At 67.5% G+C, this 56,692-nt stretch carries 54 protein-coding genes (1 of these 54 cut by a window edge); 21 read left to right on the top strand and 33 right to left on the bottom strand.

All coding sequences use genetic code 11. The features are described from left to right. The 9 genes from C0R46_RS14260 to C0R46_RS14220 all read right to left on the bottom strand — a co-directional run. On the bottom strand, positions 1–555 hold the beginning of the coding sequence (locus C0R46_RS14260) for a GMC family oxidoreductase (protein ID WP_102960317.1). It extends 1,077 nt beyond the left edge of the window; 555 of the gene's 1,632 nt are visible here — the first part of the coding sequence; the start codon lies at positions 553–555; its stop codon lies off the left edge, out of view. Positions 556–649: 94 nt separating this feature from the next. Next, the gene (locus tag C0R46_RS14255) at positions 650–2,173 is read right to left on the bottom strand and encodes an FAD-dependent oxidoreductase (RefSeq protein ID WP_114348399.1); all 1,524 of its coding nucleotides are present in this window, start codon (positions 2,171–2,173) and stop codon (positions 650–652) included. Beyond that, positions 2,170–3,273, bottom strand: a complete 1,104-nt coding sequence (locus C0R46_RS14250; protein WP_102960316.1) for an ABC transporter ATP-binding protein — start codon at positions 3,271–3,273, stop codon at positions 2,170–2,172. The genes C0R46_RS14255 and C0R46_RS14250 overlap by 4 nt, the downstream gene beginning before the upstream one ends. 5 nt (positions 3,274–3,278) lie before the next feature. Continuing rightward, positions 3,279–4,175, bottom strand: coding sequence for a carbohydrate ABC transporter permease (locus C0R46_RS14245; protein ID WP_102960315.1), 897 nt, complete (start codon positions 4,173–4,175; stop codon positions 3,279–3,281). Further along, positions 4,172–5,092: a carbohydrate ABC transporter permease gene (locus C0R46_RS14240; RefSeq protein ID WP_102960432.1), complete on the bottom strand. Its 921-nt coding sequence runs from the start codon at positions 5,090–5,092 to the stop codon at positions 4,172–4,174. Before C0R46_RS14240 ends, C0R46_RS14245 begins: the two co-directional genes overlap by 4 nt. A 97-nt stretch (positions 5,093–5,189) precedes the next feature. Then, positions 5,190–6,455 (bottom strand): ABC transporter substrate-binding protein, encoded by a 1,266-nt coding sequence (locus C0R46_RS14235; protein WP_102960314.1) that lies wholly within the window; start codon positions 6,453–6,455, stop codon positions 5,190–5,192. Between the two features lie 40 nt (positions 6,456–6,495). Then, positions 6,496–8,016, bottom strand: a complete 1,521-nt coding sequence (locus tag C0R46_RS14230; RefSeq protein WP_102960313.1) for an aldehyde dehydrogenase family protein — start codon at positions 8,014–8,016, stop codon at positions 6,496–6,498. Positions 8,017–8,035: 19 nt separating this feature from the next. Further along, entirely contained in the window at positions 8,036–8,812 is a 777-nt protein-coding gene (locus tag C0R46_RS14225) for an enoyl-CoA hydratase/isomerase family protein (protein ID WP_102960431.1), read from the bottom strand. A gap of 13 nt (positions 8,813–8,825) precedes the next feature. Further along, a complete protein-coding gene (locus tag C0R46_RS14220; protein WP_102960430.1) occupies positions 8,826–10,442 on the bottom strand; it encodes an acyl CoA:acetate/3-ketoacid CoA transferase in 1,617 nt (538 codons plus the stop codon). Positions 10,443–11,191: 749 nt separating this feature from the next. Between C0R46_RS14220 and C0R46_RS14215 the strand changes: the two genes are divergently transcribed. The 4 genes from C0R46_RS14215 to C0R46_RS14200 all read left to right on the top strand — a co-directional run bounded on the left by C0R46_RS14215 (position 11,192) and on the right by C0R46_RS14200 (position 15,216). Next, positions 11,192–12,229: a LacI family DNA-binding transcriptional regulator gene (locus C0R46_RS14215; RefSeq protein ID WP_102960312.1), complete on the top strand. Its 1,038-nt coding sequence runs from the start codon at positions 11,192–11,194 to the stop codon at positions 12,227–12,229. A gap of 92 nt (positions 12,230–12,321) precedes the next feature. Beyond that, entirely contained in the window at positions 12,322–14,424 is a 2,103-nt protein-coding gene (locus tag C0R46_RS14210; protein WP_102960311.1) for an FAD-dependent oxidoreductase, read from the top strand. Continuing rightward, positions 14,421–14,723, top strand: coding sequence for a carbohydrate kinase family protein (locus tag C0R46_RS20960; protein WP_198598338.1), 303 nt, complete (start codon positions 14,421–14,423; stop codon positions 14,721–14,723). The genes C0R46_RS14210 and C0R46_RS20960 overlap by 4 nt, the downstream gene beginning before the upstream one ends. 4 nt (positions 14,724–14,727) lie before the next feature. After that, positions 14,728–15,216 carry a heme-degrading domain-containing protein gene (locus tag C0R46_RS14200; protein ID WP_102960310.1) on the top strand — a complete coding sequence of 163 codons (489 nt, stop codon included), beginning with the start codon at positions 14,728–14,730 and terminating at the stop codon, positions 15,214–15,216. A gap of 704 nt (positions 15,217–15,920) precedes the next feature. On the opposite strand, the gene gyrB is transcribed toward C0R46_RS14200, so the two are convergent. Then, positions 15,921–18,359, bottom strand: a complete 2,439-nt coding sequence (gyrB, locus tag C0R46_RS14195) for a DNA topoisomerase (ATP-hydrolyzing) subunit B (RefSeq protein ID WP_102960309.1) — start codon at positions 18,357–18,359, stop codon at positions 15,921–15,923. A gap of 228 nt (positions 18,360–18,587) precedes the next feature. Between gyrB and C0R46_RS14190 the strand changes: the two genes are divergently transcribed. After that, the gene (locus tag C0R46_RS14190) at positions 18,588–19,955 is read left to right on the top strand and encodes a cytochrome P450 (RefSeq protein ID WP_102960308.1); all 1,368 of its coding nucleotides are present in this window, start codon (positions 18,588–18,590) and stop codon (positions 19,953–19,955) included. A gap of 48 nt (positions 19,956–20,003) precedes the next feature. Further along, positions 20,004–20,486 (top strand): GFA family protein, encoded by a 483-nt coding sequence (locus C0R46_RS14185; protein ID WP_245413598.1) that lies wholly within the window; start codon positions 20,004–20,006, stop codon positions 20,484–20,486. A gap of 58 nt (positions 20,487–20,544) precedes the next feature. Here the strand turns inward: C0R46_RS14185 and C0R46_RS14180 are convergent, their stop codons facing one another. Together C0R46_RS14180 and cysK are read right to left on the bottom strand one after the other, a co-directional pair. After that, positions 20,545–21,477: a mechanosensitive ion channel family protein gene (locus C0R46_RS14180; protein WP_102960306.1), complete on the bottom strand. Its 933-nt coding sequence runs from the start codon at positions 21,475–21,477 to the stop codon at positions 20,545–20,547. Positions 21,478–21,662: 185 nt separating this feature from the next. Further along, positions 21,663–22,688, bottom strand: a complete 1,026-nt coding sequence (gene cysK, locus C0R46_RS14175) for a cysteine synthase A (protein WP_102960305.1) — start codon at positions 22,686–22,688, stop codon at positions 21,663–21,665. A 345-nt stretch (positions 22,689–23,033) separates the two neighbouring features. Between cysK and C0R46_RS14170 the strand changes: the two genes are divergently transcribed. Continuing rightward, complete coding sequence (locus C0R46_RS14170; RefSeq protein ID WP_102960304.1) at positions 23,034–23,888, top strand: GGDEF domain-containing protein; 855 nt, start codon at positions 23,034–23,036, stop codon at positions 23,886–23,888. A gap of 128 nt (positions 23,889–24,016) precedes the next feature. Here the strand turns inward: C0R46_RS14170 and dut are convergent, their stop codons facing one another. From dut to ubiE, 4 genes are read right to left on the bottom strand one after another with little or no spacing between them, the layout of a single operon-like run. Further along, positions 24,017–24,466 carry a dUTP diphosphatase gene (dut, locus tag C0R46_RS14165; protein ID WP_102960303.1) on the bottom strand — a complete coding sequence of 150 codons (450 nt, stop codon included), beginning with the start codon at positions 24,464–24,466 and terminating at the stop codon, positions 24,017–24,019. Then, positions 24,463–25,677 (bottom strand): bifunctional phosphopantothenoylcysteine decarboxylase/phosphopantothenate--cysteine ligase CoaBC, encoded by a 1,215-nt coding sequence (gene coaBC / locus C0R46_RS14160; protein WP_102960429.1) that lies wholly within the window; start codon positions 25,675–25,677, stop codon positions 24,463–24,465. Before coaBC ends, dut begins: the two co-directional genes overlap by 4 nt. A gap of 40 nt (positions 25,678–25,717) precedes the next feature. Beyond that, positions 25,718–27,307: a 2-polyprenylphenol 6-hydroxylase gene (gene ubiB, locus C0R46_RS14155; RefSeq protein ID WP_102960302.1), complete on the bottom strand. Its 1,590-nt coding sequence runs from the start codon at positions 27,305–27,307 to the stop codon at positions 25,718–25,720. Between the two features lie 42 nt (positions 27,308–27,349). Then, a complete protein-coding gene (ubiE, locus tag C0R46_RS14150) occupies positions 27,350–28,129 on the bottom strand; it encodes a bifunctional demethylmenaquinone methyltransferase/2-methoxy-6-polyprenyl-1,4-benzoquinol methylase UbiE (RefSeq protein ID WP_102960301.1) in 780 nt (259 codons plus the stop codon). Between the two features lie 132 nt (positions 28,130–28,261). Between ubiE and mutM the strand changes: the two genes are divergently transcribed. The 7 genes from mutM (at position 28,262) to C0R46_RS14115 (ending at position 35,565) form a co-directional block, all read left to right on the top strand. Continuing rightward, positions 28,262–29,170, top strand: coding sequence for a bifunctional DNA-formamidopyrimidine glycosylase/DNA-(apurinic or apyrimidinic site) lyase (gene mutM / locus C0R46_RS14145; RefSeq protein ID WP_102960300.1), 909 nt, complete (start codon positions 28,262–28,264; stop codon positions 29,168–29,170). A 207-nt stretch (positions 29,171–29,377) separates the two neighbouring features. Continuing rightward, positions 29,378–29,647 (top strand): 30S ribosomal protein S20, encoded by a 270-nt coding sequence (gene rpsT / locus C0R46_RS14140; RefSeq protein WP_102960299.1) that lies wholly within the window; start codon positions 29,378–29,380, stop codon positions 29,645–29,647. Positions 29,648–30,292: 645 nt separating this feature from the next. Then, complete coding sequence (locus tag C0R46_RS14135) at positions 30,293–30,727, top strand: rhodanese-like domain-containing protein (RefSeq protein ID WP_102960298.1); 435 nt, start codon at positions 30,293–30,295, stop codon at positions 30,725–30,727. Between the two features lie 74 nt (positions 30,728–30,801). Then, the gene (gene dnaA / locus C0R46_RS14130) at positions 30,802–32,295 is read left to right on the top strand and encodes a chromosomal replication initiator protein DnaA (protein ID WP_425349890.1); all 1,494 of its coding nucleotides are present in this window, start codon (positions 30,802–30,804) and stop codon (positions 32,293–32,295) included. Positions 32,296–32,489: 194 nt separating this feature from the next. After that, on the top strand, positions 32,490–33,614 hold the full coding sequence (dnaN, locus tag C0R46_RS14125; RefSeq protein ID WP_102960297.1) for a DNA polymerase III subunit beta: 1,125 nt from the start codon (positions 32,490–32,492) through the stop codon (positions 33,612–33,614). Between the two features lie 71 nt (positions 33,615–33,685). Next, on the top strand, positions 33,686–34,813 hold the full coding sequence (recF, locus tag C0R46_RS14120; protein ID WP_425349889.1) for a DNA replication/repair protein RecF: 1,128 nt from the start codon (positions 33,686–33,688) through the stop codon (positions 34,811–34,813). Beyond that, positions 34,810–35,565, top strand: a complete 756-nt coding sequence (locus C0R46_RS14115) for a molybdopterin-synthase adenylyltransferase MoeB (protein WP_102960295.1) — start codon at positions 34,810–34,812, stop codon at positions 35,563–35,565. Before recF ends, C0R46_RS14115 begins: the two co-directional genes overlap by 4 nt. Before the next feature lie 39 nt (positions 35,566–35,604). Here C0R46_RS14115 and C0R46_RS14110 read toward each other — a convergent pair whose 3' ends face one another. Next, positions 35,605–36,606, bottom strand: coding sequence for a 2-hydroxyacid dehydrogenase (locus tag C0R46_RS14110; protein ID WP_102960294.1), 1,002 nt, complete (start codon positions 36,604–36,606; stop codon positions 35,605–35,607). 265 nt (positions 36,607–36,871) lie between these two features. Here C0R46_RS14110 and C0R46_RS14105 point away from each other — a divergent pair, with 265 nt between their 5' ends. After that, positions 36,872–37,351, top strand: a complete 480-nt coding sequence (locus C0R46_RS14105) for an SH3 domain-containing protein (protein ID WP_245413591.1) — start codon at positions 36,872–36,874, stop codon at positions 37,349–37,351. A 153-nt stretch (positions 37,352–37,504) separates the two neighbouring features. Here the strand turns inward: C0R46_RS14105 and irrA are convergent, their stop codons facing one another. The 5 genes from irrA to C0R46_RS14080 all read right to left on the bottom strand — a co-directional run bounded on the left by irrA (position 37,505) and on the right by C0R46_RS14080 (position 40,515). Beyond that, a complete protein-coding gene (gene irrA / locus C0R46_RS14100; protein ID WP_102960293.1) occupies positions 37,505–37,951 on the bottom strand; it encodes an iron response transcriptional regulator IrrA in 447 nt (148 codons plus the stop codon). 241 nt (positions 37,952–38,192) lie between these two features. Then, a complete protein-coding gene (locus tag C0R46_RS14095) occupies positions 38,193–38,375 on the bottom strand; it encodes a hypothetical protein (protein ID WP_102960426.1) in 183 nt (60 codons plus the stop codon). A gap of 130 nt (positions 38,376–38,505) precedes the next feature. Continuing rightward, positions 38,506–39,378 carry a S49 family peptidase gene (locus tag C0R46_RS14090; protein ID WP_198598337.1) on the bottom strand — a complete coding sequence of 291 codons (873 nt, stop codon included), beginning with the start codon at positions 39,376–39,378 and terminating at the stop codon, positions 38,506–38,508. Between the two features lie 92 nt (positions 39,379–39,470). After that, on the bottom strand, positions 39,471–40,310 hold the full coding sequence (locus tag C0R46_RS14085; protein WP_102960291.1) for a methyltransferase: 840 nt from the start codon (positions 40,308–40,310) through the stop codon (positions 39,471–39,473). After that, positions 40,297–40,515, bottom strand: a complete 219-nt coding sequence (locus C0R46_RS14080; RefSeq protein ID WP_102960290.1) for a putative signal transducing protein — start codon at positions 40,513–40,515, stop codon at positions 40,297–40,299. The genes C0R46_RS14085 and C0R46_RS14080 overlap by 14 nt, the downstream gene beginning before the upstream one ends. 243 nt (positions 40,516–40,758) lie before the next feature. On the opposite strand from C0R46_RS14080, the gene C0R46_RS14075 reads away from it, so the two are divergent. The 4 genes from C0R46_RS14075 to moaB all read left to right on the top strand — a co-directional run bounded on the left by C0R46_RS14075 (position 40,759) and on the right by moaB (position 45,309). After that, on the top strand, positions 40,759–41,775 hold the full coding sequence (locus C0R46_RS14075; protein WP_245413590.1) for a polyprenyl synthetase family protein: 1,017 nt from the start codon (positions 40,759–40,761) through the stop codon (positions 41,773–41,775). Positions 41,776–41,942: 167 nt separating this feature from the next. Then, the gene (locus C0R46_RS14070; RefSeq protein WP_102960289.1) at positions 41,943–43,832 is read left to right on the top strand and encodes a tetratricopeptide repeat protein; all 1,890 of its coding nucleotides are present in this window, start codon (positions 41,943–41,945) and stop codon (positions 43,830–43,832) included. Then, entirely contained in the window at positions 43,832–44,767 is a 936-nt protein-coding gene (locus tag C0R46_RS14065; RefSeq protein ID WP_102960288.1) for a 4-(cytidine 5'-diphospho)-2-C-methyl-D-erythritol kinase, read from the top strand. The genes C0R46_RS14070 and C0R46_RS14065 overlap by 1 nt, the downstream gene beginning before the upstream one ends. Beyond that, the gene (gene moaB, locus C0R46_RS14060) at positions 44,764–45,309 is read left to right on the top strand and encodes a molybdenum cofactor biosynthesis protein B (RefSeq protein ID WP_102960287.1); all 546 of its coding nucleotides are present in this window, start codon (positions 44,764–44,766) and stop codon (positions 45,307–45,309) included. Before C0R46_RS14065 ends, moaB begins: the two co-directional genes overlap by 4 nt. 9 nt (positions 45,310–45,318) lie before the next feature. On the opposite strand, the gene C0R46_RS14055 is transcribed toward moaB, so the two are convergent. Next, a complete protein-coding gene (locus C0R46_RS14055) occupies positions 45,319–45,948 on the bottom strand; it encodes a glycosyl transferase family 2 (protein WP_342586517.1) in 630 nt (209 codons plus the stop codon). Positions 45,949–45,982: 34 nt separating this feature from the next. On the opposite strand from C0R46_RS14055, the gene C0R46_RS14050 reads away from it, so the two are divergent. Together C0R46_RS14050 and C0R46_RS14045 are read left to right on the top strand one after the other, a co-directional pair. Continuing rightward, complete coding sequence (locus tag C0R46_RS14050; protein WP_102960286.1) at positions 45,983–47,140, top strand: PA0069 family radical SAM protein; 1,158 nt, start codon at positions 45,983–45,985, stop codon at positions 47,138–47,140. 173 nt (positions 47,141–47,313) lie between these two features. After that, positions 47,314–48,030: a ribonuclease HII gene (locus tag C0R46_RS14045; protein WP_102960423.1), complete on the top strand. Its 717-nt coding sequence runs from the start codon at positions 47,314–47,316 to the stop codon at positions 48,028–48,030. Positions 48,031–48,168: 138 nt separating this feature from the next. Here C0R46_RS14045 and C0R46_RS14040 read toward each other — a convergent pair whose 3' ends face one another. From C0R46_RS14040 to C0R46_RS13995, 10 genes are all read right to left on the bottom strand, one after another. Beyond that, positions 48,169–48,651, bottom strand: a complete 483-nt coding sequence (locus C0R46_RS14040) for a F0F1 ATP synthase subunit B (protein ID WP_102960285.1) — start codon at positions 48,649–48,651, stop codon at positions 48,169–48,171. A gap of 12 nt (positions 48,652–48,663) precedes the next feature. Beyond that, entirely contained in the window at positions 48,664–49,272 is a 609-nt protein-coding gene (locus C0R46_RS14035) for a F0F1 ATP synthase subunit B (protein ID WP_102960422.1), read from the bottom strand. A gap of 67 nt (positions 49,273–49,339) precedes the next feature. After that, positions 49,340–49,567: a F0F1 ATP synthase subunit C gene (locus C0R46_RS14030; protein WP_102960284.1), complete on the bottom strand. Its 228-nt coding sequence runs from the start codon at positions 49,565–49,567 to the stop codon at positions 49,340–49,342. Positions 49,568–49,650: 83 nt separating this feature from the next. Further along, the gene (locus C0R46_RS14025; RefSeq protein ID WP_102960421.1) at positions 49,651–50,409 is read right to left on the bottom strand and encodes a F0F1 ATP synthase subunit A; all 759 of its coding nucleotides are present in this window, start codon (positions 50,407–50,409) and stop codon (positions 49,651–49,653) included. Positions 50,410–50,571: 162 nt separating this feature from the next. Then, complete coding sequence (locus C0R46_RS14020) at positions 50,572–50,913, bottom strand: AtpZ/AtpI family protein (protein ID WP_245413589.1); 342 nt, start codon at positions 50,911–50,913, stop codon at positions 50,572–50,574. 160 nt (positions 50,914–51,073) lie between these two features. Further along, positions 51,074–52,285: a cell wall hydrolase gene (locus tag C0R46_RS14015; protein ID WP_102960282.1), complete on the bottom strand. Its 1,212-nt coding sequence runs from the start codon at positions 52,283–52,285 to the stop codon at positions 51,074–51,076. Positions 52,286–52,516: 231 nt separating this feature from the next. After that, positions 52,517–53,941: a ribosome biogenesis GTPase Der gene (gene der, locus C0R46_RS14010; RefSeq protein WP_102960281.1), complete on the bottom strand. Its 1,425-nt coding sequence runs from the start codon at positions 53,939–53,941 to the stop codon at positions 52,517–52,519. 51 nt (positions 53,942–53,992) lie between these two features. Continuing rightward, entirely contained in the window at positions 53,993–54,715 is a 723-nt protein-coding gene (locus tag C0R46_RS14005; RefSeq protein WP_102960280.1) for a tetratricopeptide repeat protein, read from the bottom strand. Between the two features lie 224 nt (positions 54,716–54,939). Then, positions 54,940–55,947, bottom strand: coding sequence for an ABC transporter substrate-binding protein (locus C0R46_RS14000; protein WP_102960279.1), 1,008 nt, complete (start codon positions 55,945–55,947; stop codon positions 54,940–54,942). Positions 55,948–56,114: 167 nt separating this feature from the next. Continuing rightward, positions 56,115–56,692 (bottom strand): Rossmann-fold NAD(P)-binding domain-containing protein (locus tag C0R46_RS13995; RefSeq protein ID WP_114348397.1); only part of this gene is annotated, 578 nt, incomplete at its 5' end.

The following is a 56,692-nucleotide window of genomic DNA, read 5'->3' as shown; positions in this document are numbered from 1 at the left end:
CTGGGTGAGCTGATAATAGCCCACTCCCTCCTGTACCGCGCCGTTGAAGTCAGGGTTGAAGGGGATGCCGCGTTCTTGGCCGGCCTTGAAGTAGCCCTCGCAGATCGGGAGCGGTGCGATCGGGTTCGACACGCCAAGGGGGCCGCCCTGGCCGTGATAATCGTTGGCGAAGCGCTGGTTGTCCTCGGCCCGCATGAAGTATGGCAGGACGTCCCGGTAACCCCAACCCTCGCAGCCGGCCTCGACCCAGCGGTCGTAGTCGCCAGGATTGCCCCGGGTGTAGATCTGGGCGTTGATCGACGAGCCGCCGCCGATGATCTTCGCCTGGGTGTACCAGAGTACCCGATCCTTCATGTGCTTCTGCGGCACCGTCGACCAGCCCCACGAGCCGATGCCCTTGGTCATCTTGGCGAAACCTGCCGGCATGTGGATGAACGGGTGGCGGTCGCGCCCTCCCGCCTCGAGGAGCAGCACCGAGACGCTCGGATCCTCGCTGAGGCGGTTGGCGAGGACACAACCGGCGGCGCCTCCGCCGACGATGATGTAGTCGGTCATGGACGGGTATCCGATGTAAGATGCGGGAGGCAGCAAGACCCCGCCCGGCCTCGCGCGCCGGGCCGGCTTCCTGCGGCGGCGGCCGTACCGCTGCTCATGCCGCGAGTTCCCTGGAGGCGATGTGGTCGCCGACCCGCAGCGCCTGCGCGGCAATGGTCAAGGCGGGGTTGACGGCAGCAGACGTCGGAAGGAACGACGCGTCGACGACGAAGAGGTTCGGGTGGTCGAATGCCCGGCAGAAGGTATCGAGCGGGGCGGTCGCGGGATCCAGCCCCATGCGAACTGTGCCGCACTGGTGCGACGGAGTCTTGCGGTCGAAGGTCCGGTGGAAAACCATCGGATATCCGATCGACCGCAGCACGTCCCGCATCTTGGCGACGAGTTTCTCATGCGCGCGCATGTTGCTTCGCCGCCAGTTCAGCACGATGCCGCCGTCCTTGACGGTCACGCGGCTTTCCGGATCCGGCAGGTCCTCGCTCATCAGGTACCAGTCGGTCGAGCGCTTCGCCATCCAGTCGAGTGCGACGAGCGGCGCCAGCGCAATATTGGCCTTCAGTATGTGCCCGTCGATCTTGCCGAGGAGCTGGACGTTGCCGAGCGGCTTTCCGCCGCTGCCGTCGGACAGGTAGAAGTCGTTGAGGCCGATCGTCTTCTGGTAGACGAGCCCGTGCGGTCGCCTCGGGTCGAAGGCGATCATGGCCGTCGCGTTGTGGTTCATGAAGTTGCGGCCGACCTGGTCCGAGCGGTTCGCCAGCCCTGCCGGATGGCGTCCGTCCGCCGAGCGGAGGAGCAAGGCGGCGGAGTTGATCGCCCCGGCCGACAGGACGACGAGGTTTGGCCTCAGGGTTTCGCTGGTGCCGTCCCTTTCGAAGTGCACCGCCTCGATCCGACCACCGTCCGGCGCCGTCTCCAGCCGCTCGACCTTGGCGCCTGTCACGAGGGTGACATTCGGATGCGTCAGCGCGAATGCAAGAGCCGCGGTCTCGGCGTCCATCTTGCCGCCCGCGCTGTTCGGGAATGCGTCCCAGGGCGTTGCTCCGCCCTTTAACCAGGCCGCAAGATCCACTCCCAGCGGCAGGGAGAACGGGTGGAGGCCCTTTTCTTCCAGACGCTTGCGCACGTCCGCGATGGCCGGCTCGTCGGGAACGGGCGGATGGGCATAGGGGCTCGAATGGGGCGGCTCGGTCGGGTCCTGCCCGGCGGAGCCCCTGACGCCGTAGAGCACCTCGGCCTTCCCGTACCACGGCTCCAACTCGGCATAGGTGATGGGCCAGGCCGGCGAGACGCCGTCCTCGTGCTGCAGCTCGTCGAAATCCTCCTCCCGATAACGGGTGAGGACGGCGCCGAAGAATTTCGAGTTTCCACCGACATAGTAGTAGTTGCCGGGGTTGAACGATTGGCCGTCTCCGTCGAGCCACGACTCCTTGGGGCGAAAGAAGCCGTCGCGGAAGATCGCCCGCGAGCTCCGGTCGTTCTTGCCCGGCATCATGCGCTCGCCGCGCTCCAGGATCACGATGCAGGCACCCGTCGGTGCGAGGGCGGCCGCCATTGTTGCCCCGCCGATACCGGAGCCGATGATCACGACATCGGGGCGGTCAGAGCTTGCTGCGGCAGTCACGCGATCCGCTCCTCGCTCTCCGGGTCGAAGTAGACGATCTTGCTCGTGTGGACGGCAAGGCGCGACACCTCGCCGGCGCGAACCGGATAGTCAGCCGAGCAACGACCGATCGCCTGGCGACCGCCGAGTTCGCTGATCGCGTAGACGTCGGCGCCGGTCGGCTCCACCACGTCGATGCGGAAATCGGACACGACGACCGACGGGTCGCCGCCATTGTCGGTGCGCGGATCTGTGATTGCTTCGGGCCGGATGCCGACGATGATCTCGCGCCCCGCATAGCCGGCCAGGATGCGGTTCGCCCTCACCGGCAGGCGCAGCGGGTCGGACGCACGCGCGACGGTGACGGCCCGGCCGTCGCCATCGACCTTTCCCTTCACGAGATTCATCGAAGGCGAGCCCATGAACTCGGCCACGAAGAGGTTCGCGGGGTTATCGTAGATCTCGGCCGGCGTTCCGAACTGCTGCAGGACGCCGCCCTTGAGAACCGCTATCTTGGTGGCCAGCGTCATCGCCTCGATCTGGTCGTGGGTGACGTAGACGACCGTCGTCTTCAGCCGCTCGTGCAGGCGCTTGATCTCGGTGCGCATATCGACGCGCAGCTTGGCGTCGAGGTTGGAAAGGGGCTCGTCAAACAGGAAGACCTGCGGATTGCGGGTCAGGGCCCGCCCCATGGCGACGCGCTGGCGCTGGCCGCCCGAGAGCTGGCTGGGCTTGCGGTCGAGGAGATGGCCGATCTGCAGGATGTCGGCGACGCGCTTCACGGCCGCCTCGCGCTCGGCCTTCGGCACTTTCCGCATCTCGAGGCCGAAGGCGATGTTCTGGGCCACCGTCATCGTCGGGTAGAGCGCGTAGGACTGGAACACCATAGCGATGTCGCGGTCGGCGGGCTTCAGCCCGGAGACGTCTTGGCCCGCAATCCGGATTTCGCCGCTCGTGATCGGCTCGAGCCCGGCGATGGTGTTGAGCAGGGTCGACTTCCCACAGCCGGACGGGCCGACGAGCACAAGGAAGCCGCCCTTCTCGATCGAAAGGCTGATGTCATCGAGCACGGAGAGCGAGCCGTAGGACTTCTTGAGGTGAACGATGTCGAGGGAGCCCATGACGTTCAGCCTTTCACGGCGCCGGCCATCAGCCCGCGCACGAAATAACGGCCGGCGACGACGTAGACGATGAGGGTCGGGAGGGCGGCGAGGATCGCGCCGGCGAAGTGGACGTTGTACTCGCGCACGCCCGTTGAGGAGTTGACGAGGTTGTTGAGCGCGACGGTGATCGGCTGCGAGGCCGGGCTCGCGAAGGAGGCCCCGAACAGGAAGTCGTTCCAGACATTGGTGAACTGCCAGATGACCGTGACGACGATGATGGGTCCCGAGGACGGCAGCAGGATGCGGGTGAAGATCTGCCAGAAACCTGCACCGTCCATCTGCGCGGCCCGGATCAGCTCGTTGGGAAATGCCTCGTAGTAGTTGCGGAAGAACAGCGTCGTGAAGCCGAGACCATAGACGACGTGGACGAGGATCAGGCCCGGCGTCGTGCCGGCGAGGCCGAGCAGGCCAAGCACGCGTGCCATCGGGATGAGGACGATCTGGAACGGGATGAAGCAGGAGAAGAGCATCAGCCCGAAGACGATGCGGTGGCCGGGAAAGCGCCACTTGGTGAGAACGTAGCCATTGAGGGCGCCGAGCATGGTCGCGATGGCGACGGCCGGGACGACCATCTTGATCGAGTTCCAGAGATAGGGCGCGAGCCCCGTCGCCTGGATGCCGATCTGCGCCTGGTCCCAGGCCGAGACCCAGGGGGCGGCCGTCCACTCCCGTGGCAAGGCCAGCATGTTGCCCTGCTGGATCTCCGCAAGCGGCTTCAGCGAGTTCACCACCATCACGAAAAGCGGCAGGAGGTAGTAGGCCGCGAACAGGAGCAGCAGGACGTAGAGGACGGCACGGGTCGCGATCGAGCCGCTGGCCCTTCGGGGCCGACCGTCGCTGGTAAGCGTCATCTCGGTCATGGCCGCCCCTCCCCGGCGATCTCGCTGTAGATGTACGGGACGATCACGGCCGAGATCATCATCAGCATGATCACCGCCGAAGAGGCGCCGATGCCCATCTGACTGCGGGTAAAGGTGTAGGAATACATGAAGGTGGAGGGCATCTCGGTCGCCCGGCCCGGCCCGCCATTGGTCATCGCCACCACGAGGTCGTAGGACTTGATGGCGAGGTGCGCGAGCACCACGAAGGCCGAGAGGAAGACGGGCTTGAGCTGCGGGATGACGATGCGGCGATAGGTCTGGAAGGCCGAGGCCCCGTCGATCTGCGCCGCCTTGATCATCTCCCCGTCGATGCCGCGGAGCCCGGCCAGGAACATCGCCATGATGAAGCCGGAGCTCTGCCAGACCGCGGCGATGACGATCGTGTAGATCGCCATCTCGCTGTCCTTGATCCAGGTGAAGGAGAAGCTCTCCCAGCCGAGGGCATGCATGGTCTGGGCGATGCCGATCCCGGGATCCAGCATCCATTTCCAGGCCGTTCCGGTCACGATGAACGAGATCGCCATCGGGTAGAGGAAGATCGGCCGGAGCAGTCCCTCGATCCGGATCTTCTGGTCGATGAGGATCGCCAGGAGGAGCCCGACGGCGCAGCAGATCGCGATATAGAGTGATCCGAAGATCGCCAGGTTCTTCAGGGCCAGCGTCCAGTTCGGCAGCTGGAACAGGCGCACGTAGTTCGAGAAGCCGATGAAGTCGTAGACGGGCAGCAGCCGGGAACTCGTCGCCGACAGGTAGATCGAGAACAGGATGAACCCGTAGACGAAGACGATGACGGCCGCGAAGCTCGGCGCCAGCACGATCTGCGGCAGGGCGTCGCCGACACGCCGTCGTCGGGCGACCGGGCGGTCCGTGGTCAGGGGTGCCGTCGCGAGTGTCATGACGCATTCCTCCCAGATGCGGTGGAGCCGCTCCGGCGCGCGCGGAGCGAAGTGGACGGCGCCGGCGATTGGCCATGCGCCGTCCATGTGGGGGGCGCTACTGCGCGCCGGCGACGGCGGTGACGAGTTCCGTCGTCGCCTGGTCGGGCGTGTACTCGCCGTTGAAGGCCGCGGTGACGACATCGTACATCGCGTTCTTGACCGCGGCGCGGGCGGCGTGGCCGTGTGCCAGCGAGCCGAGCAGTGTGCCCTTCTCCGCGGCCTCCTTCACGTCCGCGACAGCTTTTTGGCCGCAGGCGTCAAGCGAGGACGTGTCGACGTCGGTGCGCGTCGGCGCCGAGCCCTTGATCTTGTTGAAGGCGACCTGGAAGGCGGGCTCCTCGATCGCCGCGGCCAGCTTCGTCTGGGCGTCCTGGGCGTTGTCGCCCACCTTGAACATGGCGAACTGGTCGGTGTTGAAGGTGACGGTGCCCTGCGTGCCCGGGAAGCGGTAGCAGAGGAAGTCCTTGCCGGGCTCCTTGCCGGCGTTCAGGAACTCGCCCTTCGCCCAGTCCCCCATGATCTGCATGCCGGCCTCGCCGTTGATCACCATGGCGGAGGCAAGATTCCAGTCGCGGCCCGAGAAGTTGTCGTCCACGTAGGTACGCAACTTCGCCATACGCTCGAACACCGTCTTCATGGTGTCGGAGCCGAGCGCCTCCGGGTCGAGGTCGATCAGGGCCTTCTGATAGAACTCCGGACCACCCGTGGTCATCACCACGCTGTCGAAGATGGTGGCGTCCTGCCAGGGCTGGCCGCCATGGGCGAGCGCCGTCTTGCCCGACGCCTTGATCTTGTCGAGCGCGGCGACGAGCTCGTCCCAGTCCTTGGGTTCGGACAGGCCGAGCTCGTCGAACATCGCCTTGTTCACCCAGATCCAGTTGGTGGAGTGGATGTTGACCGGCGCGGCGACCCACTGATCCTGGTACTTGGAGAACTTCTGGATCGCCTGCGGAATCGTCGCGTCCCAGTTGCCCTTGGCGGCGATGTCGTTGAGGTTGGCGAGAACCCCCTGCTCGGCCCAGTCCTGGATGTCGAAGCCGAGCATCTGGGACGCGGTCGGCGGATCGCCCGCCGTGACGCGCGAACGCAGGACCGTCATGGCGCCCTCGCCGCCGCCGCCGGCGACCGGTACGTCCGTCCAGGTGACGCCCTCGGCCTGCATCTTGTCCTTCAGCGTCGCGAGCGCCTTGGCCTCGCCGCCGGAGGTCCACCAGTGCAGGACCTGAACCTCCTCCTTGGCCTGCGCCATGGCGCCGCCGGCCAAGGCAAGAGAGGCGGCCGAGGCCATCAAGGCCGCGGCGAACACATTGGCGAACTTCATCGTAAGTCTCCTCCCAAAGACCGGAACCGCCCGGCCAGCGTCAGATTGCGTCGACCACCCAAGGCTTGGGGCGACCGCCGGAATGCAGGTGAAGGGTCTTCTCCTCCGTGTAGTCTTCGACGGCGTGGATCCCGAGTTCGCGTCCAAGGCCCGACTGCTTGAAGCCGCCGAAGGGCAGTTCGCTCGCGCCGTCCATGAAGGTGTTGATCCAGACCGTGCCGGCACGCATGGCGCGGGCCACCATGTGGCAGGTGTCGAAGTCGCGGCTCCAGACGCCGGCAGACAAGCCGTAGTCCGTGCCGTTGGCGATCGCGATCGCCTCCTCCGCCGTGTTGAAGGTGAGCACCGACAGGACCGGACCGAAGATCTCCTCCCTGGCCACGGCCATGTCGGGCGTGACGCCGGTCACGATCGTCGGCGCGATGAAGCGGCCGCTGTCGGCCTGCATCGCCTCGCCGCCGACCGCGAAGGAGGCGCCCGCCCGCTTTGCACTTTCCAGAAAGCCGCCGATCTTGCCGGCGTGGTCGTCCGAGATCAGCGCCCCGACGATGGTCGCTTCGTCCATCGGATCGCCGACGCGCACGCGTCCGGTCCGCGCCCGGACCCGCTCCACCAGTTCGTCGGCGATCGAGGCATGCACGATGAGGCGGCTGCCGGCGTTGCAGCACTCCCCCGCATTGAAGAAGGCCCCGAAGACGATCGCATCGGTTGCCGCATCGAGGTCGGCATCCGGAAACACGATCTGCGCGTTCTTGCCGCCAAGCTCCATCGAGACCTTCTTGAGCGTCTGCGCCGCAACGGCCATCAGTGACTTGCCGACCTTCGTCGATCCGGTGAAGGAGACCATGTCGACGTCCGCGCTCTCCACCGTCGGCGCGCCGACGGCCGAGCCCTCTCCGGTCACGATGTTGACGACGCCCGCCGGAAGCCCCGCCTCGATCAGGATTTCACCCAGAAGGAGGGCGGAGGCCGAGGTCATCTCGCTCGGCTTCACCACGGTGGTGCAGCCGGCGGCCAGCGCGAAGGGAAGCTTCTGCGACAGGATCAGGAAGGGGAAGTTCCACGGCGTGATGATCGAGACGACCCCGATCGGGTCGCGCACGACGATGCCGAGCTTCCCCTCGCCGATCGTGGAGAAGGACTGCCCGTGCAGGGTACGGGCGAGCGATGCGGCGAAGCGCCAGATGTCGACCGCCCCGGCGATCTCGCCGCGGACCTGGGCGATCGGCTTTCCCGCCTCGATAGCGTCGAGGCGCGCGAATTCCTCCAGTCGCATCTCGATCTTGGCGGCGACATCCAGGAGGAGCTTGGCGCGCGCGGCGCCGGTCATCTTCGGCCACGGCCCCTTGTCGAACGCCTTGCGGGCCGCCGCCGCGGCCGCGAGCGCGTCCGCGCGATCGCCGCATTGGTAGGTACTCACGACGACGCCATGCGCGGGCGAGACCCGGTCGATCGTCCGACCGGACATCGAGTCGACCCACTTGCCGTCGATGAGGAGACGGTATGCGGCGGGGCCCGACTGCGCCTCGGCGATGGGCGCGATGCTGATATGGGCGTTCATGCTCGTTCCTCGATCCGGCTCAGGCGCCCGTGAAGGCGGGCGGGCGCTTCGCGCGGAAGCTCTCGACGCCCTCGGCGCAGTCGGCAGTGGTGGCTATGAAGGCGCTCGCGAGCGCCTCGGCGGCGCCCGCCGTCTCCTCGCCTTCGGCGATCGAGAGCAGGGCCTTGGCGACGCGGGTGGCGGCAGGGCTGCGCGCAGCAATGCGCTCGGCCCATTGCGTGGCGGCGACGGCTCCAGAGCCGGTGTCGACCACCCGGTCGACCAGCCCGGCGGCGAGCGCCTCGTCCGCGGTCAGGACGTCGCCGCCAATCGCCATACGCCGGACAATCTGCGCACCGAAGCGCCGGACCGCGCGCTGCGTGCCCGACCATCCCGGCACAACCCCGATCGAGGTCTCCGGAAGGCCGACCTTGATGTGGCGCTCCGCCACGCGGAAGTCGGCGCAGGCCGCAAATTCGAGGCCACCCCCGAGTGCGTGCCCGTCGAGCACCGCAATCGTGGGAAGGCGCGACCGCGCCAGCCGGTCGAAGACGCGGTGTCCGCGCCGAACCCAGTCCTCCGCGAAGGCGGCGGGCGTCATGCCTGACCACGCGGTGATGTCGCCCCCGGCGCAGAAGCCGCGCCCCTCCCCAAGGATCAGCATGGCCGCCAGCGCGGCTTCGGCGTCGATGGCGTCCAGCGCCGCGTCGAGCGCGGCGAGCATGTCGAGGTCCAGCGCGTTCAGCTTGGCAGGCCGCGCCAGCACCAGGCGTGCGACGTGGCCATCGGCCTCGACGCGAACGCCGTGTCCCTCGATACCGAAGAGGCGGTCAAGCGGCACGGGCCTGCTCCTCGGGCACCTGGCGCGCCTTTGCCGGATGCAGGCGCAGCCCCATCGGCCCGTCGAGGTACAGCGCGGCGTCCGAGACCCGGAGGTCCGACGCGACCCGCAGAGGGAAGTCGGCGTGGGCGAGCACGTCGCGCTCGAGGTCGATGCCCGGCGCGATCTCCGTCACCTCGATGCCAGCCGCCGTCAGGCGCATGACGCATCGCTCGGTGACGTAGAGGATGTCACGCCCCGCAGCGACGGCGCGGGGGCCGGAGAAGGAGACGTGCTCGACGCTCCGGACGAGCTTGTTGACCTTGCCTTCCTTCTCGATCCGCACCTTGCCGGCATCGAGGCCAACCTTGGCGCCTGCCTTGAAGAGGCCCGAGAAGACGATGCGCTTGGCATGCGAGGTGATGTCGACGAAGCCGCCTGCGCCGGCCGTCACGTGCGGCCGAGCGGACAGGCGCGATACGTTGACCGAGCCGTCCTGCCCGATCTCCAGGAAGGACAGGAGCGAGGCGTCGAAGCCGCCGGCCTGAAAGTAGGTGAAGAGATGCGGCGAGGGCATGATGGCCTCGGCGTTCGACGAGCAGCCAAAGGCGAAGTCGAGCAGCGGAACCCCTCCGACGGCGCCCTGCTCGATCACCCAGGTCACGGCCCCGTGCAGCCCCTCCTCAAGGAGGATACGCGGGACGTTGGCGGAGATGCCGAAGCCGAGATTGACGGCCGAGCCGTCTGCGAGTTCCTGCGCCACCCGACGGGCGATCGCCTTGTGGATGCCGAACTCCGCCAGCCCAAAATGCGACAGCGGGTGGAAGACCTCGCCGGAGATCGCCGGATCATAGTCGGTCTGGGTCGTCTGCATCTGGTCGGGCGCCACCACGACGTGGTCGACGAGGATGCCGGGCACGCGCACGTCCTGGGGCGACTGCGTGCCTGACTTCACCTCGCGCTTGACCTGCGCGATGACGATGCCGCCGTTGTTGTGGGCCGCCATTGCCTGCTCGAGTGCCCCGAGGAAGGCGCCCTCGTGCTCGAAGGTGAGGTTGCCGCGCTCGTCGGCGCTGGTCGCGCGGATGATCGCGACGTTGGGCCGGATGGCGGGGAAGAACAGCCACTCCTCGCCGGCGAAGGTCTCGACGCGCACCACCGGCTCGCCCTTGTTGTCATTCATCGCGCAGCCGAACTGGCGCGGGTCGACGAAGGTCTCGAGACCGACCTTGGTGAGGACGCCTGGACGCCCGGCGGCTGCCTCGCGATGCATGTCGAACAGGATCCCAGACGGGATGTTGTAGGCCTCGACGGCGTTCTCGCCGATCATCCGCCAGATCGCCGGCGGCTCGCTGGTCGAGGGACCGGAGGGGTAGGAGCCGCAGATCGTGCGCTTCAGCAGGCCGGGCTTAGCCAAGTGGTCGATGCCGCGGATGCCGTACATGTCGCCGGCGGCGATCGGATGCAGCGTGGTCAGGACGCGGGGATGCCCTGACGCCTCGAACCTCTCGCCGATGGCAGCCAGGACCGCATCCGGGCATCCGAGGCCGGACGACGACGACACCGTGACGACCGCACCGTCCTCGATAAGGCTTGCCGCCGCTTCCGCGGTGATGCGCTTGCTCATCGTTTCACCCATCGCGTTGCATGCTGTCGTTCAGGTCCTGCCGAGAGCCCGCGGCACCCGGCGATTGCCAGGAGCCTGGGCGCAGCGCGGTATCGGGTCGCCCGACACCACGCTGAGCTCCCCTCTTATTTGGAACGTTCCAACATAGCCCTGACTGCTTGTCAACTGGCGGTGGCGCTAGACCGGCCGCTGAATCGCCCTGAAATCTCTAGGGCCGCCGTCGTTCGCAGACTCGAGTACATGACGGCGGCGCGGAAACCGGGCATCATTGAGAAGGTGTCGTCACATCCCCGCTTTCGTCCCGAACCTTGGAGGACGGAGCGACCTCGAGAGGTCTCGCCGCTCCGTAGGACTGGGTAGGACCACCGGAAATACGCAAGCGGTCCGGTCATGCCGGCTGTCGTGAATTCCGCGTTAAACATCTGATGTCGCTCTACCAACGGCATCATGGCCGTTGCCGCATATGTCTGCGCAGCTGTCCCTTCCCGGCCTCGAGAGAGCGCCCGCCGCACGATCTTCCCTCCAATCCAGCGTCTGCCCCGGCACTCCCGCGGCGCAGGCGAGGCCAGCTCGGGAGGATCCGCCGCATCAAACGGCAATATTCGCACTCGACGTGGACTGGTACTCTGGCCGCTGGCGAATCTCGGACCGCCGCTTTCAGAAAGATGCGGTTCTGCTGAATAGCGATCCTACTTGACTGATTTGGATCGTTCCAACATCTATGGATGGGTTTCAGTCTGGAGAACAGGATGCGTCGGCCGCGGGTGACCGTCATCGACATCGCGCAGGCGGCCGGCGTCTCGAAGTCGACGGTGTCGCTGGTGCTGCAAGGCTCGCCCCTCGTGAAGGGAACGACCCGCGCGAAGGTCGTCGAGACGATGAACGAGCTTGGCTATGTCTACAACCGCGGGGCGGCGAACCTGCGGCAGACAGGCTCTAAGTCCGGGATCGTCGGAGTCGTCGTCAACGACCTGACCAACGGCTTCTTCGCCGAGCTCGCGGTTGGCGTCGACATGGTCGTCCAGTCCACCGGCTTCGTGCAGTTTCTGTCGAACACCGGCGAGAGCATCGACCGTCAGCGCGAAGTGGTGGCCTCCATGCGCGAGCACGGCATTTCCGGCCTCCTGATCTCGCCGGCCAGGGCGACGGATGCTGCGGACTTCGCCCCGCTCATCGAGGCGGGCATCCCTGTCGTCGTGGTCGTCCGCAGCCTGCCGGGCGGGAAGCTCTCCTCGGTCGTCGCCGACAATCCCAACGGGGTCGCGAGCGCGGTGCGGCACCTCGCGTCGCTCGGGCACCGACGGATTTCGTTCCTCGGCGGCTTCCAGGATACGGCCGTCTTCAACGAGCGCCTGTCGGGTTATCGCGCGGCCGTAACCGCTGCGGGCTTCGGGCTCGACGAGTCGCTGGTCGTGCCCGCCCCCCCGTCGCGCGCGGGCGGTGCCGACGCGATCGCCAGGGCACTCGCCGCCGATGACCGTCCGACCGCCGCCGTCTGCTTCAACGATGCGGTGGCGTTCGGGGCCTGCGACGGCTTGCGGGCGCGCCGACTCGAGCCCGGGCGCGACTTTGCCATCGTCGGGTTCGACGACGTCATCGAGGCGCGCACTGCGGTGCCCGCGCTGACTACCGTCTCGGTCGACCCACAGGCCATGGGCCGCCGCGCCGGCCAACTCCTTCTCAAGCAGATCGCCGCCGGCCGCGTCTCGTCGGAAGCCATCACGACGTCCGTCCGGCTCGTCGTGCGCGAGAGCTGCGGCGCCAAGCAGCTTGCCGCCCATGGCTGAGGGTCCGGCCCGACCGAAGTCGGCGGCTGCCCGGCGACCTTCGAAGCGAAGCGGCGCACCCTTCTCCGGCTGCGCCTCCTGAAAGGTGCCCCATGGCCCTCGAAGTCCCGCAATCCGTTCTCGACGCCCTTACCGACGTCGACATGCCCAGGCTGCCGGCGGAGGGGCCGGCCAGCGAGACGATCGCCGTCTCCGGTCTAGAGATGCCGCTGTATCGTGCGTCGTGCGTGGTCGTGGGCTCGGGCGCCGCGGGTCTGCGCGCGGCGGTCGAGGCGAAGCGGCGTGGCGTCGACGTCCTCGTCCTCAGCCAGAGCGCCTGGGGCGGGACGTCGGCCTGTTCGGGATCAGACAAGCAGACCCTTCATACAGCCAATACGGCAAACGCGGGCGACAACTTCGCCGCCATGGCCCGCGCCCTGCGCGCCGGCGGGGCGATGGACGAGGACACGGCCTATGTCGAGGCCGTCGGCTCGGCGCGGATGATGGCCTCGCTCCAATATCTCGGCCTCCCGCTGCCCCAGGACAGGCTGGGCGGGACTCTGCGCTACCAGACCGATCACGATGAGGTCGGGCGGGCAACCAGTTGCGGCCCGCGCACCTCCCGGCTGATGGTCAAGGTGCTTGCCGAGGAGGCGATCCGGCTCGGCGTGCCGATCCTGAACCACACCACCGTGGTGCAGGTCCTCGTGGTCGGCACCGGAGGCGAGCGGCGGGTAGCGGGCGTGCTCGCCCTGCGCACCGCCGACCGGAGCGAAGCCAACCCGCTCGGCCTTGCGGTATTCCAGAGCGACACGGTGGTGCTCGCGGCCGGCGGGCCGGGCGAGCTCTACCGCGACAGCGTCTATCCGAATGGCTGCTTCGGCTCGCTTGGCCTTGCGCTCGAGGCCGGGATCGACCTCGTCAACCTGACCGAAAGCCAGTTCGGGATCGGGACGCGGCGGGAAGGCTTTCCGTGGAACCTGTCGGGTACCTACGTGCAGGTGATCCCCCATATCTACTCGGTCGATGCCGCCGGCATCGAGCACCACTTCCTCGCCGACTACTACCGCACCACCCAGGAACTGGCCTCGAACGTGTTCCGCAAGGGGTACCAGTGGCCCTTCCACGCGACGCGGATGCTGGACTTCGGGTCGAGCCTCGTGGACCTCGCGATCTTCCGCGAGTCGGCAGCCGGACGCCGCGTGTTTATGGACTTCCTGCGCAACCCGCTGCCCGTTGGCGACGATCTGCCGTTCTCGCTCGACCGCCTGGATGACGACGTGCGCCGCTACCTCGTCAACGCCGGCGCCGACCAGGCGCTGCCGATCGACCGCCTGCGCCACATGAACCCGCTCGCGATCGAACTCTACCGACGCTACAAGATTGACGTCGCGCGTGAGCCGCTGGATTTCGCCGTCAACAACCAGCACATGAACGGCGGCATCATGGTCGATATCTGGGGCCAAACGTCGCTTCCAGGCTGCTACGCGGCCGGCGAAGCGGCAGGCACCCACGGCGTTACCCGCCCGGGCGGCGCCGCCCTCAATGCGGGCCAGGTCTTCGGCACCCGCGTCGCGGAGCACCTCGCTGCCCGGTCTCATCCCGCTTCGGGGGACGTTGGGGCGGCGAGCTTTCGCAACGCTGTCGGGAAAGCCCTCGACGGCGTCCGTTCGACCCTGCGCTCCGAGAGCCCCCTCTCGGTCCGCGGCGTGCGGGCCGAGGTGCAGGGCCGGATGAGCGACAAGGCCGGCATGATCTGCGAGGCCACCGGCGTCGGTGCCGCCCTTGACGAGGCAAGGTCGCTCAACGCCCGCATTCGCGCGGAGGGGATCGCTTATGACCGCCCTGCGGAGGCCGGTCGGGCGCTGCAATGGCGGCAGATGGCGCTCGCGTCGGAGGCCGTGCTGACGGCGCTTGACCATTTCGTCCGCGCAGGCGGCGGCAGCCGGGGCGCCCGCGCCATCTGCGACCGGGACGGCGAGTGCCTGCCGTCAGCGAGGATCGGCGCCCTGGACGACTGCCGTTTTCGCAAGGAGCGGGCTGAGCATCGCCGCGAGCAGATCGTCGTCGTGATGGACGGCACCGGAATGGCGGTGTCGACGCGTGCGAACAGGACGTTCGACGAGAGCGCGCGCTCGTTCTTCGAGCGTGACTGGCCCGACTGGCTGACGGGCAGGGTCTTCTCCAGCGGCGACCACCGGGCGGGGGGTCGATGACTGAGCGTCCGCGCATGAGGGGCGTTGCCGCCGGCGAGGCCATGCTCGAGATGGCGCCTGTCGGGAACGGCCTCTACCGTGGCGGCTTTGCCGGCGACACGTTCAACACCGCCTGGCACATGGCGCAGCTCCTCGGCAGTCGCGTCGGGGTGGGGCTCGTCACCGGGACCGGACGCGACACCCTCTCCGACCACTTCGTTACCGAGGCAGTCGCCTCCGGGGAAAAACGGTCGGTCGACCTTATCCGCCATCACAGCGCGCGGGCTCCGCGCGCGATTGTCCCGGGCCGAGAGGAGTGAAGACTTGACCACGCCCAGCATAGAGGAACTTGCCCGCGAGCTTGAGGCGCTTCGCTTCGACCGCTTCGACCTCGACGTGGCCTGGAGGCTGGGATGCCTCGTTCGCGAGATGGCCGAGGCCGAGGCCCTTCCCGTCAGGATCGAGCTCAGCGTCGGCGAGACTGTGCTGTTCGCGACGGCCCTCCCTGGCACGAGCCCCGACAACGCGGATTGGATCCGGCGCAAGCGCAATGCCGTCATGCGATTTCATCGGTCCTCGCTCGCGCTGCGCCTGGAATGTGAGGCGAAAGGCACCACCCTCGGGGCGCGTTTCGGCCTCGACGAGAGAGATTTCGTCGCCAGCGGCGGGGGCGTGCCGATCGCGACGGAGGCGACTGGCGTCATCGGGGCAGCCGTCGTCAGCGGGCTGCCGGATGTGGAGGACCATCGGCTCATGATACGCGCCATGATGATGCTGATCGAGGAGCAACGCGGAGCGGCTTCGAGCGCTTGATGGGGGTTCAGGTGCGGCCGTTCACAACAGACCGCCGCAGCAGAGCGGCAAGACGGATCTTGCCAGGCTTGATGTCAGATCGTCCGCGAAGCCCGACCCGCCGCACCGGGGGAAGCGGCGCCGGCTGGCGAAGTCTGACCTTCGGGCTGCCTTGTCGCCGGGAGTCCTCGTCCCGAGGAGTCCTGCCTGAACTTGGGTGAAGCGCCGTAAGCGCCGTCCTTCACCCTCTCTTCCACCTTGCCAAGCCAGACCTGTCCATTTGGAGGGGCAGGACGGCGCCGCCAGCATGCCGATCCGGATGGCCGATGCCGGACCGGCGTTTCCGGTCCCGTCACGCCCGTGGTGGCTGATCAGAACTCTTCCCACTCGTTCTGGACGGGCTTGAGGGCAGCATTGCCCTGCGCAACCGGCTTCATCTGACGACGGGGCGGGCAGCGGGCGCAGCACGCCGGACGGCGTTGGCGCTGCGCTGGGAGGCACGCTCACTCTGGCGGGCATGATTGGCGCTCGCCGCCGTCTTGAACTCGGCGATCAGCCGGGCCAGCTCATCGGTCTCGGAGGCCAGCGTCTGCGCGGCGGCGGTGCTTCCTCCACCATCGCGGCGTTCTGCTGGTCACCTTGTCCATCTGGTCGGCCGCGGTCGACACCTCGCGCAGGGATCCGCCTGCTCTTGGGCCCGGCGCGATCTCGGTCACGCACTCGCCTCAGATGTCGAGATTGGCGACCTGCAGGGCGTTTTCCTGGATGAACTCGCGGCGCGGCTCCACCTCGTCGCCCATTAGGCGCGAGAAGAGCTGGTCCGCGTCGGTGGCATCCTGCACCTTCACCTGCAGAAGCGAGCGCACCTCCGGATCGAGCGTCGTCTCCCAGAGCTGCTCGGGATCCATCTCGCCGAGACCCTTGTAGCGCTGCAGCGAGACGCCCTTGCGTCCGACCTCGAACACCGCCGCCACGAGGTCGAGCGGACCGGCGAGCGTGCGCTCGGTGTCCTTGCGACGCAGCACCGGCGGCGTCGCGTAGACCTCGCCGAGGCGGTCGGCGAGGCGGTGAAGGGCAATCGCATCCGCCGACTGGATAAGGCCTGCATCTAGCGTCTGCACCTCGGCGACGCCACGCAGCGTGCGGCGGAAGCGATAGCCGCCCTCACCGGTGGCTTCGCCCGTCCAGCCCTGCTCGGTCTCCTCGGCGACGGCATCGAGCGCCTTGGCGATCCGGTCCGCGATGACCTCGGCCTCGCCGGTGTTCTCGGCAATCTCGGGACTCAGTGCGCCTGCGACCGCGGCCTGCTCGACCACCTGACGATTGTAGCGCGAATGCAGGCCGGCCATGATCTGGCGCAGCTGCAGCGCGTCCTCGACGGCGGCGCGCAGGTCGCGGCCGGAGCGAACCTCGCCCGTTCCGAGCGTCAGCGTCGCGTCGTCGAGACCACCCTCGATCAGGTAATTCTCCAGCGCCTTCTCGTTCTTCAGATACTGGCTCTGCTTGCCGCGCGTCACCTTATAGAGCGGCGGCTGCGCGATATAGACGTGGCCGCGCTCGATCAGCTCCGGCATCTGCCGGAAGAAGAAGGTCAGGAGCAGCGTGCGGATATGGGCGCCGTCGACGTCGGCGTCCGTCATGATGATGATCTTGTGGTAGCGCAACTTGTCCGGGTTGAACTCGTCGCGGCCGATCGAGGTGCCGAGCGCCGTGATCAGCGTACCGATCTGGTCGGAGCCGAGCATGCGGTCGAAGCGGGCGCGCTCGACATTGAGGATCTTGCCGCGCAGCGGCAGAATCGCCTGGTTCTGGCGCGAGCGCGCACCCTTGGCCGAACCGCCGGCCGAGTCACCCTCGACCAGGAAGATTTCGGACTTGGCGGGATCACGCTCCTGGCAGTCGGCGAGCTTGCCCGGCAGCGAGGTGATGTCGAGCGCACCCTTGCGGCGCGTCAGCTCGCGGGCGCGGCGCGCGGCCTCGCGGGCAGCAGCCGCCTCAACCACCTTGCCGATGACGATCCTGGCTTCCTGCGGGTGCTCCTCGAACCACGTCGCCAGCGTCTCGTTGACAAGGCTTTCCACCACCGGGCGCACCTCGGAGGAGACCAGCTTGTCCTTCGTCTGCGAGGAGAATTTCGGGTCCGGCACCTTGACGGAGAGGACGCAGGTCATGCCCTCGCGGCAGTCGTCGCCGGTCGGCGCGACCTTCTCCTTCTTCAGGATACCGGAGGTCTCGGCATAGCCGATCACCTGGCGTGTCAAGGCGCCGCGCAGGCCGGCCATATGCGTGCCGCCGTCGCGCTGCGGAATGTTGTTGGTGAAGCAGAGCACATTGTCCTGGTAGGCGTCGTTCCACCAGAGCGCCGCCTCCACCGTAATGCCGTCCTTCTCGCCGCCAAGGACGATCGGTGCGGTCAGCAGCGGCTTGCGCGCGGAATCCAGATACCGCACGAAGGCTTCGAGCCCGCCCTCGTAATAGAGCTCGACGCGCTTCTCATCGGCCGGACGCTTGTCGGTCAGGACGATGTGGACGCCGGAATTCAGGAAGGCGAGCTCGCGCAGCCGGTGCTCCAGCGTGCTGAAGTCGAAGCTGGTGACGCCCTTGAAGGTCTCGGATGAGGGCAGGAAGGTTACCGCCGTTCCGGTCTCGCCTTCGCTGTCGCCGATCACCTTCAGCGGCGCGTCGGCGACGCCATGGGTGAAGCTCATCTCGTGGATCTTGCCCTGCCGTCTGATCTTCAGCCGCAGCCAGACCGAGAGGGCGTTCACCACCGACACGCCGACGCCATGCAGGCCGCCGGACACCTTGTAGGAGTTCTGGTCGAACTTACCGCCGGCATGGAGCTGGGTCATGATGACCTCGGCCGCCGAGACGCCCTCGCCGGTATGGATGTCGGTCGGAATGCCACGGCCGTTGTCGGTGACCGTGCAGGAGCCGTCGGCGTTCAGCGTCACGGTCACCAGCGTCGCGTGGCCGGCCAGCGCTTCGTCGATGGCGTTGTCGACGACCTCGTAGACCATGTGGTGGAGGCCCGAGCCGTCATCCGTGTCGCCGATATACATGCCCGGACGCTTGCGAACGGCATCGAGCCCCTTCAGCACCTTGATCGAGTCGGCACCATATTCGGCGGCCGCGACGGGGTTCGTCTCATTCGCTTGCGACATGGGGGTCCTTGGGAGAGATGCTGGCGTTCCGGCAATCGTGAAGAGAGGCCTCAGGGCCTGCAACGAATCGCCGCGTCCATCTGTCCAGATATAGGCGTTCGAGCCCTGAAAACCAAGCACTGAGGCGACCTTAAGGCACCGGCTCGGGGTCGGCGCGGCCTCGACGCGTCTGCCGGCGGAACCCATATCGGCCAGAGAGGCTCGATAGCAGAAGAGGATGCCGTTCGCATGGACACGCAGCCGTCACCGTTCCGGGCGCCCGCGCCGGTGCCGCATACGAAGCCGCTCGGCTTTGCCGGCTTCATCCTGACGGCCTCGCGCAATCCAATCGAGATCTGGGGCAGCCGCGCCTTCAAGGAGCCGGTGCTCACGGCCAACTGGCTGCGCGTGCCAACCGTCATCGTCAACGATCCCGCCGGCATTCGGCATTGCCTCGTCGAGAATGCCAAGAACTACGTCATGCAGCCGCTGCGCCAGCGCATTCTGCGCCCGCTCCTGCGCGACGGCCTGCTGACGGCGGAGGGCGAATTGTGGAAGCGCACCCGGCGCGCCCTCGCCCCCGTGTTCACTCCCAGGAACATCCAGGGCTTCGCGCCGATCATGGAGGATCGCACCCGCCGCTTTGCCGAGCGGCTTGGTGCGGAGAGCGGCCGCGAGGTCGACGTCTCCTTCCAGATGACGCTTTTGACCTACGACATCCTGCAGGCGACGCTCTTCACCGACGACATCGCCGGTGACAGCCATGAATTCGCGAAAGCCATGGAGAAGTCGCTCGGCCGCATGGGCCGGGTCGATCCGCTCGACCTTCTCGACGCGCCGGCCTTCCTGCCGCGTATCACCCGGATGCTCGCCCGGCGCAGCCAGGACTATTTCCGCCGGCTGATCGCAGAGACGATGGAGCGCCGCAAGACGCTCCTCGCCACGCGCCCCGAGGATGCGCCGAACGATTTCTTGACACTGCTCCTGAAGGCCGACGGCCTCAGCCGCTCGGAGATCGAGGACAACATCATCACATTCATCGGCGCCGGCCACGAGACGACGGCGCGGGCGCTGGGCTGGACCCTCTACCTCCTCAGCCAGGCGCCGGACGAGCGGGCCAAGGTCGAGGCGGAGATCGACGCCCTCTTGCCCGAACTGCCTGACCCCGTCACCTGGCCGGAGCGGCTGGTGCATACGCGCGCGGCCTTCGAGGAGGCGATGCGCCTCTATCCGCCGGCGCCCTCGCTCAACCGCACGGCGCTCGAAGCCGATGAGGTGTGCGGCGTGCCGATCCCCGCCGGCGCGTCGGTGCTGGTGATGCCGTGGCTGGTGCATCGGCACGAGCTGTACTGGCAGGACCCGGCCTGCTTCGTGCCCTCACGATTCCTGCCGGAAAACCGAGGCGCCATCGACCGCTACCAGTATCTGCCCTTCGGCGTCGGCCCGCGCGTCTGCATCGGCCAGACATTTGCCATGCAGGAAGGCGTCATCGCCCTCGCCGCATTGATGCGCGATCTGAGCTTCGACTTCACCGGCAGCAAGCCGCCCTATCCCGTGCAGAAGATCACCGTGCAGCCGCAGGATGGCTTGCGCATGCGCGTGACGCGGCGCAAGTGACCCGCAGCGCAGAGGGAAGGCGAGGCTAGGGTGGAAGACGCGAGAGAGCTGGTTGACTGGCAGCTCCCTTGGGGCGGCGGATGTCGCTGTGGGGCTGTCCGCCTGCAGGTCAGCGCGCCGCCTCTAATCACGATGGCCTGTCACTGCACAGGCTGCCAGCGCATGACCGCCAGCGCTTATTCGCTCAGCATCCTGGTGCCAGCAGGCGGATTTGCGGTGACGCAGGGCGACACTGTGCTCGGCGGGCTGAAGGGCGGCGCCCGCCATCATTTCTGCCCGAGCTGCATGAGCTGGATGTTCACCCGGCCCGAGGGAATGGAGGACTTCGTCAACATTCGGGCGACGATGCTTGACCACCCTGGCTGGGCCGCCCCTTTCGTAGAGACCTATACGAGCGAGCGGCTGCCTTGGGCAACGACGCCTGCCGTGCACAGCTTTCCGCAGTTTCCGCCGATAGGCGCCTTCGCGTCGCTGATCGAGGATTTCGGCAAGCGTGGTCCGCGCCCGGTGGCGGGCGCAACGTCACGATGAGGGGCAACGGCCCCTAGAGCCTTCACCGGCGAGTTGGGGGCCGTCTTGCCGAAGCCTGTCAGACCATGCCCTGGCGGGCCGCCTCCGGCCGATCGTTGACGAGCTGAGCATTCGCTTTCGGCGCCTCATCGCGGCCAAGAAAGCGCGACGGATCGCCGTCGCCCGGCAGAACCCGCTTGATCTCCTTCGGCTCGCCTTCGGAGCCGAACCGCTCCACGAACAGCTGGCGGATCGTCTCGCCGGTCATGCGTTGCGCCGCGGCGGTGGAGCCCTCCTTTACCTCGGCGCGAAAGAGGATCACCTGCGTGTCGGCGTTCAGCTGATCCAGAAAGGCGAGCGGCTCTGAAAGCTGCCCCGCCGCCCCGTTCTTCGGCCAGCCGGAGGTGAGAAGCGCGCGCGCTTCCTCGAAGGGCACGCTGCGAGGCAGCGTCACCGACCAGGCGAGGAGACGCGCCGCGGCCCGCGAGTGGTTGCGCATCCAGACGTTCCACAGCGTCGAGTTCGGCGCAAAGACGAAGATGCCGTCGAAGGTTTCGAGATGGCAGACGAAGAGGCCGATCTCACGCACGCGGCCGCTGAACTGCGAGGTCTCGATATAATCGCCGATGCGGAACGGCCGAAGCCACAGAAGCATGATGCCGGCGGCGATGTTGGTGAGCGTGCCCTGGAGCGCGAGGCCGACGGCGAGACCTGCGGCGCCGAGGATAGCGAAGAGCGAGGTGACCTGCACCCCGACCTGCGTCAGCGCGATGATCAGTGCCAGAACGATGACGACGTAGCGGACGATCGCGACCAGCGGCTGACGGATCGTCTCATCCAGCTTGGCGGAGGTTCCGAGTGCGCGCGTCACCAGCCGTGCCAGCCAGCCCGCGATGGTGAAGCCGACGACGAGCGTGACGATCGCGACAAGAAGGTTCGGCAGGAAGACGGCGGCCTGCGCGGTCAGGGTGCGCAGCAGCGTCTGCGAGGATTCGATGGCTTCGATCGGCATGGCATTCCGGCATCTGCAGCGACAGGGCCGGCGGACGCACCGCCGGCGAGCCTCAACTTGGGCCGGAGAGCCGCTCGGTCAACCGCACGCATGCGCAGACCTGAGATGCGCCATAGTGAGCGGCCGGCGCAAAGCGCCGACGCACTCGTCTGCAGTGATGCCGCCTCGTGGCGGCCGACCTGCGGTCAGATCTGCGCGGCGGGCTTTGCAGGCTCCTGCGAGCTGTCTTCGGTCAGCCCCTCGAACAGGGCTGTCGACAGGTAGCGCTCGGCGAAGGAGGGGATGATGACCACGAGGTTCTTGCCGGCATTCTCGTCGCGTCGGCCGACCTTGATCGCGGCCGTCAGCGCCGCGCCGGACGAGATGCCGACCGGCACGCCCTCCAGCCGCGCCACCAGACGGGCGTTCTCGAAGGACTCCTCGTTCGTGACCTGCACCACCTCGTCATAGATGCCCTGGTCGAGGACCTTCGGGGCGAAACCCGCGCCGATACCCTGGATCTTGTGCGGCCCGGGATTGCCGCCGGACAGCACTGGCGATGCAGCCGGCTCGACCGCGATGATCTTCAGGTCCGGATTGCGTGACTTCAGCACCTGTCCCGCACCGGTGATCGTGCCGCCGGTGCCGATGCCGGACACGAAGATGTCGATCTTGCCGCCCGTGTCGTTCCAGATCTCCTCCGCCGTGGTGACGCGGTGGATCTCGGGGTTGGCAGGGTTCTCGAACTGCTGCGGAATCACCGCGTCCGGGATCTCGGCGACGAGCTCCTCGGCCTTGGCAATGGCGCCCTTCATGCCCTTCGGCCCTTCGGTCAGAACGAGGTCGGCGCCGAGCAGGCGCAGCATCTTGCGCCGCTCCACCGACATCGTCTCCGGCATGGTCAGGATCAGCCGGTAGCCTTTGGCCGCCGCGGCGAAGGCGAGCGCGATGCCTGTATTGCCCGAGGTCGGCTCGATCAGCGTCGTCTTGCCCGGTTCGATGCGCCCGTCCGCCTCGAGCTTCTCGATCATCGCAACGCCGATGCGATCCTTGACGCTGGCGATCGGGTTGAAGAATTCGAGCTTGGCGATGAGATTGGCCTTCACGCCCGTCTCCTTCGCCAGCTTGTCCAGCCGCACCAGCGGCGTGTCGCCGATCGTGTCGACGATGGAATCGTAAATGCGGCCACGTCCATGCGTGCGTGCCGGACGATCGCTGACAGGCTTGTCCATGGCTGTTCGCTCCTTCCCCTTCGACGCCGCCGATCCGCCTCGCGAGATGCGGCCATTCATCCAATCAAAGGTAGTGCGCGCGATGGCGCTTGCCGAGAACGCTCCGTCCAATCGGCAGCCCCTGGAGGGAAAACCGTGCTCCCGGCCGTCCTCACCGCGCGGAGGGCACCGGTGCATCTCCTGATGGATAATCGGACGAGAGCCACCGGCCGACAGAGGCGCGGCAGCATGCCGCGGCCATCCGCTGCACGGACTCGCAGATGTCCTAAAACGAGAGTTCCCTCTTAAGGGCTGCTTAAGACGGCAAATCCACTGTCGATACAGCGCAATAGCGAAGGCTCGCCAATGAACCCGCAGCGACAGATCCTGAAGTCGACCGGTCTGGAATTCCTGCTGATCTTCGCACTGACGACGATCGGCGGCGCCATCGGCGGCTACAGCCTCTTTGCCTCGCGGGGGACCGAGGTCGCCGCCGAAGCCTTCCAGTTCGCCTTCACCATCTCCGCCATCGTCGGTGCCGTGCACGGCCTCTTCTTCATGCAGCGGATTTGGCGCCTGTCGAGCGCCAATAGCGGGCTGTTCGAGGCGGCGACGACGGACGGGCTGACCCATCTCCTCAACCGCGTGGCCTTCCGTCAGCTCGCGACGCAGGCGATCCGCTCGGCCTGGCGGCGCGGTGACGATGGGGCCGGGCATACGCTGCTGATCGTCGATGCCGACCACTTCAAGCGCATCAACGACAAGCTCGGCCATGCCACCGGCGACAAGGCGCTCGTCGCCATCGCGACGGTGCTGAAGACGTCGCTGCGCGCCGACGACATCGTCGGACGCATCGGCGGCGAGGAGTTCGCCGTCTTCCTGCGCGGCGCCACCGGCAAGGAAGCCGAGAAGGTGGCCGAGCGGCTGCGCGCTGCCGTGAACCGCCTCAGCGTCGGCTCGGCGCGCGCGCCGGTGCCGCTCTCGATCAGCATCGGCGGCGTGTCCTTTCATCAGCCGCTGCCCTTCGACATCCTTTATCGCAGTGCCGACAAGGCGCTCTACAAGGCGAAGGCGAACGGACGGAACCGCGTCGAGCTCGAAGCCGTCACGCCTGAGGCCGGTCGCCCGGCGCGCGGCCCGGGGAACACCCGCTGGGCGACGCCTGTCCGGACCGACCATACGGAACGACGGGCACCGGCGCTGCGCGTGGTCCAGGGCTGAGGGTGGTGCAAGGCTAAGGGTCCGCAGGGCAGCAGCGCCGAAACACAGAGGGCCGCGTCGCGCCCATCGTGAGATCATTCGGCTTCGCGTCGGCATCGTTTGAACCGCCGCCGTGCGGAGTGGGGTCTTCAGCGGCCCGTCGAACCAAAGCCGCCGCTGCCCCTGGCGGTATCGCTCAGCGCTTCGGCCCCGTCGAAGCTCGCCTGCACCACCGGCGCCACCACCAGCTGGGCGATGCGGTCGCCGTGCCGGATGGTGAAGGGCTCCGGCCCGAGATTGACGAGGATCGCCATCAGCTCGCCGCGATAATCGCTGTCGATCGTACCCGGGGCATTGAGCACCGTCACCCCGTGCTTGGCCGCGAGCCCCGAGCGCGGCCGCACCTGGATCTCGAAGCCCTGCGGTATCTCGACGGCAAGTCCGGACGGCACCAGCGCCCGTGCGCCCGGCTCGATCACCAGCGGCTCGCCGAGCGCGGCGCGCAGATCCGCGCCGGCAGCGCCAGCCGTCTCATAGGCCGGCAGCGGCAGATCGGCACCGTGCGGTAGCCGTCGGCAGTGTACGAGCGGCATCGTCATGCCGCACCTCCCGTGAGGCGCGCGGCCACGAGCGCTGCCAGCCGATCCGCCACGGCCTGCTTGTCCATGCGCGGCCAGCTCTCGACGCCCTCGTGCGTCACCAGATGCACGCTGTTCTCAGATCCACCCATCACGCCGCCCTCGGCTGAAACATCGTTGGCGACGATGATGTCGGCACCCTTGCGCTGGAGCTTCGCCCCGGCATTGGCAAGAAGGTCATTGGTTTCGGCGGCAAAGCCGATCACCAGGGTCGGACGGCGGCTACCCCGGCCGATGGTGGCGAGGATGTCCGGGTTCTCCGTCAGCGCCAGCACCGGCGGCCCCTCCGCCGTCTTCTTGATCTTGCGATCGCCCTCCGCGACTGTCCGCCAATCCGCGACGGCCGCAACGAAGATTGCAGCATCCGCCGGCAGCGACGCCTCGACGGCGGCGAGCATCTCGCGTGCGGTCTCGACATGGCGGACGGACACGCCGGCCGGATCGGGGATCGAAACGGGCCCGCTGACCAGCGTCACCCGGGCGCCGAGCCTTGCCAGCGCGGCGGCGATCGCATGCCCCTGACGGCCGGAGGAGCGGTTGGCGATATAGCGGACCGGGTCGATCGGCTCATGCGTCGGGCCGGAGGTGACGATGACGTGCCGGCCTGCCAGAGGCCGGTCGGCCGGGGCGGTCAGCGCCTCCACCGCCGCGACGATCTCCAGCGGCTCCGCCATGCGGCCGAGCCCCGCCTCCCCGGATTCGGCCATTTCGCCGGCGGCGGGCCCGACGAAGCTGATGCCGTCGGCCTTCAGGGCCGCAGCGTTGCGCAGCGTCGCGGGGTGCGCCCACATGGCCGGGTTCATCGCCGGCGCCAGCAGCACCGGCGCGCGCGTCGCCAGCAGTATGGCGGTGGCAAGATCGTCAGCGTGGCCGCCAGCGAGCTTCGCCATCAGGTCGGCGGTGGCCGGCGCCACGATCACGGCGTCGGCGCCCCGCGCCAGCCGGATATGGCCGACATCCTGCTCGTCCTCGCGATCGAAGAGATCGGCATAGACGCGGTGTGCCGCGAGCGCCCCGACCGAGAGCGGGGTGACGAACTCGGCCGCTGCGCGGGTCATCACCGGGATCACCACGGCGCCGCGCTCGCGCAGGCGGCGGATGAGGTCCAGCACCTTGTAGGCGGCGATGCCGCCGCCGATGACGAGGAGGATGCGCTTCTCCGCCAGTGTCATCGGACCGCCCTTCCCTGCTGCGCCAATGTCCGCCGCATCGTCAGCCGCCGCCAAAAACCAGCGTCACGGCGATGGCAACCAGCGAAATGGCGATCAGCCACTCGGCGATGCGCCCGGAGAGGACACTGCCCCGCCGCTCCGTCTGAAGGCGCCGCAGCGCATTGTCGTCGATGCGGATGCCGTTCTCGACGAGATCCGGCAGTTGCGCCGCCAGCGCCTCGAGCCCTGTCGCGGCCTGCGGAATGCTCGAGAGGATGCGGCGCAGCGATTCCAGGCCTTCGCGCGCGTCCCGCAGCGCCGCCCGCGGACCGAGCTGCCCCATGATGTAGTCCGAGACGACCGGCTCGGCGGCGACCCACATGTTGAAGCGCGGATCGTAGGCGCGCGCCACGCCTTCAACGACCACCATCGTCTTCTGCAGGAGGATCAGCTCCGGCTGCGTTTCCATGTCGAAGAGCTCGGTCACCTCGAAGAGCAGCGTCAGGAGATGCGCCATCGAGATGGTTTCGGCCGACTGGCCGTGGATCGGCTCGCCGATGGCGCGGATCGCCTGCGCGAAGCTCGCGACATCATGCCGGCGCGGCACATAGCCCGCCTCGAAATGCACCTCGGCGACGCGCCGATAGTCCCTCCGGATGAAGCCGTAGAGGATTTCGGCGAGGAAGCGCCGGTGTCGCGGATCGAGGCGTCCCATGATGCCGAGATCGACGGCGACGATCGCGCCATCGGGCGCAACGAAGAGATTGCCGGGATGCATGTCGGCATGGAAGAAGCCGTCGCGCATGGCATGGCGCAGGAACGACTGCACCACGGCGACGCCAAGCGCCTGCATGTCGTGGCCGGCCGCGGCGGCCGCGGCGACATCGTTCATCTTGATGCCATCGACCCAGTCCATGGTGAGGACGTCGCGCCCGGTGCGCTCCCAGTCGACGGAGGGAACGCGGAAGCCCGGATCATCCGCCGTGTTCTCGCCCATCTCGGAGAAGGCGGCGGCCTCCAGCCGCAGATCCATCTCGATCTTGGTGGACTGGGCCAGCGTGTCGACAATGGCGACCGGCCGCAGCCGCCGCAGCGAAAAGACGAAGCGCTCCGCCGTCCGGGCGGCGAAATAGAAGACGCCGAGATCATGACGGAAGCGCGAGCGGATGCCCGGCCGGATGACCTTGACGGCAACGGTACGCTCGCCGCCGTCGGGCATCATCACCCGCGCACGGTGGACCTGGGCGATCGAGGCCGCGCCGACGACCTCACCGAATTCGAGGAAGAGCTCGCCGACCGTGCGGCCGAGCGACAGCTCGATCTCGGCGATCGCTTCCTCGCGCGGGAATGGCGGCACCTTATCCTGCAGGAGCTCCAGCTCGCGCGCAATCTCCTGGCCGACGATGTCAGGCCGTGTGGCCAGGAACTGGCCGAGCTTCACATAGGAGGGGCCGAGGCGGTTCAGCGCCCGCGACAGGCGTTCGGAGCGCGCGCGGTTGTCAGCCGAGCGCCGGGCAACCAGCGTGGCGATGCGGTGCGCCAGCCGCGCCATCGGCGGCAGGCCTTCGGCCGGCAGCGCCTCGATGACGCCCTCGCGCGCCAGCACGAAGGCGGCGCGCAGAAGGGCAAAGGAGCCGGAGATCGGATTCATGGAAGGTGCCGACGCGGTGCCCTGCGTCCGTGTACCACGGCCTTACAGCTTCCAGCCGGAATGAATGGCGGCGATGCCGCCGGAGAGATTGCGGTGGGTCACGCGCTCAAAGCCCGCACGGCGGATCGCCGCCTCGAAATTCGCCTGGTTCGGGAAGCGGCGGATCGATTCCACCAGATACTCGTAGGACTCGCGGTCCTTGGCGACAAGCTGGCCGATCGCCGGGATCGCCTTGAAGGACCAGGTGTCATAAAGCCGGTCGAGAAGCGGCAGCTCGACCTCGGAGAACTCGAGGCACAGGAAGCGGCCGCCCGGCTTCAGCACGCGGTAGGCCTCGGCCAGTGCCTTGTCGATGCGCGGCACGTTGCGGATGCCGAAAGCGATCGTATAGGCGTCGAAGGCGGAATCCGGCAGGGACAGAGCCTCGGCATTGCCTTCGACGAAGGTCAGATTGGCATCGAGCCCGCGCTTGGCCGCGCGTTCGGCCCCGACGGCCAGCATCGAGGCATTGATGTCGAGGACAGTACCCTTCGCATTGCGGCCGGACGCCTCGACGATGCGGAAGGCGATGTCGCCAGTACCGCCGGCCACATCAATGAAGCGCCAGCCGGGGCGTTTGGAGGGGCCAAGCCAGGCCACCATGGCACTCTTCCAGGCCCGATGAAGCCCGCCCGACATCAGGTCGTTCATGATGTCGTAGCGCTCGGCGACGCGATGGAAGACCTCGTTGACGCGCGCCTGCTTCTCCTCGCCGCCGCCGACGGCCGAGAAGCCATAGGCCGTCTCCATTGCCTCGGCCCGGGTCACACGCATCTGCGCCATGGCACTCACCTTTGTTGCGCCGCCTCGTTGCGCCGGTCGGACGCGAGGCGGATATAGAGAGCGGCTGGTCCAGCCGCGATACGCCGCTCGCCGGCGCTTACCGTATCCGTTGCACCCGGGACTTAACGATTTATGCCGGAATTGCCAGAGGTCGAAACCGTCCGGCGCGGCCTCGCACCGGCGATGGAAGGCGCCACCATCGAGCGCGTCACCCTCAACCGGCAGACCTTGCGCTTTCCCTTGCCCGATGATTTCGCCGGGCGGCTGGTGGGGCGGCGCATCACTGCGCTGGCGCGGCGGGCAAAGTACCTCCTCGCCGAACTCGACGGCGACCTCGTCCTCGCCATGCATCTCGGCATGTCCGGCTCGTTCCGGATCGAGGCGGACATCTCGGAAGGCGAGCCGGGCGCCGAGGCGATCGGGGCCTTTCACTACGAGCGGAGCAAGGACAGCCGGCATGACCACGTGCTGTTCCATATCGTGACCGCCGATGCCCGGCGGCTGCGCATCGTCTTCAACGATCCGCGCCGCTTCGGCTACATGACCCTGATCGAGCATGCGCGGCTTGCCGAGCATCCGCACTTCAGAAGCCTCGGTATCGAGCCGACCGGCAACGCTCTTTCGGGCGGAGCCCTGGCGCCGCTGCTCAAAGGCCGCAGCGCTCCCTTGAAGGCCGCACTTCTCGATCAGACCGCGATTGCCGGCCTCGGCAACATCTATGTGTGCGAGGCGCTGTGGCGCGCGCGTCTGTCCCCACGCCGGGCGGCGGGGACGATCGTGCGCGCCGATGGTCGCCCGACCAAGCGGCTCGACGATCTGACGCTGCATATCAGAGAGACGATCGCCGACGCCATCGAGGCGGGCGGCTCCTCCTTGCGCGACTACCGCCAGGCGGACGGCTCGCTCGGCTACTTCCAGCACCGCTTCGCCGTCTATGACAGGGAGGGAGAGCCCTGCCAGCGTGAGGGCTGCCGCGGGATCGTGGCGCGAATCGTGCAGTCCGGCCGTTCGACTTTCTTCTGCCCGGTCTGCCAGCGCTGACGCAGAGTCGCGTGACGATCATCGGCGGGCTCAAAGGATCGGCCGGTTGCGGCCTCCTCTATATTGACGGCAGTCGAGCCGATCCCTATAAGGGCGCTCGATCTTCGGCTGCGTCTTCCGGCGCGGCCCGCAAGGCCCATGCGTGTCCGGCAGCGGATGCAGGCACCGGCCGGCGACGAACACGGACAGACGAGAGAGACAGACACGATGGCCAATACGCCTTCGGCCAAAAAGGCCACGCGCAAGATCGCCCGCCGCACCGAGATCAACAAGTCCCGCCGTTCGCGGGTGCGCACCTTCCTGCGCAAGGTCGAGGAGGCGATCGCCTCCGGCGACAAGGATGCCGCGCAGTCGGCTTTCCGCGCGGCCGAGCCGGAGCTGATGCGCGCTGCCTCCAAGGGCGTCGTTCACAAGAACACCGCTTCGCGCAAGGTCTCGCGCCTGGCACAGCGGGTGAAGGCTGTCGGCGCCGCCTGAGCGCCCTCTCACATCCTTTCCGAAGGGCTCGGCGGTGCCGGGCCCTTTTTGATTCCTGCTGCTTGTTGCGGCGGCAGCGGAGCTGTCATTCATCTTTCATGGTGATTCCATAGGCACCTCTGCCGGATTCGCAACTCGCAGAAAAATTCTATATTTTTCAATTAGTTGTCCGAGGTCCGCCGATCCGGACAAAGTGTCGGCTAAGCAATTTTCCAGGCACCCTTGAGTCAAGCGGGCCGACCTTAAAATTTTCAAATTTATCCTCCGGCGGCTTTCGCTGGGGCAGTCCTTGCGAGGAAGCGCAAGAGTCTCAGTCTGTTGCGTCGCGAGCCCCCGCCACACGGATTGCGAGTCCGCCACACCGGCGATGCGCGTTTGGCGATTCCGCCACGACTCGCCTTGCCGACCTTCCCGGCGTTTCGTAGTTTCTCCCCATCGACAAGGGCACAGAACTACAAAGGACGGGGACAACTCATGTTTTCCAATGATTGTCGCCGGACCCGCGATTTCAGTGAGTTCAGCATGTCCTGACGGAAGATCAGGCCTGAACAGAACGTAGGCTTTCGCGCCTCTTAATTCGAATTTCACACTTAGAACCGTTGAGCCGACCGCAGCGTTGTTTGCGGGCGTCGGGGGACGACTGCCATGAACAAGACTTACGAGGGCGACGTCACCGCCGCCGCCTGTTGGACTGCGCTTGCCGAAAAGCCGGACGCGTTTCTGATCGACGTCCGCAGCCGCGCCGAGTGGACCTTCGTCGGCGTGCCGGTTCTCGACGCCGTCGGGAAAGAAACGCTTCTGACGGAGTGGCAGACCTACCCGACCATGGCGGTCGATCCCGACTTCACCGCCAAGGTAGATGCTGCGGTCAAGGCCGCAGGCGGGTCGGCGGACAGCGAGCTCTATTTCCTGTGCCGCTCCGGTGCGCGGTCCATGTCGAGCGCCGCGGCGATGACCGCCGCCGGTTACCAGCACTGTTTCAACGTCCTCGGCGGGTTCGAGGGGCCGCCGAACGAAGAGGGTCATCGGGGCGAGCGCGCGGGATGGAAGGCCGACGGCCTGCCGTGGGCGCAGCAATGAACGTCTTCAATTCAGCTTATGCCATGCGGCCCGAAGGCGCCGCACTACGGGTGGCTCCGATCGAAACGGAGTCGATGATGGGACGACGGGACAGCTTCATGACGGCAGCAGACGGTTCGAAACGCTCGGACGCGGAAATCCTCGAGCGGATCGGTGCCCGCCTGAAGGCCCAGCTGGGACAGGATATCTTCACCAGCTGGTTCCAGCGGATGAAGATCGAGGAGATCGGCCAGAGCCAGTGCCGGGTCTCCGTCCCCACCGCCTTCCTGAAGACCTGGATCCAGTCGCATTACAGCGACCTCCTGCTGGCTATCTTCCAGGACGAGGTGCCGGGCACGCTGAAGGTCGATGTCGTGGTGCGCAGTGCGATGCGCGGCGCCTCCTCCACCCGCCTGCGCGGCGAGCGCGGTGGCGAGGCGGAGCGTCAGGTTCCGGCCGCGGCGAATACGGTCGGCGCCACGCTGCAGCCGATCACCGCGCCTGCCGTCACCGTGGCAATGCCGGCGTCACCGCGCACCGGCGGTGAGTTCGGCTCGCCGCTCGATCCGCGCTACGTCTTCGACAGCTTCGTCGCCGGCGCGTCCAACCGCGTGGCGCTCGCCGCCGGACGGGCGATCGCCGAGAACGGTCCGCAGTCGGCTCGCTTCAACCCGCTTTTCGTCCATGCCAGTGTCGGCCAGGGCAAGACCCACCTCCTCCAGGCGATCGCCAATGCCGCGGTGCGCCGCGAGGACGCGCCGCGCGTCGTCTATCTGACGGCCGAGTACTTCATGTGGCGCTTTGCCACCGCGATCCGCGACAACCAGGCGCTCGACTTCAAGGAAACGCTGCGCGGCATCGACATCCTGATCATCGACGACATGCAGTTCCTGCAGGGCAAGTCGATCCAGCAGGAGTTCTGCCATCTCCTCAACGCGCTGATCGACAGCGCGCGCCAGGTGATCTGCGCCGCCGATCGGCCGGCCTTTGAACTGGAGTCGCTGGATCCGCGTGTGCGCTCGCGGCTGGCCGGCGGCGTCAGCCTGGAGATCGCAGCGCCCGACTACGAAATGCGCCGCGATATCCTGCTCTCGCGCGCCAAGGCGATGGCCGTGGAGGACCCGACCTTCACGATCGACGAGCGCGCCATCGATACCATTGCGCGCCGCGTCGTCGGTTCAGGGCGCGACCTCGAAGGCGCCTTCAACCAGATCGCCTTCCGCCACTCCGTCGGCCAGCCGCTCTCGGCCGAGCATCTCGACGACCTCCTCAACTCGCTGACCCGCCAGAACGGCGAGAAGCGTGTGCGGATCGAGGACATCCTGAAGTTCGTCTCGCGCCACTACAACGTGACCCGGACCGACATCCTGTCGAGCCGGCGCACCCGCACCATCGTGCGGCCGCGCCAGATCGCCATGTATCTCGCCAAGACGATGACGCCGCGCTCGCTTCCCGAGATCGGCCGGCGCTTCGGCGGGCGGGACCACACGACGGTCCTCCACGCCGTCCGCAAGATCGAGGGCGAGCGGCAGAAGGACGAGAAGCTGTCCGAGGAGCTCGACCTCATCCGCCGGATGATCGAGGAGTAGGATGCCAAGGCTCCGGCCGGCGACGCGACGGCGTCGCCGGGGGATTCCTCCGGCAGCGACGGGGCTGTGCGGCAGCCTTCGCCGGTCAGGCCCGGTCGCTACTTCCAGCCCGGCCTGAAAGGCTCTAGAACGCTCCTTCGACCGGAGCGGGCCTGTCCCCTCCGGCACCCGCCTGAACGAGACGGTTCCCTTCCATGCGCATCATCATCGAACGCTCGAACCTCCTGAAGTCGCTCGGCCACGTGCACCGGGTGGTCGAGCGGCGCAACACCATCCCGATCCTGTCGAACGTCCTTCTCAAGGCCGAGGGCTCGGCACTGCGCCTGAAGGCGACCGATCTCGACCTCGAGATCACCGAAAGCGTTGCGGCGAATGACGAGCAGACCGGCGCGACGACCGTGCCGGCGCACCTCCTCTACGACATCGTCCGCAAGCTCCCGGACGGCGCCGAGGTGAAGCTCGCCACCAATGCCGAGGGCAACCAGATGGCGGTGACCTCGGGGCGCTCGAACTTCCGCCTCCAGTGCCTGCCGGAGTCGGACTTTCCCGACATCACCGCGGGCTCCTTCACCCACAGCTTCACCATCAAGGCCGCCGATCTCGCCCGGCTGATCGAGCGGACCCAATTCGCGATCTCGACGGAGGAGACGCGCTACTATCTGAACGGCATCTTCCTCCACACGATCGAATCGGACGGCGATCTGCGCCTGCGTGCCGTGGCGACCGACGGCCACCGCCTCGCCCGCGCCGAGATGAGCGCGCCGTCCGGCTCGGAGGGAATGCCGGGCATCATCGTGCCCCGCAAGACGGTCGGCGAGTTGCAGAAGCTCCTCAGCGACGCCGAGGATGCCGACGAGGTGAAGGTCGAGCTCTCCGATTCCAAGATCCGCTTCACCATCAGCGCCATCGTCATGACGTCGAAGCTGATCGACGGCACCTTCCCGGACTACCAGCGCGTCATCCCGCAGAACAACGACAAGGCGCTGACGCTCGACCGGCAGTCCTTCTCGGCCGCGGTCGACCGCGTTTCCACCATCTCGTCGGAGCGTGGCCGCGCCGTGAAGCTCGCCGTCGGCGACGGACAGCTCGTCCTCACCGTCAACAGCCCTGACGCGGGAACGGCGACCGAGGAGCTCTCGGTCGGCTACGATGCGGACGACATCGAGATCGGCTTCAACGCCCGCTACCTCCTCGACATCACCGGCCAGCTCGCCGGCGACGAGACGGTGTTCATGCTGGCTGATGCCGGCTCCCCGACGCTGATCAAGGACGGCGGCGACGACGGCACGCTCTACGTGCTGATGCCGATGCGCGTCTGAGCCTCGATCGTACCGCAGCGGCGCTTCCAGAGAGTGCCGCGCCCACAGATGCGACGACCGACATGCCGCCGCTGCCGAACCATGCGATCACGCGGCTCCGACTCGCCGACTTCCGCAATTATCCGGCGCTGTCGCTCAGCTTCGAGCGGCGTTTTGTCGTATTCGCCGGCGAGAACGGCGCCGGCAAGACCAACCTCCTGGAAGCGATCTCGCTGCTGACCCCGGGGCGCGGCCTGCGGCGCGCAGCCTATGGCGACATGGCGCGCCAGGGCGGCAGCGGCGGCTTCATGGTGGCGTCAGAGACGGGCGGCGAGGCGGCAACGAGCCTCGCCACGCTGGTGCGGCCCGAGCCGGGCCTTGGCACCGGCAGTTCGCGCATCGTGCGCATCGACGAGACGCAGGCGAAAAGCGCCGACGAGCTGCTCGATCTCCTGCGCATGGTGTGGCTGACGCCCTCAATGGACGGGCTCTTCACCGGGCCGGCCGGCGACCGACGCCGCTTCCTCGATCGTCTGGTGCTCGCGGCGGACCCGGCGCATGGGCGCCGCGCTGCCGACTACGAGCGGGCGATGCGCTCGCGCAACCGCCTCCTCTCCGACGACCGCATGGACGATTCCTGGCTTGGTGGCCTGGAGGCGCAGATGGCCGAGCTCGGCCTTGCCATGGCGCTAGCGCGTGCCGAAATCGTCGGGATGCTGTCAGCAACGATCGACACCGCGCCGGACGATACGCCCTTCCCCAAAGCGGGCCTGTCGCTCGACAGCGGCTATGACGAGCCGGATCTGTCGCGCCCGGCCGTCGACCTCGAAGACGCAGTGCGCGAGCGGCTGCGCCGCGCCCGTGGTCAGGACCGCGCCGCCGGCCGCACACTGGAAGGCGCCCATCGGGCGGAGCTTTCCGTCACCCACCGCGGCAAGGGGATGCCGGCCGCCCTCTCCTCCACCGGCGAGCAGAAGGCGCTGCTGATCGGGCTCCTGCTCGCCCATGCCCGCCTTGTCGGGCAGATCGGCGGGATCGCGCCGGTGCTTCTTCTCGACGAGGTCGCCGCGCATCTCGACAGCGGGCGCCGCGCCGCGCTGTTCGACCTCATCGATGGGCTCGGCGTGCAGGCTTTCATGACGGGAACCGACGCCTCGCTCTTCGAGGCGCTCGGCGCGCGTGCGCAGATGTTCGATGTCTGCAACGGAGCGGTGCGATGAGCGCCCTCTCACCGGAGGAGGTGGGACGCTACGCCCGCCACATCATGCTGCCGGAGATCGGCGGCGCCGGGCAGCAGGCGCTGAAGCGTGCCCGCATACTCGTGGTCGGCGCCGGCGGCCTCGGCTCGCCTGCCCTCCTCTACCTCGCCGCCGCAGGTATCGGCACGTTCGGCATCGTCGACGACGACACGGTGTCGCTCTCCAACCTGCAGCGGCAGGTCCTGCACGGCACGGCGGATATCGGCCGGCCGAAGCTCGACAGCGCGGCCGAGAGTCTGGCGGCGCTGAACCCGCATGTGATGGTGGTTCCCCACCCCTTGCGGATCAACGCGGAGAATGGCGCAACCATCGTCGCCGCCTATGATCTCGTTATCGACGGCACCGACAACTTCGCCACGCGCTATGCGCTGGCCGATCTCTGCGAGACGGCAGGCCGGCCGCTGATCACCGCGGCGGTCAACCGCTTCGCGGGATCGCTGACGGTGCTGACGCCCTATGCCAGCGCGCCTGATGGGCGACCCTATCCACGCTACCGCGACCTTTTCCCCGAGCCGCCCCCGGACGGGCTGGTGCCGACCTGCGCCGAAGCCGGCGTCCTCGGTGTCACCACCGGCCTCCTCGGGACGCTGGCCGCCGGCGAGGCGATCAAGCTGATCACCGGTGCGGGCGAGCCGCTGATCGGCCGCCTGCTTCTCGTCGATCTCCTGACCATGCGCTTCGACGAGATCCGCTACCGCCGCAAGCGCGCCTGATCGTCCGCTGCGCGACGATCCGCTCCGGCGAACCCGCTGCTATAGCCGGCTCGGCAGAATGCGGTCCGGCGGCTTGTGGCCGTCCATCAGCGTGCGGATGTTGATGATCACCTTCTCGCCCATGTCGATACGGGCTTCGAGCGTCGCCGATGCCATGTGCGGCAACAGCACGACGCGGTTCTCGCGGGCAAGCCGCAGGAGCTTCTTGTCGAGGGCGGGCTCGGCCTCGACGACGTCAAGGCCGGCCCCGGCGATGCGACCGTCCTGCAGCAGCTTGACCAGCGCCTTCTGGTCGATGATCTCGCCGCGCGCCGTGTTGACGATCACCGCATGCGGCTGCATCAGCGCCAGCCGCCGCGCCGACAGGAGGTGGTAGGTCGCCGGCGTGTAGGGGCAGTTGACCGAGACAATGTCCATATGGGCCAGCATCTGGTCGAGGCTCTCCCAGTAAGTCGCGCTTAAGTCCTCGGCCGTCTTCGGCGAGACACGGTTGCGGTTGTGGTAGTGGATCTCCAGCCCAAAGGCGCGGGCGCGGCGGGCGACGGCGGTTCCGATGCGCCCCATGCCGACGATGCCGAGCTTTTTGCCGAAGATCCGCCGGCCGAGCATCCAGGTCGGCGACCAGCCGGGCCAACGCTCGGCGCCCGTCAGGCGTGTGCCACCCTCGACGATGCGGCGCGGCACGGCGAGGATCAGCGCCATGGTCATGTCGGCCGTGTCCTCGTTGAGGACGTTCGGCGTGTTGGTGATGAAGAGCCCGCGGGCGATCGCCGCTTCGACATCGATGTTGTCGACGCCGTTGCCATAGTTGGCGATGAGCTTCAGCTGCGGTCCTGCCGCCTCGATGATGGCGGCATCGATCCTGTCGGTGACGGTCGGCACGAGGACGTCGGCCTCGGCGACGGCGGCCAGCAGTTCGTCGCGGCCGAGCGGCTTGTCGGTTGTGTTGAACCTTGCATCGAAGAGCTCGGCCATGCGGCTCTCGATCGGCTCGGGCAGCCTCCGGGTGAGGATAACAACCGGCTTGTCGCGCTCAGCCATGCCCTCTCCCCATCGCTCAAGACGTTTTGTTAACCCAAACCATCGATAGTCGGGTCGTTCGCGCCAAGGGCTCCGTCCTAGCAAGGCGAGCCTCCGAAAACAAACAGCGGAGGCCGCCAAGGCCGGTTCGTGTCCGCATGGCCGAGAGATTCATCGTGTCGCGCCCGACCTCGAAGCCGGGCCTGCCGCTCAGTTGTTGGAGTTCGTCGTGCTTGGCCGGACGCTTCTTCGCCGCCTTATGCCTCTTCTTGCCGGAGCCGCCGTCATGGCCGCCGGCGTCAGCGTGCCGTCCTACGCCGCCGGCGTCGGATCGGTCTCGAAGCTGCCGCTGCCGCGCTATGTCAGCCTGAAGTCGGCGCGGGTGAATCTGCGCGTCGGCCCCGGCAAGGACTATGCGACCTCGTGGCTCTACATGAAGCCGGGTCTGCCGGTGGAGGTGGTACAGGAATATGAGCTGTGGCGCCGTGTGCGCGACAGCGAGGGCACCGAGGGCTGGGTCTACCATTCGCTGCTCTCCGGCGACCGCACATCGATCGCAGCGCCGTGGCTGAAGGGCAAGAGCACGACGATCGACGTGTTCCGGAGTCCCGCCGAGGATGCTCCGCTGGTCGCCAAGCTCGAACCGGGCGTGGTGTCCAAGGTCGAGGAATGCTCCTTCGGCTGGTGCGAGATCGAGGTCGCCAGCCGCAAGGGCTTCGTCAAGCAGCATGAGATTTGGGGCGTCTATCCCGACGAGCGCTTCTGACGCCGCATTCGGGCGGCAGATGTCGCCGCGTTCGACCGGCCGCATGCCGAGACAGCAGAAAGGCCCGGGATCGCTTCGGCGGTCCCGGGCCTTATTCATGTCAGGTCAGAAGGGCGCTGAAAGTCGCCCGGCGACGGCCGCGTGGACCGTGCCTCAGTCGCGATAGGTCGGGGCGCTCGCCTTGCGGCGCAGGCGCACGACGACGTCCACGTTGACGATCTCCATGCCTTCCGGCGGCTCGGGAAGCTGATGCAGGCGCAGCGTCCCGTCCGGGATGTCGATCATCGCGTTGTCTTCCTCGATGAAGAAGTGATGATGATCGGAGGTGTTGGTGTCGAAATAGGTGCGCTGGCCCTCGGCGGAGAGCGGGCGAACGAGGCCGGCGTCGGTGAACTGGTGGAGGGTGTTGTAGACGGTCGCCAGCGACACGGCTTCGCCGGCCTTGTGGGCCTCGGCATGAAGCTCCTCGGCGGAGAGATGGCGGTCGCCGGCACCGAAGATGAGGTTGCAGAGCGCCACGCGTTGGCGCGTCGGCCGCAGGCCTACGGAGCGCAGTCGCTCGAAGACACAGAATGACTGAGGCCGCTGCCGATTTTCCATCGCTCTCGTCACCACCACCACGCACACAGGCCGCCGCCGCCCGCAGGCGTCAGCACGAACAACAGATTATATAGTCGTTTTTGCCGCTTCCGACAAATCTTTCCGCGGCGGCAGATCGGCAGGCATGTGGCCGCAGGATGATCGACGGGCCGAACGGCCACGGGCTTCGCTGCCGTACCGGTTCCCTCTGGTGCAAATATGCGTCGTTCGCGATGGCACAGCCCAGCGCTGCGGCGCCGGATCAGTCCTTCCGAATGCGGTAGACACCGTCCTTGCCGCGCACCAGCGTCCCTTGGGCACCGCTGCGCGTTTCGGCCTCAGCGCGGCGGTTGCGTTCGGCAACGCCGGCGGCATCGCGAACCATCTGCTTGTAGCCATAATAGGCGGCGGCGCCGACGAGACCGAGAAGAAGAAGCTGAGGCATCAGTTCGACCATGGTTCAACCCCATCGATTCTGACCGGCCATGGCGGCGAAGTAAAGGCGCCTAACGACCAGGCGGTTGCAGTCCCGTCGCGCGCCGCGGCGGGACCGCCGATGCTGCCGTCAAGCCTGCTCATAGGCCGTAGCGCGACCAGGCCAGCCGCTCCTCCGCAATGGCAAGAGCAGTTGCCGCGGCACCCGCACCGGCAGCTTCCAGAGGGTCGCGGCCAAGGCTTGCAAAAACGCCCGGTGAACGCCGCCCGAACCAGCCCCGACGCGCCTCGACCAGCACTGGCCTCGCCGTCTCGCCATAGAGCGCCCGCAGCGTGCCGCGCAGATCACCAAGCCGATCGACCAGCCCCAGCTCGACGCCGCGCCGGCCCGACCAGAACAAACCGGTGAAGAGATCCGGGTGATCGACGAGCCTCGAACCGCGGCTCTTCTTGACGAGGTCGATGAAGGTCTCGTGGACTTCGCGCTGCAGCGCCTTCAGATGCTCCACGTCCTCCGGCCGCTCCGGCTGGAACGGGTCAAGGGTCGCCTTGTTCTCGCCGGCCGTATGGACGCGCCGTTCGATCCCGAGCTTCCCCAGCGCCTCGACGAAGCCGAAGCTGCCGGAGACGACGCCGATGGAACCGACGATCGAGGACGGATCGGCAACGATCTCATCGCCGGCACAGGCGATCATGTAGCCGCCGGAGGCCGCGACGTCTTCCACAAAGACGATGACGCGCTTGCCCTTCTCTGCCGCAAGGTCGCGGATGCGCTGGTAGATCAGCCGGGACTGTACGGGCGAACCGCCGGGCGAATTGACGACGATGGCGACGGCCGGGGCCTTCTTCACCGCAAAGGCCTTGGCGAGGAGCGGCGCGACCGCCGCGATCGACAGGCTCGGCCGCAGCGGGCTGCCCGTGCTCATGATAGCGCCGCTGAGGCGCACCACGGGAATGACGGTCCCCTCGTTGCGGAAGCGTTTGGGAAGAAAGCGGGTCAGGGCATTCGCCACGAAGATCGTCCGGCTCGTTGAACAGGCGCCACATATGGGAAGGCGGCGCCGCATCCGCCACGCCCAGTCAGGCGCGTCGATCGTCAGAGCCCTCAGGTGCCGAAATCGACGGTCATCGCACCTGCCGCGATCGCGATCCCGGTCTCGCTTGGCGATCCGTCCGCTTCGTGCAGGACGATCGAGGGGCGGATCGACAGTGGCGCCCGCGAACCGCGGACGGCCCGCAAGAGGATCCGCATCGCCGCCTCCCCGCTGCGTGCCTGCACCGGAACAATGCGAAGATCGCCGAGGCGATTGCCGGCCGAGCCGAGAACGGCCGGCAGGTTCTCCGGCCGGAGTACCATCGCCAAGGTCCCGCCCGGCTTCAGCAGCGCCGCGGCGACAGCGATCCAGCGAGGCAGGAAGGCAGGATCGGCCACAGACAGTGCCCGGGCGCGCAGGTGATCGGCCGAGCGGCGGTGGTGCTGCGGATTGAACGGCGGGTTGCTGAGAACCGTGCCGAAGGCCCCATCGTGGAGACCGGCCGCCTCGCGGATGGCCCGTGGCGCCGTGGCATCGGCCTCGACCATGCGCAGACGATCCGCAAAGCCGGCATTGTCCGGCAGGTCCAAGCCCTGCCGGCAGAGCCCGGCCATGCCGGGATCGACCTCGACCAGCGTCAGCCGCAGCGCCGGGCAGCGGCAGGCGGCCGCAAAGCCGACCGCGCCGGCTCCGCTGCCGAGATCGACCGCATCGCCGCTCGCGTCGGCCGGCAGGCAGGCGGCGAGCAGCAACGCATCGAGCCCCGACCGAAAGCCGCGGCCGCGCGGCTGGCAGAGCATGAAGCGCCCGCCATAGAAGGCGTCCCGCGAACTCGCTGCCGCCGCCTCCAACGTTCCAGGGTCGAGATGGGAGCGCTCGCCGCCGGCAAGCGCGGGATCAGGACAGCTCATGGCCGAGCTCGGCGTCGCGCAGGATGCGCCGCGCCTGCTCGATCTGATCGGCGTCCACCATGATCCGCCGGGGCAGCACGCCGATCGAACCGTCCAGGATGCTCATATGGACATCCGCGACGAAATGGGGGATGTCCGCGTCGTTCAGGAGCGCGTCGACGAAGGATATGAGGACAGCGTCGTTGGAACGCATCAGTTCTTGCATGACCCGCCCGGCCTTTGATGTTTCGCTCGCGTCGACAGTCGCCCGCTCGGTCTCGGTGGCTGCGCGCCGCGCCGGCACAATAGCGAAGGCAGAGCACGCCGCCAGTGCACCTGCAGCGAGCTGCGCTGCGGCGAAGCGGAGCAGCGCCCTTTCTCGTCAGTCCATCCGCACCATCTTGGTGCGAGCCGATGTGCCGCTCGGGGCACGCCGGCCAGTCGACCATCGCAGTCATGGAGTAAGCGCTTGAGCGCCAGCACCAGCGCCGCCCGGCAAAGCCAGCCGCAGCCCTCAATCGAGCCGATCCTGCGGCTGACGGCGGCTGACATGGGCCGGGTCAACGACATGATTCTCGCCATGGCCGGATCCAACGTCAAGCTGATCCCGGAGATCGCCGAGCACCTCATCGCCTCCGGCGGCAAGCGCCTGCGCCCCATGCTGACGATCGCCTCCGCCCTCGCCTATGGCTACCAGGGCGAATCGCATGTGAAGCTAGCGGCGAGCGTCGAGTTCATGCACACGGCGACGCTCCTGCACGACGACGTCGTGGATGAGAGCGATCTTCGCCGCGGCCGCAAGACGGCGCGTACCATCTGGGGCAACCAGGCAAGCGTCCTCGTCGGTGACTTCCTGCTCGGCCAGGCCTTCAAGATGATGGTCGAAGTCGGATCGCCGCCAGCGCTGCGCATCCTCTCCAATGCCTCGGCGGTGATCGCCGAGGGCGAGGTCTGGCAGCTGTCGGCGGCCAAGCGCATGTCGACCACCGAGGACGACTACCTCGCCGTCATCGACGCCAAGACCGCCGCTCTGTTCGCTGCCGCGACCGAGGTCGGACCTGTTCTGGCCGACGCCGGCGAGGCGGCCTGCACGGCGATGCGAACCTATGGCAGGAGCCTCGGCATCGCCTTCCAGCTGGTCGACGACATCCTGGATTACGGCGGCTCGTCAGCCGATCTTGGCAAGAACACCGGTGACGACTTCCGCGAGGGCAAGATCACCCTGCCGGTGATCATCGCCTACCAGCAGGGCAACGAGGCCGAAAGAGCCTTCTGGCGCCGCGCCATGGAAGAGGGCCAGAATGACGATGCCGCACTGTCGGAGGCAACCGCGCTGCTCCAAGGGCGCGGTGCGCTGGAGGAGACGGTCGCCCGTGCGCGGCACTACGGCCATCTCGCTTTCGAGGCGGCCGCGACGCTGCCGCCCTCGGCGAGCCGCGACGCGCTCACCAGCGTGGTGGAGTTCTGTATCGACCGCGTCAATTGATCGCGCGGCGGCAATGCCGTGCGAGAACCGCAAATCCGTCACCGTGACGGAAGAGGGTGACGGGCAAGGCGGCTCACGCTCGACGAGCCGTCCGCGCCGGGCATAGCGGAGCTTCTCCGCCGCGACCGGGTCCAGCGCCGCATCAGGGCCGAAAGAGGATTGGACACTTGCAGACACGACGCTTCTCCCGGCTGCTCCGCGCCGCTCTCGTCCTTGCCGCCGCCAGCACCGCCCTTTCATCGGCAGGCGCCACGGCACCGGCCACGCCGAAGCCCGAGACGCCCGCTGCGAGCGCCCGCATCCAGACTGTGTCCGGCGCTTATCTTGCCGCCAAGTCCGCGCAGATGGATGGCGACCTTGCCAAGGCGACCGACTACTACGCGCAGGCCCTCACCCTCGATCCCAACTCCGAGATGCTGCAGCAGGACGCGATGTTTGCCTTCTTCGCGGCCGGGCGTTTCGACGACGGTGTAAAGCTCGCCGCCAAGCTGCGTGAGAATACCGACGCGGCGAAGGTCGCCCGCATCACGCTCGGCATCGATCAGCTCCGCAAGGGCAAGTGGGGCGAAGCGATCGAGGCCTTCGACATCGTCGATCCGAGCGATCTCGATGCGCTGCTGCTCACCCATCTCTCCTCCTGGGCCGATCTGGGCGCTGGCCGCGTCGACGACGCGCTGTCGCGCATCAAGGAGCTCGACAAGGCGGCCTGGTATCCGATCTTCAACCAGTACCAGTCCGGCCTCGTCGCCGAGGTGGCCGGCCGCCACGACGAGGCGCGGCGTTTTCTGAACGAGGTGCTGAAGACGAAGGACAACGCGCAGACCTCGCCGGACGCCTTCCTCGGTTCCGCCGATCTCCTTGCCCGGATCGAAGCGCGTGCGGGCAAGAAGCAGGCAGCCATCGCGGCTCTCGACAAGGGTCTAGCCGTCGCGCCGAGCTACGATCCGCTGCTGACGCTGAAGGGGCGGATCGAGAAGGGCGAGACGATCGAGCTGCCCGTCACCGACGTGAAGCAGGGCGCCGCCGAAACGCTCTACGTCCTCGGCCAGGCGATCAACCGCGGCGACGGGCAGCAGGTCGCGCTCCTGTATTTCCAGCTGGCACGCGCGCTGGCGCCGGCCAGCCCGGCGCTCCTGACGGCGCTGGCGGGTATCGCCGAGCGCGCTAACCAGCTCGACCTCGCCATCTCCTATTACGAGAAGGTGCCGGAAAGCTCGTCCTATCACCGCACCTCCGAGCTGCAGATGGGCATCGACCTCTGGTATGCCGAGCGCAAGGACGAGGCGAAGGCGCATCTGCGCCGCGTCGTCGCCGACTTCCCGGATGACCAGCAGGCCTATGTGGCGCTCGCCGACATCCTCTCGGCCGACAAGGACTATCGCGGCGCGGCGACGGCGCTCGACAAGGCGATCAGCCTCGTCAAGGATGGCGAGACGCCGAGCTGGAACCTGTACTACCAGCGCGGCATCGCCCACGAGCGGCTGAAGGAATGGGACAAGGCCGAGCCCGACTTCAAGAAGGCGCTGGCGCTCTCGCCCAACCAGCCGCAGGTGCTGAACTATCTCGGCTATTCCTGGGTCGACATGAACCGGAACCTCGACCAGGGGCTGGAGATGATCAAGACGGCCGTCGAGCTGCGGCCGAACGACGGCTACATCATCGATTCGCTCGGATGGGCCTATTATCGCCTGTCCCGCTATCCGGAAGCCGTGGAGCAGCTGGAGCGGGCGATCCTGATCAATCCGGTGGATCCCACCATCAACGACCATCTCGGCGACGCCTACTGGCAGGTCGGCCGCAAGCGCGAAGCCCGCTTCCAGTGGCAGCGGGCGCTGACGGGCGATCCGAAGCCGGAGGCTGCGGACGTGACGCGCATCCAGGCCAAGATCGACGGCAAGGACAAGCCGGCCGGCGGAAATGCCGCGAGCAAGGCCGAGACGAGCGAGCCGGCGACCCCGCCGCCCGCCACCGACACCAAGGCGGAGGCTGACGAGAAGGGCTCCGCAACCGGGAGCAGCTCCACGGTGCCGGCTGGATCGGCTGCGACACCGAACTGATGGGCAGTGCGCTCGCGCCAAGGGTAAACGGCGGCTCTGCCTCTGACGTCGCTCCGGTGCAGCAGGAGACAGCGCCGGCGAAGATCAACCTGGCGCTTCACGTTACCGGGCGGCGGGCGGATGGCTACCACCTGCTACACAGCCTCGTCGTCTTCGCCGCGAATGGCGACGGGATCACGGTCGCGGAGAGCGACGCCGACCGGCTCGAAATCGCCGGACCGTTCGCCGCGGCGATCCCGTCCGATGCCGACAACATTCTCCTGCGGGCGCTGACGCTCGCGCGGGCTGCGCTGGCGGCGCATGGGCGCGCGCTGCCGCCGGTCGCCATCCGGCTCGACAAGCAGCTGCCGGTCGCAGCCGGCATCGGCGGCGGCTCGGCCGATGCGGCGGCGCTGCTGCGCCTCGTCCAGCGCCGGGTGCCGCAGGCGGCCGATGCGCTCATGACCGCAGCGCTCGGTCTCGGCGCGGACGTGCCGATGTGCCTCGACGGACGCGCCGCTGTGATCGGCGGCATCGGCGAGGCCATCCAGCCCCTGTCGGGTCTACCGCCTCTGCCGATGGTGCTCGTCAATCCCGGCACCCCCGTCTCGACCCCAGCCGTCTTCGCCGGACTGGAGCGCCGTGACGGCGACCCGCTGCCGGCGCTGCCGGACAATGGCTTTGCGTCGATTGCCGATCTCGCCCGCTGGCTTCGTCTGACGCGCAACGACCTCCAGGCGCCTGCCTTGACGCTCGCGCCGTCGATCGCGACAGTCACGGATGCGCTGCAGAGCCAAGGCGCGCTCATGGCGCGCATGTCGGGCTCGGGCGCGACGGTCTGGGGCCTTTATCCCGACGAAGCGGTCGCCGGGGCTGCCGCGGCAGCGCTGCGGCTGGCCCAGCCCGACTGGTGGGTCATGGCGACCGTCGCGGGCGGAAGGATGGGCAAGGCATGAGCGAAAGCCGCGACTTCATCCCGCTGTCGATCGCCGTGCTCACGGTGTCCGACACGCGCAGCCTCGACGATGATCGGTCCGGCGCCATTCTGGCCGAGCGGCTGACGGGCGCCGGGCATCAGCTGGCTGCGCGCGAGATCGTGCCCGACGACGTGACGGCCATACGAGCCATCGTCCAGCGCTGGTGCGCCGATCCCTCCATCGATGTCGTCATCACCACCGGCGGTACCGGCTTCACCGGCCGCGACGTGACACCGGAGGCCTTGGAGCCGATCTTCGAAAAGCGCATGGACGGCTTTTCAGCGATCTTCCACCGCATCTCCTATGAGAAGATCGGCGTCTCGACGATCCAGTCGCGGGCGACCGGCGGTGTCATAAACGCCACCTTCGTCTTCGCGCTGCCCGGATCGCCCGGCGCCTGCAAGGACGGCTGGGACGCGATCCTGAAGGACCAGCTCGACTATCGGCACGGCCCCTGCAATTTCGTCGAGATCATGCCGCGGCTGGACGAGCATCTGCGCCGCGGCGGCCGCTCCGCCTGATCGGCAGTGTCAACGCTGCCTGGCGGCCACCGGCGGCCTGATCTCCGCCCGCAGCCGTGACGTGGCGAGACCCCGTGCCATGGCGTTCAAGGACGGCTGACGCTTGACGAGGCCGAGCGCCTGAGACTTGCGCAGGACCAGCCCATCCGCCAGCGGACCGCGCCGCTGCCTCACCCGCTGCAGGAACGGCAGCCGGTCGAGGCGCGACGGCGAGAACCGCGCCGCCTCCGGGCTGGCGACGCCGCGCTCGACATCAGCGATATGTTCGCCCAGGGCCTCGATCCAACCGGGCAGCAGCCGCGCACCCGGCTCGATCAGCATAAGCCAGTCGCCCTTCGCCTGAGGCAGCACCGAAGGCAGTTCGGCATTGGCAACGAGCCGGCAGCCTGCGTGATCCGCGACCTTACGCCCGTCGGGCCCCAGCCCGTCCTCGATCACGAGAACCTCGCGCACCAGCCCCTCCACCGCTCCCGGCACGAGGGAGGCGAGGCTCTGGGCGAGCTGGCCGGCATCGGATCCGGCTTCGATGAAGACGCTGAGCATGTCGATTGGATAGCCAAAGGCACCAGACTTCGCCAGCCGCAGAACGACGATCGATTTTGTTCTTGTATTGTTCTCGTCCGCGCGGTAGGACTTCATTCATAGTCGCTTCCCCGATGCGGAAGGAACTCCCATGCAGGACGTGAACCTCGCCGATCGTGCGGCCTTCTCCGGCCCGAACGGCATCGACATTGCCAATCACATCATCAACGAAGCCGGCCTGCGGGTTGGCTTCGGACGACGCCGCGGCCGCGGCGCGGGGCTGAACCCGACTGGCCGTTTCGAGCCGTTCGCGCGCTCGAGTTTCGACGACGGCTGGTCGACGCTCGACGAACTGCCCGCCTTCAAGACCGAGGTGCAGGTCGAGAAGCCGAAGACGATCATCACACGCAACAGCTCGCCGGACATCTCCTTCGACCGCTCGGTCAACCCGTATCGCGGCTGCGAGCATGGCTGCGTCTACTGCTTCGCGCGGCCGACGCATGCGTATATGGGCATGTCGCCTGGGCTCGACTTCGAATCGAAGCTGTTCGCCAAGCCGAATGCGGCCGAGTTGCTCGAGGCCGAGCTGTCGAAGCCCGGCTACCAGCCGCGCTCGATCGCCATCGGCACCAATACCGATCCCTACCAGCCGATCGAGAAGAGCTGGCGCGTGATGCGCCAGATCCTCGAAGTGCTGGAGGCGGCGAACCATCCGGTCGGCATCGTGACGAAGTCGGCGCTGGTGACGCGCGACATCGACATCCTGTCACGCATGGCAGCCAAAGGGTTGGCGCGGGTGGCGCTCTCGGTGACGACGCTCGACCGCACGCTCGCCCGGGCCATGGAGCCGCGGGCGGCAACACCGGCGAAGCGCCTGGAGGCGGTGAAGGCTCTGTCGGAAGCCGGCATCCCGACCATGGTGATGACGGCGCCGATTATTCCCGGCCTGACCGACAGCGAGATCGAGCGTCTTCTTGAGGCGGCCAAGACGGCCGGCGCCAAGGAGGCCGGCTATGTGCTGCTGCGCCTGCCGCTGGAGGTCAGCCCGCTCTTCAAGGAGTGGCTGCTACGGCATTATCCGAACCGCTACCGGCACGTGCTGGCGCTGCTGCGCTCGATGCGCGACGGCAAGGACTACGATGCCGAATGGGGCAAGCGGATGCGGGGCACGGGGCCCTATGCTTTTCAGATCCGCCGCCGCTTCGAGATGGCGGTGAAGCGGCTGGGGCTGAACGAGGAGAGGACGAGCCTTCGCACCGACCTGTTCACGCCGCCGAAGGGCGCCGGCGTGCAGCTGTCGCTGCTCTGAGCCGCCTTGCCGCGGCGCCTCCGTCACGGCGTCCGAGGCGCCGGCTAGGAGGTCTTGCTCGAACGAACGAACTTCGCCCGCCGGCCGCACGGCGGGTGGATCTCGCTGCCGCATCCACCCCGATGGCAGCGAGACTTGCGGAGAATCGGAGAATGCGCGAGTCTCGCCGCAACATGGCTCGCCGACCCTCCGATTCTCCACCCTCTTCCAAGCGCGCGAACGTTAAGGCTGCGCCGCCTACGGCCGACGCTTCTGTGGTCACGGTGCCCGCCGGTCCCGACTTCCTGCTGGAAAGCGAGCAGCTGGCGGCCGGCGCCCGGCTCGTCGCCGGCATCGACGAAGCGGGACGTGGCCCCCTGGCCGGCCCGGTGGTCGCCGCGGCGGTGATCCTCGATCCCAGCTGCATTCCGGACGGCCTTGACGATTCCAAGAAGCTCACCGCCGAGGAGCGCGAGCGCCTGTTCGAGGCGATCGTGTCCTGCGCGACCGTCGCGGCGGCTTCTGCCAGCGCTGCCGAGATAGACCGCTATAATATCCGCGGCGCGACGCTGCTCGCCATGCGCCGTGCCCTGCACGCGCTCGGCGAGAGGCCCTGCCATACGCTGATCGACGGCCGCGATGTCCCCACGGGACTTCAGTGCCGCGCCACGGCGGTCATCGCCGGCGACGCGCGCTGCCTCTCCATCGCCGCCGCCTCCATCGTTGCCAAGGTCACGCGTGACCGGATGATGCGACGGGCCTGCGGCGTCTACAGCGGCTACGGCTTCTCGCGCCATATGGGCTATGCCACGGCGGAGCACCGGGACGCGATCCTGCGGCTCGGACCGAGCCCGCTTCACCGCATGAGCTTCCGCCCGCTGAAGCCTGACCTGCTGCTGGCCGCCGAATAGCCGCAGCTGCTTCCAAGCGGCCGTCGCCGGACCATCTCGTTCAACGCCGCCGAAAGCGTCTTTCAAGCAACAAAAAAGCCCGCGGGACCCGCGAGCTTCATTGATGGTCGCAATGCGACGGCGTGACGGCCGTCGCTCTCAGTTCAGGCGCTGACGCACCTCGGCGATCGAGCGGTCCGTCAGATTGCCGGACGTTCCGGCATTGCGCTCGGCAATGATCCGGCCAGCCGCGGCGACGGCGATATCGACGGCAGAGGCGCGCACCTCGGCGATTGCGTCGTTCTCGGCCTGCGCGATCTTGGTCTCCGCCATGGCGGTGCGGCGAGCGACATATTCCTCGCTCTTCTGCCGCGCTTCGGCGACCAGAGCATCGGCCTCGCGGCGCGCAGCGGCGACGATCTCCTTCGCCTCCTGCTCGGCTTCCTTGCGGCGGCGCTGGAACTCGGCGAGCTGCTGCGTCGCCTCGTCCTTCAGCTCACGCGCCTCGTCGACCTCGCGGCGGATGCGCTCCGCCCGCTTGTCGAGGGCTCGGCCGGCCAGAGCCGGCGCCTTGTAGTAGATCACGATGCCGAAGAAGAGCAGCAGCGCGATGAAGGCCCAGAACGAATTGTCGAGAACCATGGTGGTCCCTCCTCAGACGCGCTCGGCCGCAACGGCGCGGGCAACGTCGTCACGCGAGACGTCGAGACCAGCGACATCCCGCAGGATCGTCTCGGCCGCCTCTTCGGCGATGGTACCGACGTCAGCCAGCGCCTGACGCTTGATCTCGCCGATGCGGGCCTGTGCAGCTTCGAGCCTGGCGTCGAGATCGGCCTCGATGCTGGCGCGTTCGCGGGTGGCGTCCGCCTTGGCGGCGTCTCGCGCATCCTGCGCAATCTTGTGCGAGCCGGCACGGGCTTCCGCCAGCTCCTGCTCGTAGGCCGCCTGCGCGGCATCGGCCTCGCTCTTCATCCGGCCGGCGGCTTCGAGATCGAGAGCGATGCGCTCGCGCCGATTCTCGATGATCCCGCCGATGCGCGGCAGCACCGTCTTCTTCAGGACGACGTAGAAGATCGCGAAGGTGATCGCCAGCCAGAAGACCTGGGAGGCGTAGAACTCGCTGTTGAACGGCGGGAAGACGCCGTGCTCGCCCTCGACATGGACGGTCTCGCCATGTGCGGCCGCCGCTTCGTCGGACGGCGGCAGGTGGATCGCATCACCCTCGGCGTTTTCCGCCTGGGCAAATGCCTGTGTCACGAACATGAGGCGCTCCGGCAGCAGATCCGGCGGCGGTGAAGCCGCCGGATGGCTCAACGATGGTCGACCGTAATCAGACGGCGAAGAGGAGCAGAAGCGCGATCAGCAGCGAGAAGATGCCGAGCGCTTCCGTCACCGCGAAGCCGAAGATCAGGCGGCCGAACTGACCGTCGGCAGCCGACGGGTTGCGCAGGGCGCCGGCCAGGAACTGGGCGAACATGTTGCCGAGGCCGAGAGCCGTGCCGGCCATGCCGAAGCAGGCGAGACCAGCGCCGATGTAGCGAGCGGCTTCTGCGTCCATGGTGAAACTCCTTCTGGGATCGTTGAGACTGCGGACTTTGGAGCCGCCGGCGGCGGGCTCCGGAGATATCCTGGAGACTTGTCTTAGTGGCCTGGATGGATCGCGTCGTTGAGATACATGCAGGTCAGGACCGCGAAGACATAGGCTTGCAGCGCGGCGACCAGGAATTCGAGAGCCGTCAAAGCGACGGTCATGATCAGCGGCAGGATGGCGCCGCCGATGCCGAGGGCGCCGAGGGCGCTCAGCGAGACGACGAAGCCGGCGAAGACCTTCAGCGTGATGTGCCCCGCCAGCATGTTGGCGAAGAGACGCACGGAGAGCGACACCGGGCGCGACAGGAACGAGATCACCTCGATCACCGCCACCAGCGGGATCAGCACCGCCGGCACGCCCGACGGCACGAAGATGCCGAAGAAGTGGGTGCCATGCTTCATCAGGCCGTAGACGACGACGACGCCGATCACCAGCACGGCCAGCGCGAAGGTCACGATCAGATGGCTGGTGATGGTGAAGAAATACGGCACCATGCCGAAGAGGTTCGCCACGAGGACGAACATGAAGAGCGCGAACACGAAGGGGAAGAAGCGCATGCCCGCCGTCCCGGTCGCATCGCGCAGCATGTTGGCGATGAACTCGTAGGATAGCTCGGAGACCGACTGCATGCGGCTCGGCACGAGGCTGCGGCCGCCCGTGGTGAAGTACAGGAACGCCGATGCCACGGCGACCGTCAGCACCATGAAGAGCGAGGAATTGGTGAAGGAGAGGTCCAGATTACCGATATGGATCGGCACGATCCTGAAGATCTGAAACTGGTGTGTCGGATCGGTCGGATCGGCTGCCAAGTTTTCGAACCCTTCGGTCAACGCTCCGCCTTGCGCGGAGCCGACCTGCCAATAGCGTTCCACCCGATGCGACGCAACACCCGATTGCCGCCTTCCCGCGGCAAAAGTGCCGCTTTTCGAGCGGCTTTCGGTAGATCGGCAGCGGATGGTGCGCGTAAACGCCTATCGTGGCGGCTTCGGCGCGCCGATGGACCGCAGCACGTTCATCACGCCGGCGGCAAAGCCAAGGATGAGGAAGATGATCAGCCCGAAGGGGGAGGTGCCGGCGAAGCGATCGATGAGATAGCCCAGGCCCGCCCCGACGAGAACGCCGGCGACGAATTCGCTGGCAAGTTTCAGCCCTTCCGCCGCCCCCTGGAAACCCCGCGAGTTATTGCGTGGACCATCATCCGCCTGCTCGGCCTGGTGCCGGCGTAGCTTCTCGGCCAGCGCCTCGCGGCGCTCGTCCCAGCCCGGGCCCGACATCCCCTTCGTCTGGTCGTCGTGGGGTCCGGTTGAGCTCATTGCAGCGGCCAGTGCTCGTGGAGAGGGATGCGCCAGTCGTGCCGGCAAGCCAGGCCCGGAAGCGGACGAGACAGGCCGGTAGCTAGGCCGGGCGATTCGCACCGTCAAGCCGCAGCCATGTCGCGCGTCGCCGCAAGCGAGGCTCCCAGTGCGCCGCGCCTCAGTTCCAGCCGCCGCCGAAAGTGCGGTAGAAGATATGGCGGCCGATCTTGTCGACCCGCTCCATCGCCTTCGCCCAACGCGGCTTGACGTAGTTGGCGTGATAATGCGTCGCCGACCCGACCTCGTTGATCCAGATCTCGCCGCGGGTGACCTGGCCGGCAATGCGGCGCGCCGATTCCCACGCCTCGCCTTCAAGCACGCGATCCTTGATGCGGTCGCAGGCAAAGGAGAACTGGCAGCGGTTGGTCCAGTTCTTGTTCTGGTAGACGACGCCGCAGATCGTCTTCGGATAGGCGGGGTTGCGCACGCGGTTGAGGATCACCTGCCCGACGGCCGCCTGCCCCATGACCGACTCGCCGCGCGCCTCGAAATAGATGCCCCGCGCCAGGCAGGCCTGCTCCTCATCGGAAAAGGCGGTGACCGGCAGCGGCGTCGCTGCCCAGGAGTGGTCGCCGGCGCCAAGCGGTGGGATGAATTCGTCCGGCTGCTGCTGCTGCTTCAGGATCTTCTCAAAGAGGCTCGCCGTCCGCTCTCCGGGCGAGACCTCCGTCGGCGCATAGCCGAGCGCCGAGGCCGCGCCGACCGAGGGCTTCAGCGACGCCATCATCACCGCGTCGCCCAGCGGAGCGGGGCGATCCGGCGTTTGCGCCGGGGCGAAGTTCATGGCGACCTGGATGGCCTTCTCGACACTGCCGCGCTGCTTCGCGAAGGCCATGGCCACCGTGTCGGCGGTGCTCTTCGGCACGGACAACAGGCTCTGGCGCTCCAGGATCGAGCCGGCGGAAAAGGCCTTCGGCGGCGCGGAGACCGCGGAAACGCTGGACAGGACGCGGCCGGTCTTGCCGGCGCGGGCGACCCGGTCTTCATCCGGCGAGGTGGCCGCCTTGATCGACGGCGCCACCGTATACTGCTTCCCCTCGGCGTTGCGCAGGGCTGCGTTCTGCGGCAGCCGGCCGTCATCCGGTTTGCCGGCGAAAGCGAGCGTCGCGGCGGCGACGGAGCTTGCCGGTGCCGGCACGAAATAGGCCTGCCAGCGCGCCTCGCTGCGCGCGCCTTCCAGCAGCGTCGACATGTCTTGGAAGGCGGCAGAGGTCGTCAGCACCGGCAACAGGGCAATGCCAAGTCCGAGAACGATGGCGCCGCGCCGGGCCGTCCGCTCGATGCTCCGACGGCTGTTCGCCGCGGCTCGCCGCCCGCTTGCATCCACCATGCCACGACACCCAACCACACTCTATGTGGCTGAAAACATGATCCATTAACCTTGTTTCTTGGTTAACGGAGCGTGGCTTCTACGCCGCAGTTGGGGGGCATGGCGGCCGCCGCCCGCAAAATCACGGCCGCCGGGAAGCCGGTCGCGCACGGCGCGGACGAGCATATCCCGGGGGAGAGGCGGCAAGGGAGGACGCGCCGCCTCATGGGGCGGCGCGGTCGCGGCTGGCGATCAGGACGGCCGCTTGGCACGGCCCGCATATGGGTTGTCGGGCTTGCGCAGGCCGAGCCGGATCGGCACGCCAGTCAAGCCAAACGTCTCGCGCAGGCCGTTGACGAGGTAGCGCGTATAGGCCGCGCCGAGCGCCTCAGGGCGCGAGGTCGAGATCATGAAGGTCGGCGGACGCGCCTTCACCTGCGTCATGTATTTGACGTTGACCCGGCGACCTGCGACCGCCGGCGGCGGGTGATGGGCAACGACGCGGTCGAGCCAGCGGTTGAGCCGGCCGGTGGAGATGCGCCGGTTCCAGATCTCGTGCGTCTCGGCGACGGCCTGCATCAGGCGCTCAGTTCCCTCGCCCGTCTCGCCCGAGACGGGTATGGCGCGGATGCCGCGCAACTGGGGCAACAGCCGCTCGGTCTTCTCGTGGAGATCGGCAAGCACCGCCTGCCGGTCCTCGATCAGGTCCCACTTGTTGAGCGCGATCACCGCCGCACGCCCCTCGCGGGCGATGAGGTCCGCGATCTGCAGGTCCTGCCGCTCGAACGGTGCGGTGACGTCGAGCACGATGACGACGACTTCGGCGAACTTTGCCGCCCGCAGCGTGTCGGCGACCGAGAGCTTCTCCAGCTTCTCCTGCACGCGCGACTTGCGCCGAAGGCCCGCCGTGTCGAACACCTTGACGCGGCGGCCGCGCCACTCCCACTCCACGGCGATGGAATCGCGTGTGATGCCGGCCTCCGGCCCGGTCAGCATGCGATCCTCGCCGAGGAAGCGGTTCACCAGGGTCGACTTGCCAGCGTTCGGCCGCCCGACGATGGCGATCCGCAGGGGCTTGGTGTCGTCATATTCCTCGATCGGCTCGTCATCGTCGTCAAAGCCCACGATGACGGGCGCGGCCACCTCGTCAGCCTCGCCGGGCTCCTCGTCTTCCTCGAAGGCTTCGATGCCGAGGGCCGCGACGATGGCATCGCGCAGGTCGCCGAGGCCGGCCCCGTGCTCGGCCGAAATGCCGACGGGGTCACCGAGGCCGAGCGAGAAGGCATCGTAGAAGCCGGCGTCGGCGCCGCGAGCCTCGGCCTTATTGGCGACGAGCACGATCGGGCGACCCTTGCGCCGCAGGAGTTCGGCAAAGCTCTGGTCCTGCGGCGTCAGCCCCGTCTTGGCATCGACCACGAAGAGCGACAGATCGGCCGTCTCGATGGCGCTTTCGGTCTGCGCCCGCATGCGGCCCTCCAGCGTCTCCGCACCGGCATCCTCGAGACCGGCGGTATCGACGATCTCGAAGGACAGGTCCATCAGCGAGGCCTCGCCGGAACGGCGATCGCGGGTGACGCCCGGCTGGTCGTCGACAAGCGCCAGGCGCTTGCCGACCAGCCGGTTGAACAGGGTAGACTTGCCGACATTCGGGCGGCCGATGATGGCGATGGTGACCATGACAGCCTCTTGCGGATCGCGGGCGCCAGCCGGGTGGCTGGCGGCGGATCGTCAGTTCGTCGATGATGCCGGCGGGGTCGAAGCCGCCGGAGCAGCCGGCGCCGGCGCACCGGTCGCCGTATCGCCGGCGGAGATGACGTCGAGCATCAGGCGAGCGCGGGCCGAAATACCCTGCGGCGACTGATCGTCGTCGAGAAGCTGCTGGAACAGCGTACGGGCGCCTGCAGCGTCGCCAGCCTTCCACGAAGCGAGGCCGAGGATCTCGCGGGCGGGATGCCGCAAGGCCTCGCTATCGCCGGTCAGGCGTTCGACACGGCTGCGAACCTCGTCCAGCGAGCCGGTATCGACGAGAATGTAGCCGGCCCGGACGGCCGCCATATCGCGCACCGGCTGCGGCGCCTCGGAGTCGGCCGCGACGGCGTCGAAGCCGGCAACCGCGGCCTTGCTGTCGCCCTTGGTCTCTTGGATCGCGGCAGCGCGCATGCGCGCCAAGACCGGATAAGCGCCGTAGCCGTCGGCGGCGAGCGCATCCAGCGCCTTCAGTGCTTCGTCGTTCTTGCCCTCGTCGGCAAGGGCGACAGCCGAGGAATAGGCGTCGCCCGCGGCGTTGGCCTGCGCCTCGTCATATTGCTCCCACAGGACATAGGCGACCGTGGCGAGGATGATCAGAATGGCGGCGGCGATGATGACGCGGCCGAAGCGTGTCCAGACCGCGCGGACGCGATCCTGACGCAACTCCTCATTGACCTCGCGGAAGAAACCCTCGTCCGACATTCGCCGATCGTCCCGTAGCGCAGAGACCCGTCCGTCGATGCGACGGCGGGCGTTGGCTGGGTTCTACCGATTTTTCACGGCAACGGAAGGGCAATGCCAGCCAAAGCGGCGCGAGCGGACACTTCGCGCCGGTGGCATGTCAGATTGCGGCGCGCTGATTGCGGAGAAAAGGCCGGCAAGGACGATGCTGCCGGCCCCTGACTCGATGGTGTGGAGCGATCGGCTCAGAGCGCCGCCTTGACCTTCTCGGCGACCTCAGGCGCGACCCACTTCGTCCAGACGTCGGGCTGCGTCTCCAGGAAGTGGAGCGCGGTATCCTCTCCGGTCGCCTGGTTCTCGTCCTTCCAGGCCAGCACCTTGTTCACGACCGTGTTCGGCCAGGCACGCGTGTCGAGATAGGCCGCTGCGGCCGGCGCACGTTCCTTCAGCTTCGGGGCGACCAGCGTGTAGACATCGGCCGGCGTCCAGGCGTTCAGCTTCGGGCTGGCGCAGTCCGGCTGGGTGGTGCAGGTCTTCCACTCCTGCGGATCGAAAGGCACATCGAAGGCAAGGCGCTTCATCGGATAGCGGCCGACGATGGCCGTGGGCGACCAGTAATAGCCGAGCCAGCCCTTCTTGTCGGTGAACGCCTTGGCGATGGAGCCGTCGAGGCCGGCAGCCGAGCCGGTGTCGACGAGGTCGAAGCCCTGATCGGCGCCCTTATAGGCCTTGAAGAAGTTGCCGACCATGATCTGGCAGCCCCAGCCCGACGGGCAGTTGTAGACGGCGCCGCGCGAGGGATTCTCGGCCGAGGGGAAGAGCTCGGGATGCTTGAACGCATCCGAGAGCTTCTGAATATCGGGATGGGCGTCGGCGATGTATTGCGGGATCCAGAAGCCTTCCTCGCTGCCGTCGGTCAGAACCTTGGCGGCATAGGCGACGCGACCTTCTTTGACGGCGGCGTCCACCTGCTCGCGGAACTGGTTGACGAAGACCTCCGGGGCGACGTCGGGCTCGCCCTTCTCCGTCATCGAGGTGAAGGTCGGCATCGTGTCGCCCGGCACGAGCTGGGCGTCGCAGCCATAGCCCTTCGACAGGATGAACTGGTCGATGGCTGCCATCACCTCGGCGGAGGCCCAGTTCATGTTGGCGATCCGGACCTGGCCGCACGCACCGGCATCCTGTGCCAGCGCCGGCGCGGCCGAGGCGAGAAGCGTTGCGGCAAAAGCGGCCGAGGCCAGTGACAGTTTCATGGGAGCGGCTCCGATCCTTGACGCGCGAGATAGACGAAATCTAGCTAGCGCTCGTTAGGTCAAGATCGACTCCGCTCCGGAGAACTTGATCCAGGTTAGGCGCTCCACCGGGCGCCCGGAGACTTAGCCTCTGCCGGTCGGTGGAAAACCGTCTCGACTTTAGCGCCTCAGGCAGCGGCGCGGAGCAGCATGCCGAAGAGGTCGCGCGGCTCGTCGGGATCGGCGAGGAGATCGAGCTCCTCGTAGAAGCTGGTGCCGGCGAGCTTGGAGCGGACATAGCGCAGTGCAGAAAAGTCCTCCGTGGCAAAGCCGACCGAGTCGAACAGCGTGATCGCCCGTGCATCCCTGCGGCCGGGCGCTGTGCCGGCGATCACCTGCCAGAGCTCACCCACGGGATAATCCGCCGGCAGCTGCTGGATCTCGCCCTCGATGCGCGTCTGCGGCGGATATTCCACGAAGATGTCGGAGCGGTAGAGGATGTCGGCGTGAAGCTCGGTTTTGCCCGGGCAGTCGCCGCCCACCGCATTGATGTGGATGCCGGCGCCGACGAGGTTGTCGGTCAGGATCGTGGCATACTGCTTGTCGGCCGTCACCGTGGTGACGATCTCAGCCCCTTCCACGGCTTGCGCGACGCTGCCGGCAATCACGATGTCGAAGCCGAAGCCGGCAAGGTTGCGGCGGCACTTCTCGCTCGCCGCCGGATCGATGTCGTAGAGGCGCAGGCGATCGACGCCGAGAAGCGCCT

Origin of the sequence: Mangrovicella endophytica, assembly GCF_002893625.1 — a bacterium.
Classification (GTDB): domain Bacteria; phylum Pseudomonadota; class Alphaproteobacteria; order Rhizobiales; family Rhizobiaceae; genus Mangrovicella; species Mangrovicella endophytica.
Note: the sequence above shows the minus strand (reverse complement) of the source record. Positions and strands in the feature narration are given on the sequence as shown.

Coding starts and splice junctions, on each gene's coding strand:
- C0R46_RS14250 (WP_102960316.1), bottom strand. CDS start 3,273: ATGGGCTCCCTCGACATCGTTCACCTCAAGAAGTCCTACGGCTCGCTC.
- C0R46_RS14245 (WP_102960315.1), bottom strand. CDS start 4,175: ATGACCGAGATGACGCTTACCAGCGACGGTCGGCCCCGAAGGGCCAGC.
- C0R46_RS14240 (WP_102960432.1), bottom strand. CDS start 5,092: ATGACACTCGCGACGGCACCCCTGACCACGGACCGCCCGGTCGCCCGA.
- C0R46_RS14235 (WP_102960314.1), bottom strand. CDS start 6,455: ATGAAGTTCGCCAATGTGTTCGCCGCGGCCTTGATGGCCTCGGCCGCC.
- C0R46_RS14230 (WP_102960313.1), bottom strand. CDS start 8,016: ATGAACGCCCATATCAGCATCGCGCCCATCGCCGAGGCGCAGTCGGGC.
- C0R46_RS14220 (WP_102960430.1), bottom strand. CDS start 10,442: ATGAGCAAGCGCATCACCGCGGAAGCGGCGGCAAGCCTTATCGAGGAC.
- C0R46_RS14215 (WP_102960312.1), top strand. CDS start 11,192: ATGCGTCGGCCGCGGGTGACCGTCATCGACATCGCGCAGGCGGCCGGC.
- C0R46_RS14210 (WP_102960311.1), top strand. CDS start 12,322: ATGGCCCTCGAAGTCCCGCAATCCGTTCTCGACGCCCTTACCGACGTC.
- C0R46_RS20960 (WP_198598338.1), top strand. CDS start 14,421: ATGACTGAGCGTCCGCGCATGAGGGGCGTTGCCGCCGGCGAGGCCATG.
- gyrB (WP_102960309.1), bottom strand. CDS start 18,359: ATGTCGCAAGCGAATGAGACGAACCCCGTCGCGGCCGCCGAATATGGT.
- C0R46_RS14190 (WP_102960308.1), top strand. CDS start 18,588: ATGGACACGCAGCCGTCACCGTTCCGGGCGCCCGCGCCGGTGCCGCAT.
- C0R46_RS14180 (WP_102960306.1), bottom strand. CDS start 21,477: ATGCCGATCGAAGCCATCGAATCCTCGCAGACGCTGCTGCGCACCCTG.
- cysK (WP_102960305.1), bottom strand. CDS start 22,688: ATGGACAAGCCTGTCAGCGATCGTCCGGCACGCACGCATGGACGTGGC.
- C0R46_RS14170 (WP_102960304.1), top strand. CDS start 23,034: ATGAACCCGCAGCGACAGATCCTGAAGTCGACCGGTCTGGAATTCCTG.
- dut (WP_102960303.1), bottom strand. CDS start 24,466: ATGACGATGCCGCTCGTACACTGCCGACGGCTACCGCACGGTGCCGAT.
- coaBC (WP_102960429.1), bottom strand. CDS start 25,677: ATGACACTGGCGGAGAAGCGCATCCTCCTCGTCATCGGCGGCGGCATC.
- ubiB (WP_102960302.1), bottom strand. CDS start 27,307: ATGAATCCGATCTCCGGCTCCTTTGCCCTTCTGCGCGCCGCCTTCGTG.
- ubiE (WP_102960301.1), bottom strand. CDS start 28,129: ATGGCGCAGATGCGTGTGACCCGGGCCGAGGCAATGGAGACGGCCTAT.
- mutM (WP_102960300.1), top strand. CDS start 28,262: ATGCCGGAATTGCCAGAGGTCGAAACCGTCCGGCGCGGCCTCGCACCG.
- rpsT (WP_102960299.1), top strand. CDS start 29,378: ATGGCCAATACGCCTTCGGCCAAAAAGGCCACGCGCAAGATCGCCCGC.
- C0R46_RS14135 (WP_102960298.1), top strand. CDS start 30,293: ATGAACAAGACTTACGAGGGCGACGTCACCGCCGCCGCCTGTTGGACT.
- dnaA (WP_425349890.1), top strand. CDS start 30,802: ATGATGGGACGACGGGACAGCTTCATGACGGCAGCAGACGGTTCGAAA.
- dnaN (WP_102960297.1), top strand. CDS start 32,490: ATGCGCATCATCATCGAACGCTCGAACCTCCTGAAGTCGCTCGGCCAC.
- C0R46_RS14115 (WP_102960295.1), top strand. CDS start 34,810: ATGAGCGCCCTCTCACCGGAGGAGGTGGGACGCTACGCCCGCCACATC.
- C0R46_RS14110 (WP_102960294.1), bottom strand. CDS start 36,606: ATGGCTGAGCGCGACAAGCCGGTTGTTATCCTCACCCGGAGGCTGCCC.
- C0R46_RS14105 (WP_245413591.1), top strand. CDS start 36,872: ATGGCCGCCGGCGTCAGCGTGCCGTCCTACGCCGCCGGCGTCGGATCG.
- irrA (WP_102960293.1), bottom strand. CDS start 37,951: ATGGAAAATCGGCAGCGGCCTCAGTCATTCTGTGTCTTCGAGCGACTG.
- C0R46_RS14095 (WP_102960426.1), bottom strand. CDS start 38,375: ATGCCTCAGCTTCTTCTTCTCGGTCTCGTCGGCGCCGCCGCCTATTAT.
- C0R46_RS14085 (WP_102960291.1), bottom strand. CDS start 40,310: ATGAGCTGTCCTGATCCCGCGCTTGCCGGCGGCGAGCGCTCCCATCTC.
- C0R46_RS14080 (WP_102960290.1), bottom strand. CDS start 40,515: ATGCAAGAACTGATGCGTTCCAACGACGCTGTCCTCATATCCTTCGTC.
- C0R46_RS14065 (WP_102960288.1), top strand. CDS start 43,832: ATGGGCAGTGCGCTCGCGCCAAGGGTAAACGGCGGCTCTGCCTCTGAC.
- moaB (WP_102960287.1), top strand. CDS start 44,764: ATGAGCGAAAGCCGCGACTTCATCCCGCTGTCGATCGCCGTGCTCACG.
- C0R46_RS14055 (WP_342586517.1), bottom strand. CDS start 45,948: ATGAAGTCCTACCGCGCGGACGAGAACAATACAAGAACAAAATCGATC.
- C0R46_RS14050 (WP_102960286.1), top strand. CDS start 45,983: ATGCAGGACGTGAACCTCGCCGATCGTGCGGCCTTCTCCGGCCCGAAC.
- C0R46_RS14045 (WP_102960423.1), top strand. CDS start 47,314: ATGGCTCGCCGACCCTCCGATTCTCCACCCTCTTCCAAGCGCGCGAAC.
- C0R46_RS14040 (WP_102960285.1), bottom strand. CDS start 48,651: ATGGTTCTCGACAATTCGTTCTGGGCCTTCATCGCGCTGCTGCTCTTC.
- C0R46_RS14035 (WP_102960422.1), bottom strand. CDS start 49,272: ATGTTCGTGACACAGGCATTTGCCCAGGCGGAAAACGCCGAGGGTGAT.
- C0R46_RS14030 (WP_102960284.1), bottom strand. CDS start 49,567: ATGGACGCAGAAGCCGCTCGCTACATCGGCGCTGGTCTCGCCTGCTTC.
- C0R46_RS14020 (WP_245413589.1), bottom strand. CDS start 50,913: ATGAGCTCAACCGGACCCCACGACGACCAGACGAAGGGGATGTCGGGC.
- C0R46_RS14015 (WP_102960282.1), bottom strand. CDS start 52,285: ATGGTGGATGCAAGCGGGCGGCGAGCCGCGGCGAACAGCCGTCGGAGC.
- der (WP_102960281.1), bottom strand. CDS start 53,941: ATGGTCACCATCGCCATCATCGGCCGCCCGAATGTCGGCAAGTCTACC.
- C0R46_RS14005 (WP_102960280.1), bottom strand. CDS start 54,715: ATGTCGGACGAGGGTTTCTTCCGCGAGGTCAATGAGGAGTTGCGTCAG.
- C0R46_RS14000 (WP_102960279.1), bottom strand. CDS start 55,947: ATGAAACTGTCACTGGCCTCGGCCGCTTTTGCCGCAACGCTTCTCGCC.